Annotated in this window: 54 protein-coding genes and 1 pseudogene (1 of these 55 running past the window's edge); 17 read left to right on the plus strand and 38 right to left on the minus strand. The window is 64.2% G+C overall.

What is annotated here, in order from left to right:
* The 4 genes from FUT88_RS12245 to FUT88_RS12260 all read right to left on the minus strand — a co-directional run.
* Positions 1–823, minus strand: partial view of a FecR family protein gene (locus FUT88_RS12245; RefSeq protein ID WP_186829294.1) — the 5' portion only. 176 nt of this gene lie to the left of the window's left edge; 823 of the gene's 999 nt are visible here — the first part of the coding sequence; it begins with the start codon at positions 821–823; its stop codon lies off the left edge, out of view.
* 171 nt (positions 824–994) lie between these two features.
* Positions 995–1,507, minus strand: coding sequence for an RNA polymerase sigma factor (locus tag FUT88_RS12250; protein ID WP_147215426.1), 513 nt, complete (start codon positions 1,505–1,507; stop codon positions 995–997).
* Positions 1,497–2,210, minus strand: coding sequence for a TonB C-terminal domain-containing protein (locus tag FUT88_RS12255; protein WP_186829295.1), 714 nt, complete (start codon positions 2,208–2,210; stop codon positions 1,497–1,499). The genes FUT88_RS12250 and FUT88_RS12255 overlap by 11 nt, the downstream gene beginning before the upstream one ends.
* Positions 2,211–2,415: 205 nt before the next feature.
* Positions 2,416–3,150: an NUDIX hydrolase gene (locus FUT88_RS12260; RefSeq protein ID WP_147215430.1), complete on the minus strand. Its 735-nt coding sequence runs from the start codon at positions 3,148–3,150 to the stop codon at positions 2,416–2,418.
* A gap of 95 nt (positions 3,151–3,245) precedes the next feature.
* On the opposite strand from FUT88_RS12260, the gene FUT88_RS12265 reads away from it, so the two are divergent.
* Both FUT88_RS12265 and FUT88_RS12270 read left to right on the plus strand, forming a co-directional pair.
* Positions 3,246–4,289, plus strand: a complete 1,044-nt coding sequence (locus tag FUT88_RS12265) for an SPFH domain-containing protein (RefSeq protein WP_147215432.1) — start codon at positions 3,246–3,248, stop codon at positions 4,287–4,289.
* On the plus strand, positions 4,286–5,218 hold the full coding sequence (locus FUT88_RS12270) for a sugar kinase (RefSeq protein ID WP_147215434.1): 933 nt from the start codon (positions 4,286–4,288) through the stop codon (positions 5,216–5,218). Before FUT88_RS12265 ends, FUT88_RS12270 begins: the two co-directional genes overlap by 4 nt.
* A 49-nt stretch (positions 5,219–5,267) precedes the next feature.
* On the opposite strand, the gene FUT88_RS12275 is transcribed toward FUT88_RS12270, so the two are convergent.
* Genes FUT88_RS12275 through FUT88_RS12285 form a run of 3 tightly spaced genes read right to left on the minus strand, consistent with a single transcriptional unit; the run spans position 5,268 to position 7,362 of the window.
* A complete protein-coding gene (locus FUT88_RS12275; RefSeq protein WP_147215436.1) occupies positions 5,268–6,047 on the minus strand; it encodes an enoyl-CoA hydratase in 780 nt (259 codons plus the stop codon).
* Positions 6,044–6,478, minus strand: coding sequence for a MarR family winged helix-turn-helix transcriptional regulator (locus FUT88_RS12280; protein WP_147215437.1), 435 nt, complete (start codon positions 6,476–6,478; stop codon positions 6,044–6,046). The genes FUT88_RS12275 and FUT88_RS12280 overlap by 4 nt, the downstream gene beginning before the upstream one ends.
* Positions 6,475–7,362: a serine aminopeptidase domain-containing protein gene (locus tag FUT88_RS12285; protein WP_147215439.1), complete on the minus strand. Its 888-nt coding sequence runs from the start codon at positions 7,360–7,362 to the stop codon at positions 6,475–6,477. The genes FUT88_RS12280 and FUT88_RS12285 overlap by 4 nt, the downstream gene beginning before the upstream one ends.
* A gap of 117 nt (positions 7,363–7,479) precedes the next feature.
* On the opposite strand from FUT88_RS12285, the gene FUT88_RS12290 reads away from it, so the two are divergent.
* Both FUT88_RS12290 and FUT88_RS12295 read left to right on the plus strand, forming a co-directional pair.
* Positions 7,480–7,836, plus strand: coding sequence for an ArsR/SmtB family transcription factor (locus FUT88_RS12290; protein WP_027679942.1), 357 nt, complete (start codon positions 7,480–7,482; stop codon positions 7,834–7,836).
* Positions 7,820–8,779, plus strand: coding sequence for an SRPBCC family protein (locus FUT88_RS12295; protein WP_147215441.1), 960 nt, complete (start codon positions 7,820–7,822; stop codon positions 8,777–8,779). Before FUT88_RS12290 ends, FUT88_RS12295 begins: the two co-directional genes overlap by 17 nt.
* 111 nt (positions 8,780–8,890) lie before the next feature.
* Here FUT88_RS12295 and FUT88_RS12300 read toward each other — a convergent pair whose 3' ends face one another.
* Positions 8,891–9,274: a tautomerase family protein gene (locus FUT88_RS12300; RefSeq protein ID WP_147215443.1), complete on the minus strand. Its 384-nt coding sequence runs from the start codon at positions 9,272–9,274 to the stop codon at positions 8,891–8,893.
* A gap of 103 nt (positions 9,275–9,377) precedes the next feature.
* On the opposite strand from FUT88_RS12300, the gene FUT88_RS12305 reads away from it, so the two are divergent.
* The 3 genes from FUT88_RS12305 (at position 9,378) to FUT88_RS12315 (ending at position 12,264) form a co-directional block, all read left to right on the plus strand.
* A complete protein-coding gene (locus FUT88_RS12305; protein ID WP_147215445.1) occupies positions 9,378–10,226 on the plus strand; it encodes a LysR family transcriptional regulator in 849 nt (282 codons plus the stop codon).
* Between the two features lie 84 nt (positions 10,227–10,310).
* Complete coding sequence (locus FUT88_RS12310) at positions 10,311–11,117, plus strand: GyrI-like domain-containing protein (RefSeq protein ID WP_261797128.1); 807 nt, start codon at positions 10,311–10,313, stop codon at positions 11,115–11,117.
* Between the two features lie 34 nt (positions 11,118–11,151).
* Positions 11,152–12,264 carry an alpha/beta hydrolase family protein gene (locus FUT88_RS12315; RefSeq protein ID WP_147215447.1) on the plus strand — a complete coding sequence of 371 codons (1,113 nt, stop codon included), beginning with the start codon at positions 11,152–11,154 and terminating at the stop codon, positions 12,262–12,264.
* 28 nt (positions 12,265–12,292) lie between these two features.
* Here FUT88_RS12315 and FUT88_RS12320 read toward each other — a convergent pair whose 3' ends face one another.
* Entirely contained in the window at positions 12,293–13,414 is a 1,122-nt protein-coding gene (locus FUT88_RS12320) for a beta-ketoacyl-ACP synthase III (RefSeq protein ID WP_147215449.1), read from the minus strand.
* 184 nt (positions 13,415–13,598) lie between these two features.
* On the opposite strand from FUT88_RS12320, the gene copC reads away from it, so the two are divergent.
* Both copC and copD read left to right on the plus strand, forming a co-directional pair.
* Positions 13,599–13,979, plus strand: a complete 381-nt coding sequence (gene copC, locus FUT88_RS12325) for a copper homeostasis periplasmic binding protein CopC (protein ID WP_147215451.1) — start codon at positions 13,599–13,601, stop codon at positions 13,977–13,979.
* A gap of 4 nt (positions 13,980–13,983) precedes the next feature.
* Entirely contained in the window at positions 13,984–14,913 is a 930-nt protein-coding gene (copD, locus tag FUT88_RS12330) for a copper homeostasis membrane protein CopD (protein ID WP_147215453.1), read from the plus strand.
* Between the two features lie 81 nt (positions 14,914–14,994).
* Here copD and FUT88_RS12335 read toward each other — a convergent pair.
* A pseudogene (locus FUT88_RS12335) lies at positions 14,995–16,219 on the minus strand (M20/M25/M40 family metallo-hydrolase).
* 232 nt (positions 16,220–16,451) lie between these two features.
* Here FUT88_RS12335 and FUT88_RS12340 point away from each other — a divergent pair.
* The 3 genes from FUT88_RS12340 (at position 16,452) to FUT88_RS12350 (ending at position 18,339) form a co-directional block, all read left to right on the plus strand.
* A complete protein-coding gene (locus tag FUT88_RS12340) occupies positions 16,452–17,126 on the plus strand; it encodes a histidine phosphatase family protein (protein WP_147215455.1) in 675 nt (224 codons plus the stop codon).
* A gap of 49 nt (positions 17,127–17,175) precedes the next feature.
* Positions 17,176–17,940 (plus strand): SDR family oxidoreductase, encoded by a 765-nt coding sequence (locus FUT88_RS12345; RefSeq protein WP_147215457.1) that lies wholly within the window; start codon positions 17,176–17,178, stop codon positions 17,938–17,940.
* A gap of 126 nt (positions 17,941–18,066) precedes the next feature.
* A complete protein-coding gene (locus FUT88_RS12350; protein ID WP_102065366.1) occupies positions 18,067–18,339 on the plus strand; it encodes a hypothetical protein in 273 nt (90 codons plus the stop codon).
* 12 nt (positions 18,340–18,351) lie between these two features.
* Here FUT88_RS12350 and FUT88_RS12355 read toward each other — a convergent pair whose 3' ends face one another.
* Positions 18,352–19,218 carry a LysR family transcriptional regulator gene (locus tag FUT88_RS12355; RefSeq protein ID WP_147215458.1) on the minus strand — a complete coding sequence of 289 codons (867 nt, stop codon included), beginning with the start codon at positions 19,216–19,218 and terminating at the stop codon, positions 18,352–18,354.
* Between the two features lie 101 nt (positions 19,219–19,319).
* Here FUT88_RS12355 and FUT88_RS12360 point away from each other — a divergent pair, with 101 nt between their 5' ends.
* Both FUT88_RS12360 and FUT88_RS12365 read left to right on the plus strand, forming a co-directional pair.
* Positions 19,320–19,946, plus strand: coding sequence for a LysE family transporter (locus FUT88_RS12360; RefSeq protein WP_147215460.1), 627 nt, complete (start codon positions 19,320–19,322; stop codon positions 19,944–19,946).
* Positions 19,947–20,129: 183 nt separating this feature from the next.
* Entirely contained in the window at positions 20,130–21,185 is a 1,056-nt protein-coding gene (locus tag FUT88_RS12365) for a hypothetical protein (protein ID WP_147215462.1), read from the plus strand.
* 82 nt (positions 21,186–21,267) lie between these two features.
* Here the strand turns inward: FUT88_RS12365 and FUT88_RS12370 are convergent, their stop codons facing one another.
* From FUT88_RS12370 to FUT88_RS12395, 5 genes are all read right to left on the minus strand, one after another.
* Positions 21,268–22,509 carry an MFS transporter gene (locus FUT88_RS12370; protein WP_147215463.1) on the minus strand — a complete coding sequence of 414 codons (1,242 nt, stop codon included), beginning with the start codon at positions 22,507–22,509 and terminating at the stop codon, positions 21,268–21,270.
* A gap of 739 nt (positions 22,510–23,248) precedes the next feature.
* Complete coding sequence (locus tag FUT88_RS12380) at positions 23,249–24,286, minus strand: AI-2E family transporter (protein ID WP_147215464.1); 1,038 nt, start codon at positions 24,284–24,286, stop codon at positions 23,249–23,251.
* Positions 24,283–24,954: a DUF1345 domain-containing protein gene (locus FUT88_RS12385; RefSeq protein ID WP_147215466.1), complete on the minus strand. Its 672-nt coding sequence runs from the start codon at positions 24,952–24,954 to the stop codon at positions 24,283–24,285. The genes FUT88_RS12380 and FUT88_RS12385 overlap by 4 nt, the downstream gene beginning before the upstream one ends.
* Before the next feature lie 89 nt (positions 24,955–25,043).
* Positions 25,044–25,310 (minus strand): hypothetical protein, encoded by a 267-nt coding sequence (locus FUT88_RS12390; protein WP_261797129.1) that lies wholly within the window; start codon positions 25,308–25,310, stop codon positions 25,044–25,046.
* A 161-nt stretch (positions 25,311–25,471) separates the two neighbouring features.
* A complete protein-coding gene (locus FUT88_RS12395; protein ID WP_147215468.1) occupies positions 25,472–25,897 on the minus strand; it encodes a hypothetical protein in 426 nt (141 codons plus the stop codon).
* Positions 25,898–26,318: 421 nt separating this feature from the next.
* Here FUT88_RS12395 and FUT88_RS26180 point away from each other — a divergent pair, with 421 nt between their 5' ends.
* Positions 26,319–26,486: a DUF6726 family protein gene (locus FUT88_RS26180; RefSeq protein WP_175402352.1), complete on the plus strand. Its 168-nt coding sequence runs from the start codon at positions 26,319–26,321 to the stop codon at positions 26,484–26,486.
* Positions 26,487–26,530: 44 nt separating this feature from the next.
* Here the strand turns inward: FUT88_RS26180 and FUT88_RS12400 are convergent, their stop codons facing one another.
* The 20 genes from FUT88_RS12400 to FUT88_RS12490 all read right to left on the minus strand — a co-directional run bounded on the left by FUT88_RS12400 (position 26,531) and on the right by FUT88_RS12490 (position 42,466).
* Positions 26,531–27,043: a hypothetical protein gene (locus tag FUT88_RS12400; protein ID WP_147215469.1), complete on the minus strand. Its 513-nt coding sequence runs from the start codon at positions 27,041–27,043 to the stop codon at positions 26,531–26,533.
* On the minus strand, positions 27,043–27,606 hold the full coding sequence (locus FUT88_RS12405; protein WP_147215471.1) for a glycoside hydrolase family 19 protein: 564 nt from the start codon (positions 27,604–27,606) through the stop codon (positions 27,043–27,045). The genes FUT88_RS12400 and FUT88_RS12405 overlap by 1 nt, the downstream gene beginning before the upstream one ends.
* Positions 27,599–28,009 carry a hypothetical protein gene (locus FUT88_RS12410; RefSeq protein WP_186829296.1) on the minus strand — a complete coding sequence of 137 codons (411 nt, stop codon included), beginning with the start codon at positions 28,007–28,009 and terminating at the stop codon, positions 27,599–27,601. Before FUT88_RS12410 ends, FUT88_RS12405 begins: the two co-directional genes overlap by 8 nt.
* A 62-nt stretch (positions 28,010–28,071) precedes the next feature.
* Positions 28,072–28,638 carry a DUF4376 domain-containing protein gene (locus FUT88_RS12415; RefSeq protein WP_147215473.1) on the minus strand — a complete coding sequence of 189 codons (567 nt, stop codon included), beginning with the start codon at positions 28,636–28,638 and terminating at the stop codon, positions 28,072–28,074.
* 12 nt (positions 28,639–28,650) lie between these two features.
* Positions 28,651–30,321: a hypothetical protein gene (locus FUT88_RS12420; protein WP_147215475.1), complete on the minus strand. Its 1,671-nt coding sequence runs from the start codon at positions 30,319–30,321 to the stop codon at positions 28,651–28,653.
* 71 nt (positions 30,322–30,392) lie between these two features.
* The gene (locus FUT88_RS12425; protein ID WP_147215477.1) at positions 30,393–31,061 is read right to left on the minus strand and encodes a hypothetical protein; all 669 of its coding nucleotides are present in this window, start codon (positions 31,059–31,061) and stop codon (positions 30,393–30,395) included.
* The gene (locus FUT88_RS12430) at positions 31,061–32,191 is read right to left on the minus strand and encodes a baseplate J/gp47 family protein (protein ID WP_147215479.1); all 1,131 of its coding nucleotides are present in this window, start codon (positions 32,189–32,191) and stop codon (positions 31,061–31,063) included. The genes FUT88_RS12425 and FUT88_RS12430 overlap by 1 nt, the downstream gene beginning before the upstream one ends.
* A 1-nt stretch (position 32,192) precedes the next feature.
* Positions 32,193–32,573 carry a phage tail protein gene (locus tag FUT88_RS12435; protein ID WP_147215481.1) on the minus strand — a complete coding sequence of 127 codons (381 nt, stop codon included), beginning with the start codon at positions 32,571–32,573 and terminating at the stop codon, positions 32,193–32,195.
* Positions 32,570–33,238 carry a phage baseplate assembly protein V gene (locus FUT88_RS12440; protein WP_147215483.1) on the minus strand — a complete coding sequence of 223 codons (669 nt, stop codon included), beginning with the start codon at positions 33,236–33,238 and terminating at the stop codon, positions 32,570–32,572. Before FUT88_RS12440 ends, FUT88_RS12435 begins: the two co-directional genes overlap by 4 nt.
* Positions 33,235–34,401 carry a phage late control D family protein gene (locus tag FUT88_RS12445; RefSeq protein ID WP_261797130.1) on the minus strand — a complete coding sequence of 389 codons (1,167 nt, stop codon included), beginning with the start codon at positions 34,399–34,401 and terminating at the stop codon, positions 33,235–33,237. The genes FUT88_RS12440 and FUT88_RS12445 overlap by 4 nt, the downstream gene beginning before the upstream one ends.
* Positions 34,376–35,338 (minus strand): hypothetical protein, encoded by a 963-nt coding sequence (locus FUT88_RS12450; RefSeq protein WP_147215484.1) that lies wholly within the window; start codon positions 35,336–35,338, stop codon positions 34,376–34,378. The genes FUT88_RS12445 and FUT88_RS12450 overlap by 26 nt, the downstream gene beginning before the upstream one ends.
* 6 nt (positions 35,339–35,344) lie before the next feature.
* Positions 35,345–37,297 carry a phage tail tape measure protein gene (locus tag FUT88_RS12455; RefSeq protein WP_147215486.1) on the minus strand — a complete coding sequence of 651 codons (1,953 nt, stop codon included), beginning with the start codon at positions 37,295–37,297 and terminating at the stop codon, positions 35,345–35,347.
* 34 nt (positions 37,298–37,331) lie between these two features.
* Positions 37,332–37,736, minus strand: coding sequence for an HK97 gp10 family phage protein (locus FUT88_RS12460; protein WP_147215488.1), 405 nt, complete (start codon positions 37,734–37,736; stop codon positions 37,332–37,334).
* Complete coding sequence (locus tag FUT88_RS26690; protein WP_257878166.1) at positions 37,733–37,867, minus strand: hypothetical protein; 135 nt, start codon at positions 37,865–37,867, stop codon at positions 37,733–37,735. Before FUT88_RS26690 ends, FUT88_RS12460 begins: the two co-directional genes overlap by 4 nt.
* Before the next feature lie 32 nt (positions 37,868–37,899).
* Positions 37,900–38,259, minus strand: a complete 360-nt coding sequence (locus tag FUT88_RS12465) for a hypothetical protein (RefSeq protein WP_147215490.1) — start codon at positions 38,257–38,259, stop codon at positions 37,900–37,902.
* Positions 38,259–38,690, minus strand: coding sequence for a hypothetical protein (locus tag FUT88_RS12470; protein WP_027679910.1), 432 nt, complete (start codon positions 38,688–38,690; stop codon positions 38,259–38,261). The genes FUT88_RS12465 and FUT88_RS12470 overlap by 1 nt, the downstream gene beginning before the upstream one ends.
* A gap of 85 nt (positions 38,691–38,775) precedes the next feature.
* Positions 38,776–40,308 carry a phage tail protein gene (locus FUT88_RS12475; protein ID WP_147215498.1) on the minus strand — a complete coding sequence of 511 codons (1,533 nt, stop codon included), beginning with the start codon at positions 40,306–40,308 and terminating at the stop codon, positions 38,776–38,778.
* Positions 40,309–40,429: 121 nt separating this feature from the next.
* The gene (locus tag FUT88_RS12480) at positions 40,430–41,266 is read right to left on the minus strand and encodes a hypothetical protein (RefSeq protein ID WP_147215500.1); all 837 of its coding nucleotides are present in this window, start codon (positions 41,264–41,266) and stop codon (positions 40,430–40,432) included.
* Positions 41,267–41,612: 346 nt separating this feature from the next.
* Positions 41,613–42,056 (minus strand): hypothetical protein, encoded by a 444-nt coding sequence (locus tag FUT88_RS12485; protein ID WP_147215502.1) that lies wholly within the window; start codon positions 42,054–42,056, stop codon positions 41,613–41,615.
* Positions 42,057–42,169: 113 nt separating this feature from the next.
* Positions 42,170–42,466: a hypothetical protein gene (locus FUT88_RS12490; RefSeq protein WP_147215504.1), complete on the minus strand. Its 297-nt coding sequence runs from the start codon at positions 42,464–42,466 to the stop codon at positions 42,170–42,172.
* A 182-nt stretch (positions 42,467–42,648) separates the two neighbouring features.
* On the opposite strand from FUT88_RS12490, the gene FUT88_RS12495 reads away from it, so the two are divergent.
* Positions 42,649–43,434, plus strand: a complete 786-nt coding sequence (locus FUT88_RS12495; RefSeq protein ID WP_186829297.1) for a helix-turn-helix transcriptional regulator — start codon at positions 42,649–42,651, stop codon at positions 43,432–43,434.
* Between the two features lie 272 nt (positions 43,435–43,706).
* On the opposite strand, the gene FUT88_RS12500 is transcribed toward FUT88_RS12495, so the two are convergent.
* Entirely contained in the window at positions 43,707–44,255 is a 549-nt protein-coding gene (locus FUT88_RS12500) for a GNAT family N-acetyltransferase (RefSeq protein ID WP_261797131.1), read from the minus strand.
* A gap of 161 nt (positions 44,256–44,416) precedes the next feature.
* On the opposite strand from FUT88_RS12500, the gene FUT88_RS12505 reads away from it, so the two are divergent.
* Positions 44,417–45,394 (plus strand): DedA family protein/thiosulfate sulfurtransferase GlpE, encoded by a 978-nt coding sequence (locus FUT88_RS12505; protein WP_147215508.1) that lies wholly within the window; start codon positions 44,417–44,419, stop codon positions 45,392–45,394.
* 351 nt (positions 45,395–45,745) lie between these two features.
* Here FUT88_RS12505 and FUT88_RS12510 read toward each other — a convergent pair whose 3' ends face one another.
* Positions 45,746–46,414, minus strand: a complete 669-nt coding sequence (locus FUT88_RS12510) for a flagellar hook-length control protein FliK (RefSeq protein ID WP_261797132.1) — start codon at positions 46,412–46,414, stop codon at positions 45,746–45,748.
* Between the last annotated feature and the right edge of the window lie 165 nt (positions 46,415–46,579).

A 46,579-nucleotide genomic window follows, 5' to 3' on the forward strand; every position in this document is an offset into this window, starting at 1 on the left:
CCACCACGTCGGACAACGGCGTCTGACGGAACACCAGCACCCCACTGCGCCACGCCGATGTGGTCGCCGCATCGGCAGCCATCACGGCACTCATGGCGTGCTTTCCGTAAGTCACTTGCTGATTGGCCGTCAGCATCACACTGCGGCCATTCGCATCGACCCGCACGTCGCCTGAAAGACATGTCACACACACGCGCGTATCGAGATTGCGCACTTCGAAGTTGGCCTGCGTGGCCTCCGCACGGCCCGGTCCCGCCGCAACGATGAACGGTTGCGCCGCGGCGCGCGTGGTGTTGACTGCGATCTCGCCGTCGAGCAGCTCGACGCCTTGGAGCGCATTCGCTGTTGCATCACGGCGCAGCGCAACGCTCGTGTGCGTGTTGAGGTCGACCGTCACGTCGGCTGCGAGCGCCAGCTGGCGCTGCTCGCCCGTCTTGGTGCGGAAATCTGCGGCCAAGGCGGGAAACGCACCCCAGAGCCCAGCCGGCGCCACCACAGCCACGGCAGCGCCCGCTGCGGTTGCGAAGGCACCACCGAGAAATGCGCGTCGGCCGAATGTCGTCGCGCGCTGCATGTTGGTGGCCTGTGCGGCTTGCCTGCGCCGCACGGCTTCACCGGCAGGCCCGAAGTCTTTCCACAACCGGCGCGCCTCCACAAACGCTACCGCATGCGCGTCGCTCGTTTCGCACCAGCGCTTGAGCGCCTGCGCGTCTGCCACGGTGGCGTCGCCCGAAGTCAGACGACGCACCCAGGCATGCGCTTCGCGGCGCAGCGTGTGCGAAATCTTCAGTGTCGTCGTGTTGGGTTCGGGTGCTGCCTTCATGCGTTCAACCATCTGTCATACGGCCGTCTTTGTGGGCGCGGCTTGCCTCTGCCGCCACTTCGACGGTCTTATGGGTATGACGACGCCCGGCGCACAAACCCGCAAGCATTTTTTTGAGAGTTTTTTTTGAATCGATTGCCAGGGCAGATTGTGGCTTGCGAAGGCGCGCGGCTAGCGACCCAGCTTGGCGGCGCAGTGCTCCTGGGCGCGTTGCAGTTCCAGCTCGACCAGTCGCAGCGAGATGCCGAAGCGTTCGGCCACCTCGCGCTGCGGCGTGCCCTCCAGCCGCACGGCCAGCAGGATGTCGCGGCGGCGCGTGGGCATCTGCTCCATTGCCCGGATCAGCGCATCGAGTTCGGAGTTGGCCTCCGCAACTTCAGCGGGCCCCGGCGCGGGGCTCACCAGATCGAGCATGGTTTCGACCTCGCCCACGCTCAGGCGGCGGTCTTCGGCGCGCTGCTGGTCGATGGCCGCGTTGAACGCCATGCGATAGAGATAGGCACCGGGGTTTTGCACCGGCTCGATCGCATCGCCGCTGCCGTGGTTCTCCAGGCGCAGCCAGATGTCTTGCAGCGCATCGCCGGCAAGGTCGGGGTTGCCCAGCCGCCGCGACAGCAGAAACTTGAGGTGGCTGTACCGCTCCAGGAGGAAATCGCGCAGCATCGCGCGGCCGCTATCCGCCATGTCGCCTCCCCATGGAAAGCACGGAGACCGACGTGGCCGGCGCGGGGCATCCCCAGCTCTGGCCCGATGCCCGCGGCATCACCACCAGCGTAAAAGGTTGCGGCACGAATGCGGGCACCGGCTCACCCACCGGCGCGCCTTGCAGGGCGCTCACCACCAACCTGTCGAGCACGGCATCGCCGGTGGAATCGAGCAGGCGCACCGTGCCGATGCTGCCCGACGCATCGACCCACAGGCGCAGCGCGATGCGGTGGCGGCCTTGCGCCAGGATCGCATTTGCGCAGAACACATCGCGGATGCGACGCTGGATCAAGCCGTAGTAACGTCGCTGCGCCGGCAGGTCGGTTGCCCCGGTATCGTTTGCATCGGGGCCCGCTTGCGGCCGCACCGGCAAGAGCACCAGCGCATCGTTGCCGGTGTAGCGCGGCGCAAGGCCACTGCCTTCCAGCAAACGCAGCAGTGCCATATGGGGCGTCATCGTGCCGCGCACGGCAGGGGCCGCACGGCCCGCCGTCAACGCGCTGTCATACAGCAGCGCCATTCCGGTGACGGCGCCATAGTGCTCCAGCGCGCGTTGCAGCGGCTGCGCCTCGATGTCGAACCAGCGGTCGACATCGGCAGGCGGCGCGCCGGCAATGGCAGCCGGCTCCGCTTCAAGCGGACCGGCCAGCACGGCAGGTTGGAAAGCGCAGATGCCGATCATCGCGATGCACCAAGGCAGTATCCGCCGCGCACCACCCGATGCGACGTTTCCAGCCATACCCGGTCAGTGAAAGACGCGTGCGTCAGCGCCCGGTCTGCAGGCGTGTTTCACAGCGCGCAAGTGTGAAGTAAGCGCGTAGGGTAGTAATGCAACGTGACTGTTCTGTTACAGCACCCGTTGGAGGGGTGCTGCGCCAAGCCGGTGCTCAGGCGTTTGAATCACCACCGCGCGGGCTGAACGTACGTGGGAAAACAACCGGCTGGCTCCGATCAATCAGCCGGTAGCCCTTGGCAGGACGGTACGAATCCCCTTCCGCCACGCCGGCTTCTTCCAGAAAGTTGGCGGCCAGCATGCGGGTGCGAAAACCGCTTTTGTCGACCGGGCGGCCGAGCACGATTTCGTACATGCGTTGCAACTGCGGCAGCGAAAACGGCTCGGCCAGCAGAAAGGCTGGCAACGAGGTGTATTCGACCTTGCTGCGCAAACGCTCGACGGCGGCGCGCAGGATTTCCGCGTGGTCGAAGGCGAGTTCAGGCGCGCGAAGCACGTCGTCCACCGCAAACCACGCCACGTCGGCCGCATTGGCGCCCTTGGCGAGTGCCACACCCTGCGCAGGCATCAACGCAAAGTAGACATGCGTGGCAGACCAGCCGCGCGGGTCACGCGTCACGCCGCCCCAACTGCCCAACTGCTCCAGATACGGGCTGCCCACACCGGTTTTCTCCAGCAGCTTGCGGCGCGCGCAGTCTTCCAGCGTGGCATCGACGGCCGTATCGACAAAGCCTCCCGGCAACGCCCATGCGCCGGGAAAAGGCTCCCCTTCCGTATTGGGACGCTGCACGAGCAGCACGCGCAACACGTCATCCAGCACCGTAAAGATGACGACATCGACGGTGGTAAACGGCAGCGGGAAGGTCTTCGCGGAGGTTCGGGTGGCCATGGCGCATCACAAATTTCTTGACGGCCCCCATAGTAAGTTGTATTGTCCAACCCATACAAGTTGTACTGTACAACTTATAAAACAAGGAGGTCATCATGTTCGGCATCCGCTTCATCAAGTCACAGCCCACCGTTCATCTCATGCAGTTCCGCGCCGGCAAGGTGGTGCGCGAAGGCTCGGGCCTGTCGTTCTTCTATTACGGCCCGACGACCACGCTGGTGGCCGTGCCCGTGGCCAGCCAGGACCGCCCTTTCATCCTTGAACTGGTAACAGCCGACTTTCAGAGCGTGACCGTGCAGGGCCAGGTGACGTACCGCATCAGCGACCCGCGCCGCACCGCCGCGATGATGGATTTCTCGCTCGCCAAGAACGGCCAGACCTACGTGTCGGAAGACCCGAAGCGTTTGGGCGATCGCGTCGCTCAGCAAGTGGAAGTGATCGTGCAGCAAGCCGTTCAGGCGATGGAGCTGAAGGCCGCGCTGCGCGCATCGGCCGCCATCGCGCGCACCGCGCAAGCCGAATTGGCTGCGCAGCCTGAAATTGCCGCGTTGGGGCTGGAGATCCTGGGCGTGTCGGTCATGGCGGTCAAGCCGACCCCGGACATCGCACGCGCGCTGGAAGCCGAAGCGCGCGAATCCAACCTCAAGGCCGCGGATGACGCCGTCTACTTGCGTCGCATGTCGGCCGTGGAAAACGAACGCGCCATTCGCCAGAACGAGCTGGACACTGACATTGCAGTCGAGCAGAAGAAGCGCCAGATCCGCGAGACGCAGATGGAAGCCAAGGCCACGCTGATGCGCAAGGAAAATGCCCTGCGCAACGAACAGATGGCCGCCGATGTGGAACTCGAAGGTCAGCGCAAGGCCTTCGTGGCCGGACAGGCCGAGAACAGCCGCACGCTGGCCGAAGCCGAGGCCTACCGCGTGGCCGCCGTCATGCAGGCGCTGGAAAAGGCCGACCCGCGCATCGTCAACGCGCTGGCTGCGGCCGGCATGCAACCCGGCCAGCTCATCGCCCAGGCGTTTGGCGGCATTGCCGAACGTGCAGAACGCATCGGCCAATTGAACGTGTCGCCGGACCTGCTGCAAGGGCTGATGAACGCCACGTCCCCCAACGCCACCGCACGGGTCGCATCATGAGCCACGAAGGCCGCAAGGTCGTGCTGGTGACGCGCCGCACCCGGCTTGAAGAACTGGTGGCGCGGCACCACACGCTGGCGCAAGCGAAGTTCTACCTCGAACACCTGGGCGCCGATTTTTCCGACTACCTGGCCGAGAACGCTGCCTACGCGCGCAGCCTAGAAATTACCGTGCGCGCGCTGGAAGCCTGGGGCCGCTATCAGGTGGTCGATCGCGGCTACCTGCCCAACTTCATCTTTGCGCCGGACGATATCGTCGTGGCGCTCGGGCAAGACGGGCTGGTCGCCAACTCGATGAAGTATCTCGATGGCCAGCCGCTGATCGGCCTCAACCCGGAGCCCGGCCGCTGGGACGGCGTGCTGTTGCCCTTCGAGCCGAAAGATCTCGGCACCGTGCTGGCCGACGTGGCGCGCGACAAGCGCCCCACCAAAGCGGTGACGATGGCCGAAGCGCGGCTGTCCGACGGGCAGGTGCTGCGCGCCGTCAACGACCTCTTCATCGGGCCGCGCACGCATGCATCTGCGCTGTATGAAATCGAGCTGGGTGAGCGGCGTGAAGCGCAATCGTCGTCGGGCATCATCGTCGCCACGGGTCTGGGTTCGACGGCGTGGCTGAAGAGCATCGTGACGGGCTCGATGGGCGTCGCACGCGCCATGCATGCCGGCGGCGATGGCTTTCGTTACGAACCCGAACCGTGGGACACCCCGCAACTGACGTTCGCCGTGCGCGAGCCGTTTCCGAGCCGCGCATCGCAGGCCACGCTCGTGTTCGGCCATGTGGATGCAGACCAACCGCTCAAGTTGCGTTCGCGCATGCCGGAGAACGGCGTGATCTTTTCCGATGGCATGGAGGCCGACTACCTGCGTTTTACCGCCGGCATGGAAGCGACGATTTCGGTGGCAGCCACGCAAGGGCGCTTGGCGGTCTGAATGAAAAAAGGCGGCCGGACCAGGGCCGCCGAAGGAGACACCGCCGCGCTCAGTGCGCCACGGCGTTGAAATTGGGCGGTCGTCGATCGACAAACGCCCGGAAGGCTTCATGCGCCTCTGGAGATTGCAGCCGCCGCGCAAAGCAGGCGCTCTCCGCATCCATCTGTTGCTTGAGCAGTTCGGCATCGCGCATCAGGCGCTTGGTTTCGGTCAGGGCCCCCAACGGCTGGCGCGCCAATCGCGCCGCAATGGCCTGCGCCTCCGTGCCGAGCTGGTACAGCGGCACCACCCGGTTCGCCAAACCCCACGCGAGCGCCGATTCCGCGTTCACCGCATCGCCCAGCGCGAACATCTCGAACGCGCGCACGTGGCCGAGGCGCGCAGGCATCAGCAGGCTCGATGCGGCTTCCGGCACCAGCGCCAGATTGACGAACGGCGTGGACAGCTGCGCGTTGTCCGCCAGCAGCACGAAGTCGCAATGCAAGAGCATGGTCGTGCCGATGCCGACCGCGCGGCCTTGCACTGCCGCCACCAGCGGGCGCGTGGCACGGGCCAGCGCATGCAGGAAACGGATGACGTTGCGCTCGGCACCGCCCTTGCCGCCGGTCATGGCAATTGATGCAAATTCGCCGATGTCGTTGCCGGCAGAGAACATGTCGCCCTCGGCGCGCAGCAACACCACGCGCACGGTGTTGTCGCGTTCGGCGGCGCCCAACGCGTCGGCCAGCGCGCCGTACATCGCATCGGTGATGGCGTTTTTCTTATCGGCGCGCGCCAGGGTGAGCGTCAGCACGCCGTCGGCGTTGTGGCTCCGGATGTGTTCACTCATTGCTCGTCTCCGTTGGGGAACTTGGTTTGCAGGCTGGCCAGCCAGCGTGCGACGACGTCGATCTCGGCGTCGGTAAAACCTTCGGTCAGCCGCGCGTTCAGCTCAGCCAGGCCCGTGCGTGTTTCGGCCAGGGCTTCGCGGCCGGCGGGCGTGATCCAGAGTTGCCAGGCGCGGCCATCCTTGGCATCGGCGCGGCGCTCGATGAGGCCGGCGTCGACAGAGCGATCGACCAGGCCGCTCATGGCGGAGGGGCCGAGGTCCAGCGCGGCGCCGGCTTCGCGCATCAACGCGCCGTCGTTCTTCTCCAGGAAGAACAGCAGGCCGGATTGCGCGGCGGTCACGCCCTCGCCGGTGCGCGATTGAATCCAGCGCTGCAAGCGGCGCTGCCCAACGCTGATCAGATAGACAAGGCGGCGGTCGGGTGCCGTCATGCAGCCTCCGCTTCGTTGCGTGTGGCGGCGGCACGCTCGCGCAGCCAATCGACCAGACCCGGCCACAGCGTGGTGGCGAACTGCGCGCGGAAGAAGCCCATGTGCCCCACCGCGCCGCCGGCCTGCGCAGGCCCGATCTGCCGCCGCTCGACCCACGTGTTCGTGAAGTGCATCGTCAACGCGTTGATGGCGGCGGGCGTGGCCCACGGGTCGTCGTCAAAGCCGTAGACGAGCACGGGATGCGTGACGCGGTTGAAGCGCTCGATGGCGCCGAGTGTGGGGTCATCGAAAAAGTAGCGCTGCATGCCGGCCCATGCGCCCCATTCGATGGCGACACCGCCCGGCAGGTCTTCGCCCAGGCCCATGCGCTTGCCCGGCACGTAGCCGATCAGCCGCGCCATCAACGGGCCGACGCCGCGCAGGATCAGCTCCACGCGCCACCGTTCGCCGCGTTGGCGGATGAAGCGCGAGTTGCCGGTGTGGCAGGCCACCTGCACCACGCCCGCGACATCCCAGTCGGCGCAGCACAGGCCGATGGCGTGGCCGCCCACCGAGTGCCCGACCGCCAGTTGCGGCAACTCCGGATAGCGCGCCCTTGCCCATCGCATCACACCTTCGGCGTCGAGCAGCGCCCAGTCGCGCATGCGGGCAGCAAAGCGTCGCAGGCTCTTGGGCCGCGATGCGCCGATGCCGCGGTAGTCGTACGTCATCGTGTGGAAGCCGCGCTCGGCCAGGAATTTGGCAAAGGCTTGATAGATGCGCTGCGGCACGCCCGTGGCCGGGTGCATGACCACCACGCCCTGCGGCGTGCCGGCAGCCGTCCAGAGCATGGCGCCGAGCGGATAGCCGTCCGTGGCGGGAATGGTGTGCGGTGTGCTGTCCATGACGTCGATTTAGTTCGCATGCGAAGTGTTTTACTTTGTATGCGAAGTAAATCGGTGTGTCAACGACAGAAAGATAAAGTACTTGCTTAACTATTCAGAGTCGCTATAGTTAACCACATGCTTAACCATGACACTTCCCTCGATCTCGCCTTCCAGGCCCTGGCCGACGGCAACCGGCGCGCGATGCTGGTGCAGCTCGTGCGCGGGCCGGCGTCGGTGAGCGAACTTGCCCAACCCCTCGATATCTCGCTGCCCGCGGTGATGCAGCACCTGTCGGTGCTGGAGAACTCCGGTCTCGTGCGATCAGAAAAGGTGGGCCGCGTGCGGACTTGCCGTATCGAACCCGAGGCGCTGAGCCTCGCCGAGCAGTGGATCAACCAACGACGCCTGGAGTGGGAACAGCACTTCGACCGCTTGGGCGCCTATCTGGAAACGCTCAAAACCCAAGGAGACTTGCATGACGACGACCATTGACAGCCCCGCCGGCACGACCCTGCGCCCCCTCGTGATCTCACGCACCTTCCCCGTTTCGCGCGACTGGGTCTTCAAGGCCTGGAGCACCGCCGACCACATCAAGCGCTGGTTCTGCCCGATGCACTTCACGGTGCCGGATGCAACGGTTGAATTTCGCGTGGGGGGCAAGTTCGATGTGTGCATGCGCTCGCCCGAGGAGCAAGACCACTGGTCGCGCGGCCACTTTCTGGAGATCGTGCCCAACGCGCGCCTCGTCATCGACATGAACGTCGTGGATGGCGACAACCGCCCGCTGATGAACGCCCACACCGTCGTCACCTTTGCCGAAGAGTGCGGCGGCACGCGCATGGAAGTCACGCAGACCCACACGCCGCTCGCGCCGATTGCCGAGATGATGATCAAGGGCGCGTCCGAAGGCTGGAAGCAGACGCTCGACAAGCTGGAACGCGAAGCCGCAAGCGTGCCGGTGGCCGATGGCATCCAGCGCTCGGTGGTGCATGCCACCTTTACGGTAGAACGCACGTACGACGCACCGCGCTCGCGCGTGTTCAAGGCGCTAACCGACCCCGCCGCCAAGGCCAAGTGGTTTGCCGGCGGCAACGGCTACACGCTGCTCGTGCGTGAAATGGATGCCACGCCGGGCGGCCGCGAGGTCGTCAAGGGCCGTTGGGACAGCGGTGTCGTCTCCAGCTTCGAGGCGCTGTATCACGACGTCATCCCGAACGAACGCGTCGTCTATTCGTATGTGATGCACCTGGACGACCGCAAGATCTCCGCCTCGCTCGCCACGTTGGAGTTGCGTGAGCCCAAGGACGGCTCCGGCGGCACGCACCTCGTCATGACCGAGCAAGGCGCCTTCCTGGATGGCTACGACGATTCCGGATCGCGCGAGCGCGGCACGCAGTTCCTGCTCGACATGCTGGGCAATTCGCTCAAGGACTGAGCCTGGGCAATACGTCGCGCGCGACGGCCGCCAACGTGACCGCCGTGCCGACGATCAACACTGCCCCCCACAGCACGCCGCCCAGGTGCGCGAGAAGCGCCTGGCGCGGTGTCATTTCGCATACTGCGCGATCCCGTGGCCGAACGACCAGTTCTCGGGCAGCACCTCCACGAGGTTGATGAATACGTCTTCGGGTCGCACGCCCGGCTTGTCGCCCAGCAGCTCGACGATGCGGCGATAGAGCGCCTGCTTCTGCTCGAGGTTGCGCGTGTTGTTGGCGGTGATCTGGATGATCACCACGTCGTCGCTGCGCGCGATGCCGAAGTACGTCGGGCTGACGCTGAAGGTACTCGCGTCGTGCTCGGTCAGCGTCATGAAGCGGTCGTCTTCCGGCACGTTGAATGTTTCGCGCATGGCGCGATAGACGCCGTCGAAAATGGCCTGGTGATAAGCGGCAGGCTTGCCGCGCCGCAACGACACTTGAACGAGAGGCATGGTCCACTCCTTGGTTTGCAGTGACCACAGGATGCCTCACATTGCCCATTGCAAAAAGGCATCCTAAGATATTTCAATCATTCGATTTCAAAATGATTGAACCATGAGGATGCTCGACCTGGAGGCTGTTCAGGCCTTCGTTCTGACCGCCGATCTGAAGAGCTTCACGCGTGCGGCGGAGGCCATGGATTCGACGCAATCCGCCGTGAGCCTGAAGATCAAGCGGCTGGAAGATGCGCTGGGCCGCCGGCTTCTGGAGCGCACGCCGCGCCTGGTGCGGCTGTCGCAGGATGGCGCGGCGTTTCTCCCGGCAGCGCGTGACCTGGTGGCTGCGCACGAAGGCGCGCTGGGCTCGTTTGGCGTGGAGCGGCGGCGCTTGTCGGTCGGGATGAGCCACCACATCGTCGGCGCAGAACTGCCGCGCCTCTTGCGACAGATGGGCCGGGCGGAACCGACGCTCACACTGGAAATCCGCATCGCCAGTTCCTGGGAAATCGTGGAGATGCTCGAAGGCGGCGTGTTGGATGCCGCCATCGTGCTGCGCCACGACAACCGCCGCACCGACGGCGAAGTCCTCATGGAAGAGCCTTTCGGCTGGATGGCCGCACCGGACTTTGAGCACCGCGCGGGCGAACCGGTCCGTCTGGCCAACCAGACCGAAACGTGCCGCATCCGGCAGATGGCAACGACGGCGTTGGACACCGCGGGCATCGCCTGGCAAGAGGTCTTCATCGGGGGCGGCGTAGCCACCATCGGCGCGGCGGTGGCGGCCGGCTTGGCGGTGGCGGCACTCAGCCGACGCGTGGCACCGGCCGGCACCATCGATGTGGGCGATGCGCTTGGCCTCCCGCCGCTTCCGTCGCGCAGCGTGGTGCTGCATTCGCGGGTCGCCGATCCGGCCGCAAAGAAGGCGCTGCGGACCTTCGCCTCCACCTTGCGGGCCACGGGCTGACGATAGCGGGACGCGCCTCCCGCACGCGCATTTTGCGCAATCGCTGCACCGCGCGACGCCTGCGGGGCGACTATGCTTTGCCGCATGAAGCCCCGCACTGAACACGACTACCACCGCCGCATCGCCCGCGTCATCGAGGCGATCCTGGCCGACCCCGCCGCGCCGCATACCGTGCAGAGCCTGGCGGCGGTGGCGCACTTGTCGCCATTTCACTTTCATCGCATCTACCGCGCCCTGACCGGCGAAGGCGTGTTCGAGACCGTCCAGCGCCTGCGGCTGGCGCAGGCTGCGCACCGGTTGAGCGGCGCAGAGGATTCCGTCACCGATGTCGCGCTCAACGTTGGGTATGGCAGCCCGCAGGCCTTCGCCCGCGCTTTCCGCGAGTTCACCGGCGTAAGCCCGCGCGCGTTCCAGACCCGGCAGCAGGCGCTGAATGTGCGCAGCACCGAGACCGCAGACCTGCCGCCCATCGAGCTGATCGAGCAGCCGCCGCTGCACGCGCTCTGCCTGCGCCACGACGGCCCCGTTGCGACGATCCGTCAGACGTTTGTCATGCTGCGGCAGTTGCTCGGCATCGATATGGAATTGGCGGATGCGCCTGACCGCATTGGTGTCTGCTATGGCGATCCGGAGACGCCTGGCTCGTTCGAGTACTTTGCGGGCGTGATCCTCGATACGCCGCGCGCCATTACCGGCCGCCTCCAGCCGATGCGCATCGAAGGCGGCCTCTACGCTTGCCACCGGCTGATCGGCCCTTACGCGCTGATCGCGCCCACCATGCAGGCGCTCTACGGCGGCTGCTCCCCAGCTACGGCTTCGAACCGGACGACCGCCCAGCGCTTGAGCTGTATCGCAGCCCCGGACGGCACCACCCGCCACGCGCCTGTGTGACCGACCTGATGATTCCCATCCGCAAGGAGTAAAGATGTTGCGTCGTTGCCTTGCCGCCGCGCTGGCGGCCTTTGCCGTGGGCGCGGCCTATGGCGGTTCCGCTGATGAACCTGCTGCGCCGTACCACGTCGGTGAAGCCACCCGCGCATTTCATCCGCAGGCCGAGCGCCATTGGCGCGGAGCACGCACGCAGGCGCTCATCACCAACGTCTGGTATCCGGCGGATATTTCCGTGCCCGAGATTTCACACAACGTTGATGCGCCGGGCCGGTCGCCGTTCCGCATGCAGCCAACTGCCGGCGAAGCGCCCGTCGCGTCAATGCAGGCGCAATATCCGCTGCTGCTGCTTTCACACGGCACCGGCGGCACGGCAGACAGCCTCGATTGGATGGCCGCTGCGCTGGCCGCGCACGGCTACATCGTCGCGGGCGTGAACCACCCGGGCAACACGGCGCTGGAACCGCTCACGCGCGAAGGCTTCATGCTGTGGTGGGAGCGCGCCACCGATGTCAGCGAAGTGTTGGATGGCGTGCTCGCCGATCCCGTGTTGGGCGCGCGTGTCGATCGCACGCGCATCGGCGCCATCGGCTTTTCGTTGGGTGGCTATACCGTTCTGGAGCTGGCCGGCGCGCGCACGGATGTCGCTGCCTTCATGGCGTTCTGCGGCTCGCCACAGGCCGATGCCATCTGCCACCCGCCGGAGATGGCCCGAGCGCAGATCAACCCGACTGCCGACACAGCGAGGTCACCGCAGACGGAAGCGTCCCTCGCCCGCTCCGGCGCGTCCTACCGCGACGCACGCATCAAAAGCGTTTTTGCGATGGCGCCCGCACTGGGCATGGCGATGGACGCCACGTCGCTCGCCAACATCAGCATCCCGGTCTCGCTGATGGCCGGAGACGCGGATGTCACCGTGCCCGTCGACACCAACGTGCGACACGTCGCCAAGATGCTGCCCAAGGCCGATCTGCTGCTGGTGCCGGGGGCGTCGCACTACACGTTCGTGGACACATGCCTGCCCGGTGCCGCACCCCATGTGCCGCTGCTGTGCAAGGACAACCCCGGCGTGGATCGCGATGCGGTGCATGCACAGGCCGTGCGCCGTGCGCTGGATTTTTTCGCGGCGACGCTGCCCGGTCAGACCTGAGCGTCGCCCGCGATTCGGTGCAGATCGATTACTGCTTCTGCACCGCCACGCTGCCGATCGAATAGCCCGCGCCAAACGAGCAGATCATGCCGAGGTCGCCCGACTTCAGGTCGGCACGGTGGCGGTGGAACGCAATGATGGAACCTGCCGATGCCGTGTTGGCGAACTCGTCGAGAATGACCGGCGCCTCGTCGGCCGATGCATCGTGCCCGAGCAGGCGCTTACCGATCAGCTGGTTCATCGCCAGGTTGGCCTGATGCAGCCAGAAGCGGCGCACGTCGGCCGGCGCGTGGCCCAGTTGCTGCAGATGGCCGGCAATGTGCTCCGCCGCCATCGGGCAGACTTCCTTGAAGACCTTGCGGCCTTCCTGGCGGAAGAGCTGATCGCGATCGTCCGGGTTGCGGTCTTCGCTGCGCGAGAGGTAGCCGGCGTTGTTGCGGATGTTGTTGGAAAAGCTCGTCGCGCATTTGGTGCCGAGCACGCGCCAGGCGTCGGCCGAGCGGGTGTCTTCCGCGCGTTCGACGAGCACGGCCGTGCACACGTCGCCGAAGATGAAGTGGCAGTCGCGGTCTTTCCAGTCGAGGTGGCCGGAGGTGATTTCCGGGCTCACCACCAGCGCGGCGCGGGCCGTGCCGCTGCGCACGGCGTTGATGGCCTGCTCCAGCCCGAACGTGGCCGACGAGCACGCGACGTTCATGTCGAAGGCGTAACCGCCCGCGCCAATACCGTTCTGGATCTCCACGCCCAACGCCGGATACGGACGTTGGAAATTGGACGTCGCGCAAAGCAGCATGTCGACGTCGGCGGCGTCGCGGCCGGCAGCGGCCAATGCGTCGCGCGCGGCGGCCACACCAATCTCTGCCTGCAGCGACAGCGCATCGTCGGGGCGCGGCGTCAGACGCGGGCGCATGCGCGTCGGGTCCAGCACGCCGGCCTTGTCGACCACGTAGCGCTGGCGGATGCCTGACGCCTTCTCGATGAACTCCGCCGACGATTCCGCCAGCGCCGTCAGTTCGCCCGCCGCAATCGCGGCAGCGTGCTGCGCGTTGTAGAGCTGCGCGTAGGCGTTGTAGGAGGCGACCAGCTCCTCGTTGGTGATGACCTCGGGCGCGACCCACAGGCCCGTGCCGCTGATGACGACGTCGTGCATACCCGGAATTTGTGAATTTTTCGTGGCGGGGACGATAGCACATCGGCCCGGTAAAACGGGGCGCCGGATGTGGTCGTTTACATCTAGTCTGGCCTTGCGCTGCGGCACGCACATGGGCAGGCGCGCCGCGCGGAAAATGATGCGTTACGCTAGTCGCCATTTCCGACCCTTGCAGGAAACCCGCATGCCGACGCTCCGCCCCTCCCGAATTGCCCAAGCGTGTGTTGCCATTGGTGCCGCCCTCGCCACCTCGCTTGCCATGGCCCATCCGAAGCTGCTTTCGGCCAATCCCGCCGACAAATCCGTGGGGCCGCCCCCGGCCCAGATTGCGCTCCATTTCTCGGAAAAACTGGTTGCCCAGTTCAGTGATGCCACGCTCGTCATGACCGCGCCATCCGGCTCGACGACGAATGTGGCCGCCAAGGTCGCCACGGGCACCGACGGGCGCACGCTGACCGTCTCCCCCACGCAGCCGCTCGCGCCCGGGGCGTACCGCGTCGACTGGCATGTCGTAGCCGCAGACACCCACCGCGTAGCCGGCAACCTGACGTTCGAGGTGAAGTAACGCGATGCCGGAGGACTGGCTGGCCGTCACCCTGCGCTTTGCGCTGTATCTGGATTTGATGGTGCTTTTCGGCGTATCGCTTTTCAGCCTCTACGCGCTTGGCCCAACCGATCCATCGTCGGGCGTCTCTCGGCTGTACGGAAAGGTGCTGGATGCATCGGTATTGGCCGGTATCGTGCTGTCGATCTGGGACGTGGTGGCGATGGCCGAGTCGATGACCGGCGCCACACGCTATAGCGAGCTGACCAGCCATGTCTTCGACATGATCCTGACCGGCACGGCAGTCGGCGCGGCATGGCTGGTGCGCATTGCGGTGCTTGCGACGGGTCTCGTCATGGCAATCGCGTGGCGCCGAAATGCGCGCCGCCGACAGATCGGACTGGCGGCGTCCGGCGCCATCGCGCTGGCCACGCTTGCATGGGCCGGGCACGGCGCCATGGACGAGGGGTTACGCGGCGCGCTCCATCTGGCAATCGACATGACGCACCTGCTGGCGGCTGGCATGTGGGTGGGTGCGTTGGTCGCCTTCGTGCTGCTGTCGTCGGGCCGACATGAAAACGAGCCCGATACCGTTCAAACCCTCAGCCGTGCCGCCAGCGGCTTCGCGATTATCGGCACGGGCATCGTCGCGATGTTGATTGCCACGGGCGTCGTCAACTATGTGCTGGTTGCCGGCCCGACGTTCGACGCGCTCTTCACGGCGCCGTATGGGTGGTTGCTGCTCGGCAAGCTCGCACTGTTTGCGTTGATGCTCCTGCTGGCAGCGGGCAATCGCTATCGATTGAGCCCCCGGCTCGCGGCTGCAATCAACGCTGGCGATACCGCTGGCGCAGTCAAGGCGCTGCACAACAGCCTGCGGGCAGAAGCCTGTCTTGCCATGCTGATCCTGGCGCTGGTGGCGTGGCTTGGCACGCTTTCACCACTGCCTGCGTAGCGTCCGGCGGAGCCGACAAAACAAAACGGGTGACAGCACCGCGCCGTCACCCGTTCGTTGTTGCATGCCGCCGCGCGGCACTTACTTGTTCGCCGCAAGCTCCATGATCATGCGCGACAGCAGGTAGAGACGCGGCACGACGCTCTCCACTTCCGCGTATTCCTCCGGCGTGTGGATGCCGCCCCCGACGATCCCGAAGCCATCGAGCGTGGGCGTGCCGACACCGGCTGACAGACTGGAATCGGCGGCGCCGCCGCTGCCCTCGAGCGTGAGCTTGCGGCCGATCTCGCCGTAGATGGCTTGCGCCTTGGCGGCCAGCTTGTCCGACGCGTCATTGCGCGGCATCGGCGGGAAGCTGCGCACCAGCGAGGTCTTGACTTCCGTGTCCGGAATCAACTTGTTGGCCGATACGCGCGTCAGGTCCCGCTCCACGCGGTCGAATTCCTCCGGCACGGCCACGCGCACGTCTGCATACGCCGTTGCATGGTCGGGGATGACGTTGGTCGCATCGCCCGCCTTGAGCACCGTCACGTTGAAGGTCGTCTGTTTGGCGCTGTCGCCCAGCTTGCCGAGCTGCAGCACCTGATGCGCCAGTTCGTTGGCGGCGTTGCGACCGGATTCGGGCGCGACGCGGCGTGTGCGGCCTTGCCCTTGATGTCGATCTCGGCCGTGCCGCTGCCCTTGCGCCACACGACCAGCCCATCGGCGGGCCGGCCGGCTCCAGGTTGAGCGTCACGTCATGTTGCTTGGCCTCGCGCTCGATCAACGCCCGCGTGCCCTTGGAGCCGGTTTCCTCGTTCGTGTTGAGCAGCAGCGTGACTTGCCCGTATTGCTTGAAGTCGAGCTGCTGCAGGATCTTCATCGCATACAAACCCGCCACCACGCCGCCCTTGTCGTCCATCACGCCGGGGCCGTAGGCGCGCTTGTCCTTGATGGTGAACGGCTTGGCGCGGGCAGTGCCGTCCTTGAAGACGGTGTCCATGTGGGCCATCAGCAGAATGCGCGTTTTGCCGGTGCCCTTCCAGGTGGCGAGGATGTTGTTGCCCACGGCCGGCGTGGCGGGCACCGTTTCCACTTGGGCGCCAGCCTTGCGCAGTTCGTCGGTGACGATGGTGCCGATCTGGCTGAGCCCCGCTTCGTTGCCCGTGCCCGAGTCGATGTTCACCAGGCGCTCCAGCAATTGCAGCGCGTCGCCGCGGTAGCCCTCGGCGGCGGACAGCACCTTGGGATTGGCATCGGCGGCAGCGCACGACAGACCTGAGGCACACAGCAGCAATGCGGCAACGGCAAGACGGGACGGTTTCATGCGGGACCTTTGTAGTGGAGTGGCAAAACAGCCATTACACACAAGATCGGCGCGCGCGGGGACGGCCATGTTGCGCGGGGCGCACGGGTGTGACCGGCAGCTTGCTCTTGGCGGCAAGTCGTGCAAGGACCAAACTATTCGCTGCATGCATTACCGGTCATTCAAAGAATAAATTTCACAAATAATGCATGCCCCGCTAATCTGGTTCCCCCTTTGATTCAGCGAGCAGACGATGGCGGAGCTTTATCTCGTACGGCACGGACAGGCCTCGTTTGGCGCGGCAGATTACGACCGGCTCTCCGAGCGCGGCGAGCAGCAGAGCGTCTGGCTCGGCGAATATTTCGCGCGGCAGGACATTGTTTTTGATCGCGTCATTTGCGGCACCTTGCGCCGCCATGAGCAGACCGTCGACGGCATCCTGCGCGGCATGGGCATTTCAGGCACAGCGGTTGAGCAGCATGCCGGGCTGAACGAATACGACTTTCAAGGGCTGTTTGCCGCCCTCGGCGAAGATTTTCCGGAGCTGACACAGCTGGCTTCGGGCTCGATGCGCGATCACTACCGGGCGCTCAAGCAGGTGCTGCACCTGTGGTCGGACGACAAGATCCGCGGGCCGCTGCCCGAGACGTGGGCCGCCTTCCAGCAGCGCGTGGCCGATGCGCGCGCAGCCATCCAGGCCGGCGGTGGGCAGCGTGTGCTCGCCATCAGCTCCGGCGGCCCCATCGCCGTGACCGCACAGCAGGTGCTGGCCGCACCGCCCGCCAGCGCCATCGCGCTGAACCTGCAGATCCGCAACAGCAGCGTCTCTCAGTATTTCTTCAACGCCGAATCGTTCCAGCTCGCCACCTTCAATGGCATCCCGCACCTGGACGACCCGGCACGGCGCGCGTTCCAGACCTACGGCTGAACGCCTACGCGCAGACGCCCACAACACATCACCATTGGAGGAGCACACCATGAGCACGAACCTGTTCGACCTGACCGGAAAGATTGCCCTTGTGACCGGCGCCAGCCGCGGCATTGGCGAAGAGATTGCCAAGCTGCTGGCAGAACAAGGGGCACACGTGATCGTGTCCAGCCGCAAGCTGGCCGACTGCGAAATCGTGGCCGAAGGCATCCGCGCGGCGGGCGGCAAGGCTGAAGCCCTCGCCTGCCACGTCGGCCGCATGGAAGACATTGCCGCGGCGTTCGACACCATCCGCCACAAGCACGGCCGGCTCGACATCCTCGTCAACAACGCCGCAGCCAACCCGCACTTCGGCCACATCCTCGATACGGATCTGGCAGCCTACGAGAAGACGGTGGAAGTGAACATTCGCGGCTACTTCTTCATGTCGGTCGAAGCCGGCAAGATGATGAAGGCGCAGGGCGGCGGTGCGATCGTCAACACCGCATCGGTCAACGCGCTGCACCCGGGCGACAAGCAGGGCATCTACTCCATCACCAAGGCCGCCGTGGCCCACATGACGCGCGCGTTCGCCAAGGAATGCGGGCCCTTCGGCATTCGCGTGAATGCGCTGCTGCCGGGCCTGACCAAGACCAAATTCGCAGGCGCGCTGTTCGAAGACAAGGCGACATACGACCGCTGGATCAGCGAAATCCCGCTGCGCCGCCACGCCGAACCGCGAGAGATGGCGGGCACGGTGCTTTATCTCGTGTCGGATGCGGCGAGCTACACCAACGGCGAATGCATCGTCGTCGATGGCGGCATGACGGTCTGACACTGGGCGTTTACGGCATCGACTGAGCCGCCCGTCGCGCTCGTGCGGCGCGGCTGCAACATCGTCCTTGAAATCTGTGGATACCTGTATATATTTACAGTAACTGTAAATTTATACAGCACTGCCATGGACGACCTGATCCGCATCGAAAACGAGTACGACCGCCAGACTGTGCTCTGGCTGCGCGAGCGTCTGGGTGAACAGGCGCTGAACGAAGTCGTGTTGCGCATGGAGGTGCGCGGGCGGCCCTATGCGTCGGAAGTCTGCCGCACGCTGGGCCTGACGCCGCCGCCGCGCAAACGCGCGACGCCCCGTGCGCGGCCGCTCAACCGGGCCGTGGGCGAAGCCTATCTGGCCACCATTCGGGGCATTCTGCGCGGCGGACACGCAGCAGCGTAAGGCCCGTTTGCGTTAATCCGCCAGCGTGGCGGCCGTCTCTTCGCGCAGCCAGGCAAGCCAGGCGCCGGCCGGGCTGTCGGGAGCGATCGGCGCATCGGCCAGCAAGTAGTAGCCCGAGCCGTCACGCCTAAACCCTTCGGGCGCAATCAGCCGCCCATCTTTCAGATCGTCACCGGCCATCAGCTTTGATGCGATGGCCGTGCCCTGCCCGGCCAGGGCCGCCTGCAAACTCAGATAGAAATGTTCATAGCGCGCCTCGGGCAACCGGCCGCGCGGTCGGGTCGTGCTGCTGGCACGCCACCACGCCTGCCATGCATCGGGGCGCGTGGCGGTATGCAGCAGCCGTCGGCGCGCGGCGGGATCCGCTTGGGGGGCGTGCACCGGCCCGATCCACTCGTCGCAAATGGGTGCTGCATGCACGTGCGCGGGCCATGCAAAGTCATCACGGCGCAAGGCGACGTCCACACCGGTGCGTGCGAAATCGATGGGGCCGCCCGCCGCAAACAGATGCACTTGGATGGCCGGATGCCGGGCCTGAAAGCGCGACAGCCGCGGGATCAACCACCGCATCGCCAGCGTCGGTTCGCATGACACCACCAGCGCTGAAGACGTTGCCCGGCGGGCAATCCGGTCGATGCTATCCGTGAGAATTCCGAACGCATCGGTGGCAGCGGCATGCAGTTGTTCGCCCGCCGATGTCAGGAAGACCGCCCGATTGCGCCTCTCGAACAGGTCCACGCCTAACGACGTTTCCAGCTGCCGTATCTGCCGACTCACCGCGCCATGTGTCACGTGCAGTTCCTGCGCCGCGCGCACGAAGCTGCCATGCCGTGCCGCAGCTTCAAACACACGCAGGGTATTCAACGGTGGCAGCGCCATCTGTCAGTTTTCCTCACCGAAAGACGGCATCATAAATCGATTTTCAGCGATGGCGGACGCATCCAGAATCGGCGCATCCTCACTTTGCGATTGCGCTCGACATGACCGAACTCCTTGCTGTTGCCCTCATCACCATCCTGGCTGTCATCAGCCCGGGCGCGGACTTTGCCATGGTTACGCGCAACAGCCTGCTGCATGGGCGGCGCGCCGGCGTGCTGTGCGCGCTGGGCATTGCGCTCGGCGTGCAAGTGCACGTGTTCTACACGATGTTCGGCGTAGGGCTGCTGATTGCGCACGCGCCAGCGCTTCTGCACGGCATCAAGCTGGTGGGCGCGGCGTACCTGGTGTGGATCGGCTGGAAGACGCTGTCGGCCAAGCCGTTGCCCAGCGGCGAGACTGCCGGTATCAGCGTCGACGCTCCAACGCTATCGACGTTCGCAGCCCTGCGCATGGGGTTTCTCACCAATGCGCTCAATCCAAAAACAACGCTGTTCGTGGTCAGCACGTACACGCAGGTCGTCCGGCCAGACACGCCGCTGCTCGCGCAGTTCGGCTACGGCCTGTTCATGTTGGCTGCGCACGCGGTGTGGTTTGCGTTGGTGGCCGCAGTGTTTGCGTCAGGCGCGTTGCGGCGTTCGCTGCTGGCACGGCAACGCATCGTGGACGGCGTGATTGGCGTGATCCTGATCGGATTGGGATTGGCGCTGGGGCTCGCGCGGCTTGCGTGATGCCACGCACGGCGGCCTTCCCATGCCTGCGCCCATGCCTTCCATCCCAGGTCTTCTGCTGCATTAACAGGCGCCAGCCTGTTTGAGACAGTGCCCTCGCGCCCTGCCCGTCGCTACGTGGCGATGGAGACCACCGCGCAAACCTGCTGACTCGCAGCACAACCTCAAGCCTGGAGTGCAACCATGCAATGGAATCGCGCCTTCACCGACCTCATCCGCAACGGCCGCGCAGCTTACTGGGGCAACTGGACGCTCGCCCCCACCATCAAACCCGGCGCCGTCGGCTTTGTGTCGCCCGACACCGGCGACTTCACGCCCGTCAAACCGGAAACGCCGGGCGTGGCGATCAACACGCGCACCGTACCGAATCAATGGAAGCTGTCGACCAACAACGTCCACCGCACCGAGACCAACGTCAAACTCGATGGCTCGGCCACCGATCCTGAAAGCGGCACGAAGATCAACGCAGGGGTGGAAGTGAAATGGGAGTTCTCGGCGGTCGGGTCGATCGCCTCGGAATTCGGCATTGCTTCGGAGTCGTACATCAGCGACCTCACGCAGCTCACCCGGCCCGAGACGATCAGGTGGCTCGCCGAGCAGGCGCAGTCCGTCAGCATGGGTTCGGGCGGGAACATCGCGCAGGGCTTCGGCGTGGTGACCAGCGTGATCCTGGCCAACAGCGGACTGAACGTGGGCTCGCAAGACAACAACTCGTCGTTCTCGATCACGGGCTCGGCGGGCGCTGTGCATGACATGCTCGGCAGCGCGACGGGCAAGGGCTCGTTCGTGTCGGTCAACCAGACCAAGAGCGTCGACCAGCATCTGTGGCCGTTCGAGCCCGGCAAGCAGGCGCCCGCGCCCATTCCGGTGGCCTACACCTTTGCGTCGTTCGACGGCAACCTGCTGATCCCGAACTGGATCACGCGCCTGGGCGGCTTCGAGATCTACTTCAACAACAAGCCGGGCTGCACCTACGTCACGCACATCAAGCTGCGTTTCAACACGCCGCAAGGCCCGCGCAGCGATGAGTTTTCGCTCAGCGGCGGCATCTCGAAAACGGTCGCGAACATCCCGCTCAACGCAACCGATATCCAGGTCGACGTGAAGTTCCAGGGCGTCGTGAACAGCGACAACTATTCGTTCCGCTGGCCCAGCCCGCTCGGCCAATGGCTGACCGGCCGGCGCGAGATCGAAATGACCGGCGTGTGGCCGGGCCCGACCCACGCCGTCGAGAAGTAACGCCCAACAGCAGAAAGCAAAGCGGCGGATCGTCCGGGAGGGGACGTCCGCCGCGCTGCATCCGTGTGCGACGTGTGTCGCGTTACGCCGCCTGCTGGCGCTTGCGTTCGATATCCGGCAGGAACACCGTCAGCAAGCCGATGAGCGGCAGGAACGAGCACAGGTGATAGACGTTGTAGATGTCGGTTGCATCGGCCAGCTTGCCGAGCACCGCAGCGCCAATGCCGCCCAGCCCGAACGCAAACCCGAAGAACAGGCCCGACACCATCCCCACCTTGCCGGGAATCAGCTCCTGCGCATACACGAGAATGGCCGAGAACGCCGAGGCCAGCACCAGCCCGATGATCACCGTCAGCACGGCCGTCCAGAACAGGTTGGCGTACGGCAACAGCAACGTGAACGGCGCCACCCCGAGGATCGACACCCAGATCACGACCTTGCGGCCCACGCGATCCCCAATCGGACCACCCACGATCGTGCCCACCGCCACCGAGAACAGGAAGAGGAACAGGAACAGCTGCGACGTCTGCGCCGACAGGTGGAACTTGGTGATCAGGAAAAACGTGTAATAGCTGTTCAGGCTCGCCAGGTAAAAGTACTTCGAGAACAGCAGCACGACCAGCAGCGTCATCGCAAACGCGACCTGCCCGCCCGACAGCTTGACCGCGGCATGTGCGCGGCCACCTGCCTTGCGGCCATGGCCTGCAGCGCGTTCACGCTTGTACCAGCCGCCCACGTGATACAGCACGAAGATGGCGATCAGCGCAGCGATCGAGAACCACGCCAGGCTGTGCTGCCCATACGGCATGATGATGATTGCCGCGAGCAGCGGACCCATCGCGCTGCCCACATTGCCGCCCACCTGGAACAGCGACTGCGCCAGCCCATGACGTCCGCCCGACGCCATACGCGCCACGCGCGACGATTCCGGATGGAAGATCGACGAGCCCGTGCCCACCAGCGCCGCCGCCAGCAGCACCGTGCCAAAGTTGGGCGCCACCGACAGCAGCACCAGCCCCACCAGCGTAAACCCCATGCCCACCGCCAGCGAATACGGCTTCGGGTGCTTGTCGGTATACAGCCCGACCATCGGCTGCAGCAGCGAGGCGGTGATCTGATACGTGAGCGTGATCAGCCCGATCTGCGAAAAATCGAGATGGAAATTGCCCTTGAGCAGCGGATAGATCGCCAGGATCAACGACTGCATCATGTCGTTGAGGAAGTGCGCGAAGCTGATGGCGCCGATCACGCCAAAGCCGGTCTTGTCGGCCTGCGCGGCGGGCGTCGCCGATGCAGCGGCCGTGCCGTTTGCGGTGGTTTGCATGATGTTTGAGGTCACGAGGTTGAGGCGAGGAAGCGCTCAATCTTGCGCCTAAACGGTGCAGGCGTGTTACCGCAAATTCGACAACGATTAGCGCAAACCGGACAATTTATTGTCGGGGCAGAAGCGTCACCCCACGCCGCGCCGGTTTCGCCAAAACACACGGCATCTTCCCGCAAACCCTTGCCCAGCTTGCCCTGGCAGGCAGCTAACGTGTTAGCCGTTTTCTCGCGCGGGGCTACTCCGTTCGGAGCATGGCCGCTCAGGAGACGCTTTCTATACTCGCCAGCATGGACTGCAGCACGACGCCAAAAACATCAATCAGGCGCCAGTGCCGACGGCCCGACGGAATCCGATGCGTGAGCCGCTTCACACGCCCGACGATCCGCAACCCGGACCGATGACCGGCATCGACGATGCCGCACATCGGCCGACATGGGAGGGGAGCCATGATGATCCTGCTAACGGGAACGCTATGCCGCGCGATGGGAGACCTTTTCTATCAGGCCCTGCTCGACGACCGGGTCGTCTGCTGCTTCGTCACGTCCGAAGCCGTGGATGTCACCGGCAACGCCACGCGCCCGCCGCCCGCTTCGTCCCCGTGTACCGACCCTCGGCTCGCTGACGTCTCTCGGTCAGCGAGTTATTGCGCGCCCCTCGTCCCGTAGGGCGCGCTCTTTTCTGCCGATGCCGTCAGCGCGGGGGCGCTGGCGGGTCACCCCGCACATCAACGCGTAACGCGTCAGCCGATCAATTCGGCGTCCGTCAGCTCGCGCTTCATATAGGCGTACAGCACAGGCGCGGCAATCACGCCGCCCACGCCGAACAGCGCCTCCATCACGATCAGCGCGAGGATCAGCTCCCACGCGCGCGCATCGATGCGGCTGCCGATGATGCGCGCGTTCACGAAGTACTCCAGCTTGTGCACCACCACCAGGAAGATGAGCGATGCGACCGCCAGCTCCAATGAGGCGGTCACGCTCATCACCACGATGGCCGTGTTGGAGATCAGGTTGCCCGCCACGGGAATCAGCCCCGCCACAAAGGTCAGCAGGATCAGCGATTTGGAATACGGCACGTGTTGCCCGAACAGCGGCAGCGCGCCCAGCAGGTAGATGGCGGCGAGCGCGGTGTTGAGCGCGGAGATCTTCACCTGCGCAAACACCACCGCCTCGAACGCATCCGTCAACCGGCTCAGCCTGCTCACCAATGCTGCAGCCAGCGGCTTGTGGTGCTCTGGGTCCAGCGTATCCGACCAGGCCACCATTGCACCAAGGATGAGCCCGACCAGCATCAACGCGCTGGCACGCAACCCGTCGATCCCGAGCGTCGACACCTGATGGCCGTGCTCCTTGATCATCTGCACCAACTGCACACGCAGCTCGGTCACCGATTGCGGCACGTAATTGACCACCGCTGCCGGCAGGGATTCGCGCAGGTTGTCGAGCACGTCGGCAATGCGCGTGAGCATGCCTTCGAGCCCATGTCCGTGCTCGACCAGGCGGCCGATCCCGATGCCAAGTCCGGCAAGAATGAGCGCGGCGATCACAAACACGCAGATCACCGCAATCGCCTTTGCGCGCAGAGACAGCGTGCGGCGCTCACGCAGGCGTGCCTCGAGCTTGCGTGCCAACGCATACACAAGAAAGCCGGCAATGGCGGCCGGCAGCAAATGCAGCCACAACACGGCCGCGATCATGGCCGCCACCAGCACGTAGCTGACAGCGTTGATGGTGCGCGCGTGTGCGTTGGGGGGAAGCTCGGGGGGCAGCATCGTCATGAAAACAGGCCGGCAGCAATGTTGATGGAGAGCGCGAGGATGCTCGTATTGAAGAAGAACGACAGCAGCGATTGCCCCAGCACCGCCCGCCGCATGGCGCCCGAACGGATGCTGACATCGGCCGTCTGGCTGGCGACCGCGATCGTAAAGGAGAAGTAGAGGAAATCCCAGTAATCGGGATCCAGCTGTTCGTCGGGAAACCGCAGCGGCGGCTCGTGCGGCGCACGGTAATACAGATGCGCGTAGTGCACCGTGAACATCATCGGCACCATGAGCCAGGCGCCCAACACCGTGATGCCGGTAAACACGTAGTGCGACGTCTGCGCATGGCCCGCCGACTTGGCGGTCGCCAGTTCAAACGCAATGGCCACCATGCTGGCCACCACGCCGAGGCAGACCACCGCCAGCACGGCAGAAGCGCGCTCGTCTTCACGGCGGGCAACGGCGCGGATGCGGTGCGGATCGGCGCGCAACATCATCACCGTGATCAGCATCAGGTACGCCCACACGGCAATGTCCCAGCCGAGCAGCAGGCGCGCGAGCCAACCATGCGCCGGCACAACGGCGACCGCGACGGCGCCCAGCGCAAACGCCGACAGCAGGCGCGGCCGTGTTGCTGCGAAGCGAGAAAGCTGGGAAATCTCGGAGGACTTGTCTTGCGGGTTCACATGCGCCTCAGGTGCGTGCCTCGGGGGTGTTCACACAAGGCCGGCAACGCCAGCCGATGAGGCGACATGGTAGCCGCTTCAGCGGCGCATCAGGACGGCGACAGCATGGAAGCAAACGAGCGCTTGCAGCGCTCCTGCAGGCGCTCGTGCGTTGAGAGCTGCTCCGCGATGACGGTGGCGTCCGGATACACGCGGCACATGCCGATCATGGCGGTCTCAAGCGACCCCTGCGAGCCGGCCTGGAACTGGAATTGCTCCAGCACCGTGTCGTCGGCATCACGCACGGTGATCTGGAACGGGCCGGGGGTGACGGTGGCACAGCCTGCCAACATGGCGGCCGCGGCAGCGTAAGGCATTGGAGGGAGCGGGTTGGACGACGGAAACGAATCATCATGGCTTCCTGGTTGCGATGAGAGTGAGACGCGGCGACGGCGGCTCGGTTCGCAATCATTGCGCTTTCCGGTGACGCAAATAAAAACGCCCGCTGTGTGCGGGCGTTCTTGCGGAAGAAACCGGCTCAGGCCACGGCGCCTTCGGTGTACGGATCAAACTTGCTACCGGCCTTGGCGCCTTCGGTATAGGTGTCGAACTTGCCTGCGCGGGCCAGTGCACCTTCGGTGTACGGGTCGAACTTGCTGCCAGCCTTGGCGCCTTCGGTATAGGTATCGAACTTGCCGACGCGAGCCACGGCGCCTTCGGTGTACGGGTCAAACTTGCTGCCGGCCTTGGCACCTTGGGTGTACGGATCGAACTTGTCGCCGACCTTGGCGCCTTGCGTGTACGGGTCGAACTTGTCGCCAACCTTGGCGCCATCCGAATACACGTCGAAGCGTTGGCCGACTTGCGCGGCGCCTTGCGTGTACACGTCAAACTTGGCTGCTGCCAGGGCCGGCACACTTGCCAGGGCGATCAGGGCAGCGATCAGGGTGCGTTGGGCTTTCATGATGTCTTCTCCAGATGGGCGCAGCGCGTCGGGCAGGTGATCCGGGCGTTTCCTGGATCTTCTTTTTTCGCTGCGGCGCCGCATTCGATGAACCCATCGTAGGCGAGCCTGTTCAGACAATAAATGTCGCGACAGACAATTTATTGTTGCGATATGTGAAATTACGGGAAAACCCGCATCAACAGTGGCTTTGCGGCCTGCAGCAAGGGCTAGTGGGTTCGTTTGCGCAAATAAAGAATGTGACTTTTTCACCCAAAGTCAGCATTGTGCGGTCTTCGAACGTGTCGCATTGTTGCGTTCTGACGCATCGCATCATGGTTTTGGAACGCGCACAGATTGTCATTTCCCGATACAAACGCGCACAGGTTGGCGAAGGACTCTGTGTCACACTGCGCGGCATTCGCTTTCGAACTCACGCACGATGAAACGTCTTCTGCTCGCTGTGTCCCTGCTTGGTGCTGCCTGCATTTCCGGCTGCGGTGTGGTGGCCGCGCCGTGCCGTGTGGCATCGGCGGGCCTGAAGATGGTGCCGCTGGTCGGGCATGTGGCGGCCGCGCCGACCGACGCCTGCGCGGACATCATCGATTGATTGAGCCTGACCGGGCGCAGCAAGCTCGGTCTCTTCTCCATTCTCTATTGAGGCTTCGCGGCCTCCTCCTGCTGAGTCACCCAATCCTGCAAGTCTTTCAGTTGCCGGGCGTTGCTGTGGAAAGCTTCGGCCTCGCGCTCGTGCTGGGCTTCAACGTCAGAGAGGACAACGCCACTGGCGGCTTCATCAAGGAGGCCGGCGGCGGTGGGAAGCTCGGCGCGGTTGGCGGAGTTCCACATGCCGACAAAACGGCCTGGGATGCGGCAAGCAGCGTCGTCGTGCACAACGATTTCATGGGGTACCTCACGGTCTCGGTAAAGGATGCGGTCTCGGAAGACGGTCTGGATGCGCGTCTGAGCTTGAGCGGCCTGATCAATCACCTGGGCGCTGACGTTGGCCTGGCGCGTTTCGGTTTGCGCTGCGGCCACCTTGGCTTGCAACGCGTGGGATCGCTCGGCCCGAAGCCGATGCAGATCGCCAGCCCCATAGCCGAGGCCAAAGGTGAGCACCAGCGCCAGGAAGGCGCCGGCCCAGAAGCGCGGGTCGAGCAGGCTCATCACGTAGTGCCTTCAGTCAGCACAGCGCGAGCGCGCAACCACAGCGCGCGCCGATCATCCAGGCCGTTCGTGCCGCCATTGATACGGCGCGTCAGCTGCACAAATGCGGCGTCGGTGTCCTGATCTGCAAAGCGGTTGAGCCCGTTGGTCAGCCAGAACCACGCGGCCGATGCCGTGGCGTGCGCGGGCGTCTCGAGCAGCTCGGGCTGCCCTTCCAGGTCGAGGCCCAACGCGATGCCGCAGGCACGGTAGTTGGCGCGTCCGGTGATCTGAATGAGGCCGCGCCCGAGATAGCGCTTGCCGTCGCCGGGTTGCGTGTTGCCGAGATCGGAGCGCCCTTCGTAGCCGCGCTGCGCAGGTGTCGGCCCCCACAGTTCGCGCACGTAACGCAGTTGTCCCGATTCGTGCCCGACCTGGGCGAGGAACGCGGCGATGCGTGCGGGCGTGTTGATCTGTCGGAAGAGCAACACGTCTGCCAGGATGGGGGCGAACACATCGGCGCGCCCGCCGGCGTTGGGCATGACGACGCGTAGTTGCGCCGCGGTCAGAAGCGGTTCAGCCATGGTTTGCCTTATGCAGGGATTCGCGCACGTCGTCGACGACCTCGGCGAGGTCGGCATCGCGCCGCTTGTTGATGAAGTTGAAGACCCAGCGCACAAACGCCCAGCCGGGCAGACCGCAGACGAAATAGACGCCGCCGAGCGCCATGGCGCCGTTGGCCGAGCCGATCCAATGCGCCACTCCGAAGTACTGGATGACGGTGGCGCCGCCGCCGAGGCTGGCGATGACGGTCGAGATCAGCGCAACCGCCCACTCGCCGCGAGCGCGCGGCAACGTCATGACCATGACGACGATGGTGGCGAGCACAGTCGCAGCACCGGCCACGGCTGCGAACCCGCCAAGCGCCTTGAAGGCCGCCGCACCGGCAACCCCCGCTGCGGCGGTGCTGGTAATGGGTTCTGACATGGTGTCTCCCGGAAATGAAAAAGCCCGCGCAAAGGCGGGCTGTGTTGCTGAGATGGATGTGCTTACCAGTCGATGGCCTGCACCTCTGCAATGCTGGTTGCAGCGTTGATCCTTGCGATCAGGTCGGCGTACTTCTGCTGCGCAGCGACGCGGTGAGCCAGCCAGTCCGCGTTGACCTGCTGGACTTGTGCGGCGGTGTGCGCAGTGAAGGACCAGGCGTCGTTGCTGTAGGCGCACCAGATGGGTGTCGTCCAGTTTGACGGTGCGGCAATCGCGACGCTGACGGCGCTTTGGAGATTGCGCTGGTCGTCGTCTTGGGATGGGTAGATATGGGCTTTGCCGAGTGCGGATGAGGGGAAGCCGGTGGTGAGGGCCGAGGCGCAGGCGGTGCTGACTTTGGTGGCTTGCAACGCTTTCGCTTGTGCCAGCAGTTCCTTATTCGTCGGCGGCAATGGTGCGACCAATGCACCGTTCAACACTGTATAGCCGGGCTGATTGATACAGGCGAGCCATTCGTCTTGCGTAATCTCGATGACGTTGGTCTCGCTCGGAGGAACCGGGCTGTCGATGCCGTCGTAGTAGGCGGTGATGTGGCCTTGGGAGTCGTATGCTGCGAATTTTTGGGTCATGGAAACTCCAGATTAATAGCCCAAAGCGATAACGGAAGCGCCTGTCGAGTTCGCGATAGTCGAATAGCAATAGATTTGAATGTTGGACCGGCTGGAACCGCTCGAGCGCCATTGAACGGGGGCATCGTTATTGTTGCCATTCTCAATACTGCTAACGGCAGCAAACAACAACGTGTTGGGGAATGCGATTGGTGGCGTGTAGTTGATAACCTGCGTGGTGCCGGTGGCCGGGAAGCTAGTGACCCCCCACTGAATAATCAATCCGCTTGGCAGCTTCTGGTAGCCCGCTCCTCCAAGCGATGAACCGAACAGAGATGAAAACTGGGCCTGCCCAGAGCCCCAAATCGGAATCCAGCTAATGGTCGAGGCAAGCAAGGTGATTGAATCGGTTCCTCCCAATGGAAACGACGCCACATTCCCACCGGCGCCAAAGATATTGTCCGCACCTTGACGCTGAATGACGGTTCCTGAAGCGCCACCCGGGTGAAAGGTGATGGTTGATCCAACGGGAACCGACGACAGCAGAGGCAATGTCAATGTGATCCCGTTCCCCACCACCGTGACCACTTTGCCGCAGACTGATGCAGGCAATGTGGTGTTCGCGCTGTACCCGACGTAGTCCCCCAGTTGTAGCCCTGCGGTCTTCACAAACGCCGTCGTAGCCAACTTCGTACTGCTATCAAACTGCGCCGGCGTCACCCCCGTCGTCAACGTCTGGCCGGCACTGACCCATCCATTCACGCCGTTCGACACAAACTGCACCGCCTCGCCGGGATTGAGCGTGAGGCTGTTTGCGCTGCTGCCTTGGCCGAACGCCAGCGTGTCGGTGCCATTGCGCGTGACGGTCGTCGAACCGCTCGCCTGCATGTACGTTACGCAGATGCTCGTGCCGTTGGGGCAGTTCGATGCGGGGGGCAACGTGACGGTCTGGCCAGTGGCCGTGACGTTCACCAGTGCGCCGAGCGCCGCCGTGCTGAGCGTGCTCGATATGGCGACGTTCTGAATGCTGGAATATCGCTCACCAATGGCCGCAAGGAAGCCGCCGGTCGGTGCCGTTGGCGCGTTCGGATACGGGACGATGCTGGCGTTGGTGATCGTGCTCTGGCCGTTGGCCACCGTGACGACCGCCAGACCAACATAGCCGGCCGTCACCGCAGGCGTCGTCTGCGTGCCGGTGGCTGCGGCGGTGCCGGCCACGAGCTGCAACGACACTTGCCCCGCCCGCGCGGTCGGCTGTGCATTGCCACTGCCGCCCGGCCCGTTGAACGCTTGCGACGGATTCGCGCTGTTGTAGTACGGCAGCACGACGTTGTTGACGTCGCTCTCAAGATAGGCCGCCTGAATCAGGTAGTTTTGGCTATAGCCCGACGTGGCGGGCGCCGCGAGGACGAAGGACTGCGCGTCCATCAGGATGCCCTGCTTCAGCAGGCTGTGCGCGGTATCTTGCGGCAGCGCGCTGTACGGCGTGCCGTCCACATTGGCGAGCTGGTAGATCTGCCCCGGGTTGATGGTCACGCTCATCGATGCGGGCGTGGTGGGCACGCAGCCCAGGCCCGAGATGACGGTGGACGTGCCGAACAGATCGGCGCAGAGCTTTGCCAGCGCGATCATGGTCTGCCGGTTCGTGTTCAGCAGGTCCGTGGTTTGCGGCACCTGGCCGCTGTAGACAATCTGACGATCCAAGACTGTTCTCCAAAAGAAAAAACCCGGCGTAGTGCCGGGCTGTCGGTGGTTAGGAAAGCGTATGTGCGCACCTAGGAGCTGATGCGTGTCCAGATGATCGAGGCCGCTGGCCGCACCGATTCGATGGCGGCGTAGATGTCAGCGTCGGACACGGTGTTGCTGCTCATCGACGCGTCAACGTATTCGCCTTGCGACTGCGCGCTGTAGCCGGTGGTGACGATGCTGTAGCCGGCCACGTTCGGGATGCCGCTGCCGAGCGGCCGATACGCCTGCACAAACGCCTGATACGTCAGCGAGACCTGCCCATATGCTCCGGCCATGCAGTAGCCGCTGTTGGGCGCATCGTAGGCGCCGCAGTCTGCGGGTCGGCTCGGTTCGATGATGCTCGGCGTGCGCCCGGTCAGATCGGTCAGCACGCGGATGATCGCGTTGCGCGTGCCGCGTTCACGAAACAGGTTGGCGACGATGTTGGCGCGAAACGATGCGTCGGACTGCCCGGCCCTGCGCTTGATCGACAGGCCGAAGAAATCCGCCGCAATCATGTCGAGCCAGCCATCGGAGGCGGTCAGGATGCGCGTCTGCTGCTTCGCATAGGCATACAGGCTGTAGACGTAGGCACCGCTATAAGCCAGGCCCTGCAGCAGCCCGTTGATGATCGGCGACTGCGCCGCATCGCCAAACCAGCGCGGCAGATACCCGCGTATGCGCGCGAAGATGTCTTGTTGGTCACCGGTTGCCATTACGTCACCGTGATCGAGTTGGCCGTGGTTTTGATGACCTGCAGGCTCGTGGCCGGCAGGTCTGCCGTGCTGCCGTTGAGCAGCGTATTCGTGACGTTGGTGACGGCCGGCGACGCGTCATACGCCACCTGCGCCAGTCGTGAATACGTCAACGCCGCACCCAACGGCAGGCTGTTGATGTAGGCCACCAAAGCCGCCTGCACCTGTACAGCAATGGCCTGATGCGTGTAGCCGGCGGCCGTGCTGATACTCATCGATACAGTGGCGTTGACGACGACAGGTCCGTATACGTAGAACGTGCTCGTCACAGGGCGCACGGCATCCACGGCGTTGCTTACGCTGGCAAGCAGCGCTGACGTAGGCGCGCCCGTGCCGTCGTCGACGATCACGATGAACGTGCCGTTCTGCGGCAGGCCGGCGTAGGTCTGGTTCTCCAGGATCACATACGTCAGCCCCTGCTTGACGCTGGCGATGGCGGAGCCGATAGCCGTCTTCGTCGCCTTCGACAGGCTCGCTACGTAAGCAATGAAGCGCGAACGGAACGCGGTGTCAGGCTCAGCATCCGCCCCATTCACGAACGTCGCTGCATTGCTGACGGTGTCCACTCCGGAGATCGCGCCGACGATCGTCGACACCGCCCCCGCCACCGCATTGCCCACCGCACCGGGCGTCACAGCTTGCACCGGCACATTTACACTCGCCGTACCGGCTGCAATCACATAGCCGCCCAGCGTGGCGCTGTAGGCAGGGTTGGTCGTATCGACCACCACGTTGAACTGCTGCGTGCCGTCGCCCGTCTGTACCACAGCCGTCAGCGGCACCACCACTTGCTGCGTGACCGTGAAGCGCGAGAACGTGACACTTCCCGTGGCCGGCACCGCGGCCAGGCGTGTCAAACCGAAATCGGCCATCCAAGTATCGAGATCGGAACCGCTTGAGGTTGCCGCCCGGGTGATTGCCAGCACCTGCAGGATCAACCCTTGCAGCCATACCGTGACCGCTGCGTTGGCCTCAACGACGGCGCGCAGCACCGATCCGACGGTCAGGTCGACCAGCACCTTGGCGTAGCCCTGGATGGCGGCCACTTGGTTGCGCACGAGCGTCACCCAGTCTTGCGTCTGAATGGACATATCACTTGCTCACATTGAATTGAAGAGACACCGGCTCACGCGTGACTGCGCTGCTGTACAGAATGCGCACACTCACACCGCCAGCGATGGCCGTGACGTCAACCCGCGGCTCTGGGTCCTGCGCCACCCCGGCTTCCTGCAGAATTTGCGAGCGGATCAAGCCGCGCAGCGCCGGCACGTCGAGCGTCTCGCCGATCTTCTGCGGCAGGCCTGCGCCGTAGTCGGTGTGGAAGATGTAGTCACCCGGATTGGTGACTAGGCGCCGCACGATGCGCTGCTGCGTCCGCAGGTCTGCACTGGCGAGACCAAGGTCGCCGGTGGGCGACACAGCGATGTCATCGCCCACCCAGTGGTTCACATCGCTCAGAAGTTGTTGCGTCATGCCACGCTCCCTGTATTGCCGGACCCGGGCTGCACCCCGGTATGGCGATGCGTGTCGTCGATGCGATGGCCATTCGCCGACACCTGGCCGCTGAACTGCGTATTGCCGCTGATGCTCATCGAGTTGCCCGTGCCGTTGTTGCCCGAGACGGCCATGCCCGCCTGACCCGTGATGGTTTGCGTGACCAACAGCGCACCGTCGATCTGCACAGGCCCCGTGTGGTTCCACTGCGGCGCCTGGCTGACGAGCGTGCCCGAACTGATGAGCGTGACCGTGCCGTCGTTGTGGAACTGCAGCCTGGAGCCCGATGCATGTGTCAGGAAGAACTCGCCAGACTGCGCACCTGTAGGCCGCGCCAGGTCGCTGAACAGGCGTGCACAGATGACGCCGTTCTCGATGTCGCCGCCCACGAACTGCACCTCCACCTGATCGCCCGGGCTGACCGGCGCATCGATGCCCCAGCCATTGCCGCCCCAGGCAGTGGCAACGGGCATCCAGCCGGTCAGCGAGCGCGCTGGGTCGGCGGGGTCTTCAGGTTGGAGGCGTACGCGCGCAGAGGCCGTCCCCGGGTCGTAGCTAGTGACGATGCCCATGCGGTTCTCTGCGCGATTCGACTGCGCCATCATCGCGGCGAGCACCATCTGGTTGCGAAGCTGTTGGATCATTGGCTCGTGTCCTTGTTGATGTTCTTGGCCGACACCTCCATCACATAGCCATCGGTCAGGCTCATGGTGCGTGTGACGCTGTCGATGAGGTAGTCCTGATCGAAGTTCGTGCCGGTGCCGGTCAGGCGGAGCATGTCATTGGTCGTCAGAAGATGGTCTGCGGGTAGGCGGGCGCGCAGCTTCATTTCGTGCTGTGCGACTTCGTCGTACTTCTGCCTGGCCAGGCGCTTGACTCCGGCTTGGTCGAGCCCGTTGCGCTCGACCGTGTGGGTCGGCTTTTGACCTTTGCCACCGCCAGGCGCGTTGCTGTAGCGGGCCGTGAACTTCTTGCCTTGCTTCGCATTCCAGGAACGCGCCTCCACCGTCACGCCCTTGGCAACCGTCAGATCACGCAACAATTGCAAGCTCGACACGTTGGCGGCCGGGTTACCTTTCTCCCCGATCGTCCATCGCAACTCGTAGGGCAGCGCGGGCCCTTGCAAGCGAGGCCCGAAGTAGAGCGTCTTGCCACTCACCGCGCAGAGGAAGTCCTCCTCACGCGCCAACGCGGCCAGAAGGTCCCACTCCGTGCGTTGCGCCGTCAGGCTGACGTTGTCGTGCGCGTAAGACTTGCCGATCGGCCGCTTCGTCTCCGGGCCGATGGCCTGCAAGCCGTGTGCGGCCGCCAGTTTTTCAGCCACTTTCGATGCCGTCATGTTCTGAAACTGCAACGTCACCTTTTCATCGATAAACAGCGCAGTCAGATCGCGGCCGCTCAGCGTGAGTTGAGCCGAAACCGGATCCAGTTCGACGGTGTCGACACGGCCATAGATGAGGCTTTCAAGGTTGGCCTCGTCGTACTGCACGGGGTTCAACGGAAAGCCGGCGAAGATCTCGACCAGCAATTCAGGCTGACCGGAAAACCAGTTCGCATCGCGATCTGGCGGCAAGGCAGCTGTTGCGAACGTGACCTGGAACGTATCCGCCTGCTCGTACGAATTGCTCAGGACCGACCAGCTCACACACGCGGCGACACGTTCGCCGCCCACTTTGACGATGGTGCGGGGCTGCCGCACATCGGGTATCACGGGTAGCTTGTTCAGGCTCATAAGAAAAAGCCCCGCGTTGCGGGGCTGTCTGGTTGATGAAAGCGGCTCGCTAGGGCTTTGGCAAGCCGCCGGCATGGTCCTTGTTGGGTGGCACGATCAGGTTTTTCACACCTTGCACAAGCGGGTCCCACATGAGATCCGGGTTCGCCTTTGCCAGGCTCGTCCACGCCATCGCGTCGTTGTATTCCTTGGCCGCCATCTTCATGAGATCGCCACCAACCGTCACCACATGCTTGGCGCTCTTGTAGACGGACTCGATGTTCTTCTGCATGCGGCCGGCAACACGGTCAAGCTGAACCAGCACCGGCAGGTTCAATGCCGACGTCATCTGGCCAGCCAGCTTTTCCACCTGTTGCGATACCGGGTTATTCGGCAGGATGCCGCCCAGCGTCGTCACCTTTGTCAGCGTGGTATTGGCTGACGCGATCAGCGCTTGAGCACGATCACGCACCGCTGTCACTTGCTGCAGAACGTTGCTGAGTGTTGACTGCGCTGCGTTGGCAAAACTCGCAACGGTATCGATCGCCGCGTTGGCCGAATCAATCAGGCCAGACAACGTGCCGTCGCCAATCGCGCTACCCATGTCCGTCACGGCCGCGGCATCGCTCTTGATCTGGCCATCGATGCTCTGGTCTGCATCACTGCCTGCAAGTTTCGACAGATCGCTCGCCACTTCGCAGGTGATCTTGTATGGGATCTTGTAGGCGCGCTGAAAATCCGCACGAAAGTCACGGATGACAACGGCGTAGTAGATTTCGGACCACTGCAGCAACAACGATGCGCCGCGTTCGCGCAGATCGTCCAACTGCCGCGCGCGCGCCAACGCATCCTTGCCGAGCAGCCACCCGGACCATTCGACGGGGCCGCAGAACGCTCCCATCGAATCGATCACGCGCGTGCCGCCCACCAGGTCGTGCATGGCGAGTTTCTGCGTCCCGCCGAAGGGGATGCTTTCAGGGACTTCCAGATCCTTGAACTGGAAGTCTCCGAGTTTAAGAGCGAAGTCGGGCATGGTCGATCAGAGTCCGGATGGCATGAGGTTCATGCCGGTATTGAAGTTGCTGGAGCCAGTCTGCGGCCGCGCCAGTTGGCCTTCGATCTGCTTCCAGACCACCTGGGCGACCGTACGGCCATCCATGGTCACATCGCCTTTGAGGTAGACGAGCTTGGGCTCGGCGACCTTCACGGCGGTGCTGGGCGCGCTCGCGCCATGGCTGGAGTCCGGCTTGGTGGCTGGCAATTTCTTGCCAGCGTCTCCGTGAAGTACGTCATACAGAAACGTGCCCAGCGTCGCACCCTTGACCCCGCTGACGCGTTCCATCAATGGGCTGATGACGTTGTCGTTGACGTAGCCACCGAGCTTGTAGCCGCCGTATGCCGCACTGATAAGGCCGCTACCCCGCCCCAGCACTCCCAGCGCCTTCGACGCAAGCGGCGATTCCATCAGCGTTCCTGCAGCGCTCAGCAGACCGCGGCCCAGTCCACCCCCAGCGCGAAGCACAGACAGGCCAGCCCGCCCCACGCCAGCTCCCAGGCGAACCGCGCTGCTGGCTACCGATTTCGCAATACGCGCCACGCCGCGTGCGAAACCACCGCTGCCCTTCACACCGCCGCCCGGCACAGGCACCGACAGCGTGGAGATGACCTTGTGCAGAAAAGCGAGTCCCGTGGCGAACGCCATGATCGCCTTCGTTGTGCCCGGAAACTCCTGTGCAAGGTGTGTGATGCGCTCAATCAGGCCATTGAACTTCTCCAACCCTGAAATCGCCAACGGCAAAACATGTTCGCCAAGCGCGATATTGAGGTTCGTCTTCTTGGCCTCGTAGTCCTTCAGCTTGCCTTCCAGCCCTTCGTTGTTTTTCTCGTAGAGCTTTGCTGCGCCAGGTCCTTTTCCGGCATTCGCGAGGTACAACCCGGCCCGCTCCTTATCACGCTGAAGCTGCTCCAGGATGTTCTTCTCGTCCTTCATGCCGAGCAGGTTGCCCAACTTCGTGTTGAGCGCATCTCCGCTGTATCCGCTCTTCTGCAGCGCCGGCACGATCACACTCGTCACGTACTGAAGCGGATTCTCGGTGAAGGCCCGCGCGTCCGCTATGCCGGTTGCATCCACACCGGTGATGTGCCCAGCCTTGTCGCGATGCACGGCCTTCGGGTCCAGCAGCTTGACGCGTTCAAGCTCATGCGCGACCGTGGCGGGCATATTCCCTGCCACCCAGCCTTGAAGCGCCGACATGGCCTCAACGCCAGCCTTCGAGCCACCATTGGCCTGCATGAACTGCTTCAGCCCAAACACCGCGGCCTCAGACTGCTTCAGTGCGCCGGACAGCTTCCCGCCCTGCATGGCCTCCAGGTAGTCCTTGGGCAGCACGCCACCGCCGCTCGCCAGCGCCGTATTGACGAGCATATTGAAGGTCTCTTCCACCTTCTTCGTATCGATCTTGCCGTCTCTGCCGATCACGCCGTCGCGCATCTGCGCGACCTTCAGCGCAGTCAGCGCCATGCTGTCGAGTTGCGCGCCGTTCTTGACGCCGGTTGCCGAGCCAAAGGCTATCCGCGCCTGGGCCAGCAGTTTCGTCACGTCCTGCGCCTGGGTCGAACTCTGCAGAATGGTCTGTGCTCCACCAAACAGCTGTCCGACATCCGTGAGCGACATGCCCTTGATGTCGAGCCCTTTGAGGAACTTCTCGTTCGCCGCCGCAGCGCCGGCGTCAAAGCGGCTGATCCGTTCAAGTACTGCGTGGTACTTCGAAGCAGCATCCGCTTGCTTGTCCCACATGTGGGCGGCTTCGTTGCCGGCCTTGAACAGGCCGCTGCCGAACTCGGTCAGTTTCTTGACCCTCTCCAACCGGCTCTCCAACTTCTCCGCACTCTTGTTGACGGAGTCGAACTGCGCGGCGATCGCCAACAACCCGCGCGACGCGTTATTGACCAACGCGATCTGTATCCCGATCTTGTAAGCATCGAGGCTCATAGGAATCCTTGTTCGTCTGTTGAGGCCACCGATCTCACGTGGGCGCGCTTGCGGCGGAAGCCAATGGGCGGCCCTCCAGCACCGCCGTCACCGCATCGCCCACACGCTGTTGCACAGCGTCGGCGTGCTCGTTTGCCACCGCACCCAGGAATGGATGCGGTGGCGTCTGCGCACTGCCAAGCTCCAGGACGACAGCCTGGTTGGCGTTGGAGCCGATGCCCGCCTCCAACCCCTTGACCTCGTGACCGATGGAGTCGCGTAGTGAATTCACGTACGCCGCATCCGTGATGCCGGCGGCCGCCGCGCTTTCCCCCGCCTTGGCGCGGGCCGCCTGCTCCACCGCTGCTGCGGCTGAAGCCAGCCCCTGCGACAGGGCCTCCGGCATCCGCGCCTCCAACTCGGTCAGGCGACGCGCCATCTCTGCTAACGAAAGGTTCATTCGCGCTCCTTGAAAGACATCGTCTTCAGGTCGAACTGCGCGCCATGGAATTCGCTGCATTTGATGGCCATCGCCTGCCGCATGGTGTCGTCCAGTGAAAACGCCACATCGAACGGAACACCGTTATGCACGAGCCACATCGCCTCGTGAAACGGGCCGTTCGTCAGGAGTTTTTTAGCTCGGACTCCGACGTGGCAACGTTGATGAAGCTGGCCGCCACACCGCGCTGCGCGGCCTCGTTGCCCTCTTCGCCCAGGCGCTGATACAGCGCACGCAACTGGGCTTCCGAGGCTGGCGTCGGCACCGGTTCACCATCGATGGCGCAGACAAACTTCAGATGCGCGACCTCGGCCAGGTACAGCATGTTCAGCTCGCTGCCACCCGCGGCCTTGGCAAAGTCGAGATTCGCCAGCGGGCTCGGTTTGCGCAGCGTGATCTTGCGGCCCAGTGCATCGTCAACCACCAGCTCTTTCGCGGCGGCCTTGATGATCTGTTCGGAGGGAGTGATGGTCACGTTGGTCATCAGGACACCTTGATGCGGCGCGAAGCCACGAAGTTGACGGACTGCTTGATGGTGGCGTCGCCGGCGCGGTTGCCGGCGTCCGCCAGCGTCATCAGCACACCGTCATAGCGGAACTGCGAGACCGAGCCGTTGGCCTCCTGGATCGTTTCGTAGATCTGCGCGGGGGCTTCGTTCAGGCCCGCGTAGTAGCCCGCTTCGAGCTGCGCAAAATAGTTGTCGAGCGTCGCGTCCTGGCGCTCCACGTCGAACGAACCCGACCAGCCGTCGAAGAAGCGCACATGGTCGGTGATGCCGTCCAGACGTTTGACGCGCACGTCGGTTACGTCCTGCTTGCTCTTGAATGCGGTGATCTTGTTCGGTTGCAGCGTGCCGCTTGCAGTCTGGATCACCAGCGTGTAGTCGCGACCGACGGAGTAGCCTTGAATCGGCATAACGTTCTCCAAAAGAAACGCCCCACGTCGTGCGGGGCGGGAAGATTGATTGATATGCGAGGAGGGGACGCGCTTGACGCGCGTATTACTGATTTGCCGTCGACGTGCGGATCACCGTGGCCTGCGAGCCTTCCACGTTCACCAGGAACTTCTCGATGACCGACAGGTAGACCACCTTCACGTCAGCCTGCATGTAGCCCAGCGCAACGCGGTTCATCGGATTGTTGTTGGCATCGATCTGCACCGAGAACGCCGGGCCGCCATTGACCGCGCCGATCATCCCCTGCTGCTCCATCGAGCTGAGGAAGTTCGACAGCGTGGCCGCGGCCTGCGCGCGCACCGTGGCGGACTGCAGCTGGCCGACGTACTTGCCCATGCCCGCGTTGATCGTGCTGGCGATGTAGTTGGTCATGCGCGTGTAGTTGTCGCCCTGCGTGAGCGCGTTCGAGCTGGTGTTGTGCCCCGCACGGCAACCGAAGTACGCACCGCCCGGCACCGGATTCGTCACGACATCGATGCCGGCCTGGATCAGTGCCTGCAATTCGGCCGAGCTGTAGTTCTGGTTGGCGAACGTCTTCTGCGTGCCCACCACGCCGTAGATCTGCTTGTTGAGGCTGCTGTTCTGCGGCGACAGGTTGGCAAGCAAGCCCGCAACAAAGCCTTGCGGCGACACCAGTCGCGTCACACCGTTGACGGTATCGAGCCAATACACCCAGTCGCCAAACAGCAGCTTGAAGGCGTACGAATCGATGCCGGCGGTGCTCTTGGCCGTGACAGCGTTGGCGATGGTGTCGCCGCTCGGACCCGTGCCAATCATGTAGATGCCTTCGGACAGACCGAACGCCACCTGGGTGGGCCAGGTCGTTGCGTCGGTGCAGTCGGCGAGCATGGCAATCGACACGCCCTCGTTGCGCAGCGCGTACATGCCCTTGCGCGGCACGGTGTCCTGACCGAGCAGCACGGCGCCGGTGATGGTGGCCGCGCCATCCGTACCGCCCGCCAGTTGCAGCGTGGCGGCCGTCGGTGCGGTGGTGCTCGCGCCTGCGGTGGCAGTGATGATTTGCGACGCGCCGCGCATCACGCTCACGCCGTTGTTGATGGCGTTGGCAATTGCGATCCACAACGCATTGCCGGTCTGACCGGCACCGATGTTGTCGAACACTTCGGGCGCCAGCGTCGGAGCGGCCACGGTCACCTTCCACGTGTTGGCGGCCGAACCTGCCGCCAGCGCCACCGTGACGGTGTTGCCGAGCGAACCCGTGTACTTGGCAGTGAAGGTCACGCCGTTCGTCTGCGCGACCACCGTGGCGGCGGTGTCGGTGCCGTCGGTCACGCGCACGCAGCGGAAGTTGTTGGCGCCCTGCTGAACCGCCACGGCCACGGCCGTGCCCATATCGTAGGTGCGGTTCTGGATCGCGCCGAACGTCTGCGCGTACATGGCCATGTTGCCGATCAGCGTCGGCGAGTTGACGGGGCCCCAGGTGGCCGTGCCCACCACGCCGAGCACGTTGGTGGGAACGCCGTTGAGCAGGGTGACCTGCGGCGGAACAATCTGGACGTACAGGTCCGGAACGATGAGTGCAGTGGTATTGATGCTGCCCTGCTGGACGATCGGCATGCGTGCCTCCGAGTGAGAAAAGCAAAAGGCCGCGCAAAGGCGGCCGGACATAAAAAAAGCCGCCCTAGCGAAACGGGCGGCACGGTTGGTTGACTTCGACTGCAATACGGCCACGGCTGCGCTACTGCACGAGTGTTCGAACAGGAAACTGCCCGTCCATCGCCGCGCCGGCGTTCACGTTCTCTACACCCGTCGCAATCTGATACGCCGTATCGGTCACGATGGTCGCGTACTCGACGGCATAGCGCAGGTCACGCCGGTAAATGCCATTGGCCGGATCGTCGTGTTGATGACCGCGCTTATAGCGAAGCGCGGCGCTCTGGTCCGGCAACGTCAATCGCACGATGCCCGAGAGCACTGCATCGACCTTGCCCGCGATGAGGTCGCGAGGCGCCGCGCCATTCGCCCACGTCGAGATCAGGAACGTGCGTTCTTGCCGGCGCGTCTCGCGCTGTACCGTGCCGATGCCACCCACGCGCGGCGAAATGTATGTCGCGTTCGGAATGGTGATCGACGAGCCAGCAGCCGTTGCCGGGCGGTCAACAGCCACCAGCGCAGCCAGCGCTGTCGCAATGCTGGCCGGTGTGTCGCTCGCCTGCACGGCGTAGGCATATGCGCGGCCGTCCACCAACAGCACAACGTTCTGCGGCGTGCTGACGGTGCCGTTCACCATGACGGTCTGTGCGGTCACGCTCAAGGCCAGCGTGTTCGCCGGCGGTGTGGCGACGGTCCAATCCGAGAACGCAGTGTTGGCGTGACGTTGATGACTCGTGATCGGAAAGATCGACACATGCGCCTTGTTGGCTTGCAGGTCGGTCTTCAGTTGCGTCATGTTGGGCCAGCCGCTGTAGACCACCACCGGATTGGCCGTGATCGACGGCTGGCTGGCGCCGTTCGGATAAACCACGCCGGTGACCAGCGTGACGAGTGCATTGGAAACGTCGGAGAGATCTGCCATAAGACAAGCGCCTTCATCGATGCGCGCTGCAATGCGTGATCGATCGAGTGAGTTGGATCCAGGATTGAGACAGCCGCGAACCGTTCGTCACCGTGTAGCGACATCGAGGCATGTATTGCGTGGGAATACGTCAGAGAGCGAAGCCGAGAAACAAAAAAGCCCGCTGCGTGGCGGGCTTTTCTTCGCGATGTCTGCGCTTCGTCTGGGTAAATCAATGCACCCCAGTGGGGTGCATGTCTCGGTCTGAACCGGTTACGCCGCGAGGGCAATCGAACATCTGGGAAACAGAATACGAAGGGGATATAAACCGTGCAAGTGGGCCGAGGAGAAAATTCCGAAAAAACTTTCAGGCGGCCAGCGGAGCGGCCGTCACAGTCACGGCAGCGGCCGCTGCACGCACGGCCTTCGTCATCTGCGCGCGCGCGACCTCCGAATCGATGACATGCGACATGATCGACTGCGCCTTCGCAAGCCGCACCTTCCAGTGCTTGAGCGTATGCGGCGACGCGCCGTACTTGCGCACGAGAATGCGGCACACCATCTCTGCCGGCATGCGATGCACGTAGTGATACTGCAGCAGCCGCTTGGCTACGGGGTCGGCAATCTTCTGCCACGCTTGCTCGACCAGCCAGCCGTCATTCACGTCGATGCTGACGATGGCTTGCGGCGCGCCGCATTCTGCATCGCGCATGGCGACGGCCAACCGTGCCCACGATGCGCAGTACTGCGGTTGCCAGCTCGGGTCGCGCACGACGCGACTCCAGTTCTCCAGACGGTCTTCGATGCCCATGTCCCTTGTCCTCGTATGTTCGTGGCTTGTTGCCGATTTCGGGTTGCGTCACCGTCTCTCGCGCTGTCGCCGCACTTACGGCGGACAGCTCGAGAACGCGATGACGCATGCGTCTATTGGAAAACGCGCACCTGCTCAGGCACGGCGCGCACTGCACGCACCGACTGCACCCAACGGCCTGTGACCCCGCATTTGCGTTCCTCATCCAGCTCCAACCGCTTGGCGGCAATCAATTCGCTGCGGCGCGCAGAGACGCTGGATTTCTCAATGCGCAAAGCCTGTGCGATTTCGGCAATCGTGGCGGTGCCGCTGCGGGCGACGTAGTCGGCGATACGGTCGCACTGCAGCTTGGCCGTGGACGTGGCGCGGTTACGTCGAAAAGCATCCATCGAAGTTTGGGGGACGGTCATGGGAAGAGGCTCCAGTCGGCGCGGCGTGGCGCGCGGATTGAACAAGATTCGGTTCGACCGAGACCGCCTGTAGTGGGCAGAGGCGGGAAGCAAGTCGTGCAGAGAAGTTTAGATTGTTCTAAACTGTTGCGTCAAGACACTTCTAATACACAAATTAGAAATTTCTTGCTCTAATGCGACCCATGGACATCTACGACAACCGCCGCCAGTGGCTGACCTACTGGATCCAGACCCTCGTCAACGGAGACCGCTCGGCGTTCGAGCGTCTGTACGGGTATTCGCGCTCGCAGGTCGCGCAGTTCCTGTCGCGCAGCTACCAGGACGGCCGCAGCATCGGCGACATTGCCGCGCGCCGCCTTGAGAAGAAGCTGGGGTTTGCCGACCGCGTGATGGACACACCGTTCTCCGACGCGGCCGCGCAGGCTGCCGGCGGCAGCGCGGGCGATCTGGTGCGCACAAGCGCAGGCGCGTCGGCGCATAGCAAGGGCTTTCCCGCGCGTCCCATCACCACGTACAACAGCCTGGACGAACTGCCGAGCGAGACGACCATCCTCATCACGCATGTCGACGTGGCGCTTTCCGCGGGCAACGGCCGGGAAACCTGGCATGTTGAAGAGAAAGAACCGCTGCCGTTCCAGGCCGATTACGTCCGCAGGCTGGATGCCAGCCCCAAGCACCTCGTGGCGGTGAAAGTGCAGGGCGACAGTATGGAGCCGCGCCTGTTCGATGACGACACGGTGGTCGTCGACAAGGCGGACCGGCGCATCCCCACGGGCGGCGGCGTGTTTGCCCTCGTGTATTGCGGCGAGATGCTGGTGAAGCGGTTGTTCCGCCTGCCCGACGGCTCGATCCGGGTGGTGAGCGACAACAAGGAGAAGCACGATCCGTTCATCGTGACACCAGACCAGCTGGAACACATCGACATCGTTGGCCGCGTCAAATACCGGTCGGGCATGGGCGATTTTTGAGCGCCTGCACGCGGTCGCGTCTCAACATGCAAACCCGCTTCGGCGGGTTTTTTCGTATCCGAAGGCGTATTTCTAAACACTCGCGGTAGACATTTCTTGACAAAATGTTAGAAATATCTAAAATGGCAGGACGAAAACGATCTGATCGCCCTGCGCTGAGCCAACCTAACGCAATCCGAATGACTGAAACCCAAACACTCGACCGTATTCTTGAAGCGACCCGCAGGGCATGGGGCCTGCCGGCCGTGCGACGCGGCGGCCCTTCCTTCGCCTCACAGGGCCCGCTGCATCAGCAGACAATCCAGCCAGCGGCCAAACTTGTAGCCCACGGCCTCCAGCACGCCCACCTCCCGAAACCCGCAGCGCGCGTGCAGCTTGGCTGAGCCTGGGTTTTCGCGACCACCACCCACCACGGCCACCATCTGCTTGAAACCGCGCGCCTGGCATTCGCGGATCAGCGCCGCCAGCAGCAACGTCCCGACGCCCCGTCCTTGAGCGGCGGCGTCAAGGTAGATGGAGTCTTCTACCGTGTGGCGATACGCGGGCCGCGCGCGATGCGGGCCGGCATACGCGTAGCCGAGCAGCACGCCGCCAGCTTCTGCCACCACGTAAGGCATGCCGGCATCCTGCAATGCGTGAAAGCGGCGCGTCATCTCGGCCAGATCGGGGGCATCGATTTCAAAGCTGGCGGTGCCAGTTCGCACGTGATGTGCGTAGATGCCGACGATGGTCGGCAGGTCCGCCACGGTCGCCGCACGAATGGCGACAGCACCGGATTCGTGCACGGGAGCGGAAGCGTCGATGGGCATTGCAGAAGACATGGCGGCAGGATGTGGAAGCGGTGTGAAGCGTTCATTGTCACGCCAATTCCACATGAACCGTAGATCGCCGAGCGCATTCCGGTGACATGGCTATCGGGCGGCGCCGGAATGCGGTAACTTGGCAGACGCTTTCGCCCCGCCCTGCCCCCGCCGTCCCTGCCATGCATGACCTGTTTCCCCTGATCGCCGAATACGGCGCGTTTGCCGTATTCCTCAATGTGCTGCTGACGCAAGCCGGCGCGCCGCTGCCGGCCGTGCCGACGCTGCTCGTGGCTGGTGCGCTCACATTCCACGGCCCGCTCTACTTCATGGAGCTTGCGCCCGCCGCCGTGTCCGGCGCGCTGCTGGGTGACGGCCTGTGGTACTTCGCCGGCAAGCGCTATGGCCGGCGCGTCATGGCACTGCTGTGCCGCGTGTCGTTGTCGCCCGATTCCTGCGTGCGGCGCACGCGCACGCAGTTCGAGCGCTGGGGCGCGCCGATGCTGCTGATCGCGAAGTTCATTCCGGGTTTGTCGACCGTGTCGTCTGCGCTGCTGGGCACGATGCGCACGCCGTTCAGCACGTTTGCGCTGTACAACCTGATGGGTTCGGCGGTGTGGGCCACGCTGTGGCTGCTGCTGGGCCGCGTAGCGCACGACAGCATCGACCAGGCGCTGCGCCAGCTAGACCTGCTGGGCACGCGCGCCGTGCTGCTGATCGCGTTGCTGGCGGCGGTATATGTGGCCGCGCGCTGGCTGCAGCGCTGGCGCTTTCGCAAGATGCTGGAGATGGCGCGCATCTCGCCCGACGAGCTGCATGCGCTGATCGAATCAGGCGCAGCACCGGTCATCATCGACGTGCGCGCAGACAGTTCGCGCATGCTGCAGCCGCAACGCATTCCCGGGGCCATGCTGTATGACATGTCTGGCAGCAACCGCGCCATCGAGATCGACGGCCCGGATCGCGAGATCATCATCTACTGCGCCTGCCCCAACGAGGCGTCTGCCGTGATGCTGGCGCGCACGCTGATGGGCCGCGGCTTCAAGCGCGTGCGTCCGCTGCATGGCGGGATCGATGCATGGGTGGCACGCGGCTATGGCGTCGAGCACGTCGTGTCGGTCACGCCCGCCACATTGGCAACGGCGGAAGCCGGCGCCTGAGGCTTTCGGGCAAGCGCACAAAAACAAAAAGCGCACCTCGCGGTGCGCTCTCCCGTAAGTACGGCAAACATGCGGTGCGCCAGCCCCCCGGCTCGGACACCCCGCATCGGTCCGTGTGCATCCGCCCGAAGACGGATGTGGCGAAATGATCCCCGTTTGATCCCTTCTTCGCCAGTCGGACTTGACCCCCTTGTTATTCATTTGCAACGCTGCCGCATCCAACATATGCGCGGCGTGCTCGCGTTGTTATTTCCCGTCCTTCTTTCGTTGCCTCGCGGCCGGCCATTTTGCATGGCACTCCTGCGTACTAACGGCAGGCTTGCGTCAAACTTTAGGCACCGCCCGTCATCGTCAGGCAAATGTATCGATCGCGCCTTCGTGGGTCGAAACACGGCGCGGTGCCACCGTCTGCGTATCGGCGCGGTCTTGCGAGCCGCCGTTGCCATAACGGCTGCCGTTGCCCCCGTTGCCCGAACCGCTACCCTGGTTCTGCGCCGACGCACCTTGCGATGCGTTCTGCTGCTGGCTGAAGTCGCCCGTGCTGACGGACGTTTGCGCAAGCTGCATCCCGCCTTGCTGCATGGCGTCGCGCAGGCGCGGCATGGCGTCCTGCACGAGTTCGGCCACGGCCTGGTGCTGGCAGACAAAGCTCGCGTTGACGGCGCCGTTGTCCACTTCCAGCTTGACGTGCATGCCACCCAGCTCGGCCGGATTCAGCTGCAGCTCGGCCGATGATTGACGATGCACCTGCATGAAGGCGAGCTGGCTGGCCATGCTGTGCGGCCAGGCGGCGTCGCCAAAGGTGGGCAGCGTGTGGATTTGCTGCGGCGTGATCGATGCACCTGCCGCAGCGCCTGCGTTGGCACCGCCCACCGCAAAGGTAGGCGCGGCCATGCCCGCGCCGCCGTTGGCGCGCGACAGCACGCCCTGGAACTGCATACCGTTGCCCTGCGCGTTGGCCTGCGCGCCGGCGTTGTCGGCGTTGCCGCCATTGCTGGCGTGGCTGGTGGCATCGGCCACGGCTGCCGTGGGTGTCTGCGTGACGGTGTTGTGTGCGCTCAGGTCGCTGCGGCGCGGCAGGCGTGGTCGGCATTGGCGCCCTGCGCAGACGACGTGCTGCCGAGCTGGCGCACGGCGGGCGGCGTGTTGTCGGCAACGGCACGCGTGCGGGCATGGTCTGGGCCA

It is taken from the genome of Ralstonia sp. TCR112 (genome assembly GCF_007997035.1).
GTDB lineage: Bacteria > Pseudomonadota > Gammaproteobacteria > Burkholderiales > Burkholderiaceae > Ralstonia > Ralstonia edaphi.

What these genes read in the sequence shown, in the direction of transcription:
- FUT88_RS12250 (WP_147215426.1), bottom strand. Translation starts at nt 1,507, where the DNA reads ATGGCGGATAGCGGCCGCGCGATGCTGCGCGATTTCCTCCTGGAGCGG.
- FUT88_RS12255 (WP_186829295.1), bottom strand. Translation starts at nt 2,210, where the DNA reads ATGATCGGCATCTGCGCTTTCCAACCTGCCGTGCTGGCCGGTCCGCTT.
- FUT88_RS12260 (WP_147215430.1), bottom strand. Translation starts at nt 3,150, where the DNA reads ATGGCCACCCGAACCTCCGCGAAGACCTTCCCGCTGCCGTTTACCACC.
- FUT88_RS12265 (WP_147215432.1), top strand. Translation starts at nt 3,246, where the DNA reads ATGTTCGGCATCCGCTTCATCAAGTCACAGCCCACCGTTCATCTCATG.
- FUT88_RS12270 (WP_147215434.1), top strand. Translation starts at nt 4,286, where the DNA reads ATGAGCCACGAAGGCCGCAAGGTCGTGCTGGTGACGCGCCGCACCCGG.
- FUT88_RS12275 (WP_147215436.1), bottom strand. Translation starts at nt 6,047, where the DNA reads ATGAGTGAACACATCCGGAGCCACAACGCCGACGGCGTGCTGACGCTC.
- FUT88_RS12280 (WP_147215437.1), bottom strand. Translation starts at nt 6,478, where the DNA reads ATGACGGCACCCGACCGCCGCCTTGTCTATCTGATCAGCGTTGGGCAG.
- FUT88_RS12285 (WP_147215439.1), bottom strand. Translation starts at nt 7,362, where the DNA reads ATGGACAGCACACCGCACACCATTCCCGCCACGGACGGCTATCCGCTC.
- FUT88_RS12290 (WP_027679942.1), top strand. Translation starts at nt 7,480, where the DNA reads ATGCTTAACCATGACACTTCCCTCGATCTCGCCTTCCAGGCCCTGGCC.
- FUT88_RS12295 (WP_147215441.1), top strand. Translation starts at nt 7,820, where the DNA reads ATGACGACGACCATTGACAGCCCCGCCGGCACGACCCTGCGCCCCCTC.
- FUT88_RS12300 (WP_147215443.1), bottom strand. Translation starts at nt 9,274, where the DNA reads ATGCCTCTCGTTCAAGTGTCGTTGCGGCGCGGCAAGCCTGCCGCTTAT.
- FUT88_RS12305 (WP_147215445.1), top strand. Translation starts at nt 9,378, where the DNA reads ATGAGGATGCTCGACCTGGAGGCTGTTCAGGCCTTCGTTCTGACCGCC.
- FUT88_RS12310 (WP_261797128.1), top strand. Translation starts at nt 10,311, where the DNA reads ATGAAGCCCCGCACTGAACACGACTACCACCGCCGCATCGCCCGCGTC.
- FUT88_RS12315 (WP_147215447.1), top strand. Translation starts at nt 11,152, where the DNA reads ATGTTGCGTCGTTGCCTTGCCGCCGCGCTGGCGGCCTTTGCCGTGGGC.
- FUT88_RS12320 (WP_147215449.1), bottom strand. Translation starts at nt 13,414, where the DNA reads ATGCACGACGTCGTCATCAGCGGCACGGGCCTGTGGGTCGCGCCCGAG.
- copC (WP_147215451.1), top strand. Translation starts at nt 13,599, where the DNA reads ATGCCGACGCTCCGCCCCTCCCGAATTGCCCAAGCGTGTGTTGCCATT.
- copD (WP_147215453.1), top strand. Translation starts at nt 13,984, where the DNA reads ATGCCGGAGGACTGGCTGGCCGTCACCCTGCGCTTTGCGCTGTATCTG.
- FUT88_RS12340 (WP_147215455.1), top strand. Translation starts at nt 16,452, where the DNA reads ATGGCGGAGCTTTATCTCGTACGGCACGGACAGGCCTCGTTTGGCGCG.
- FUT88_RS12345 (WP_147215457.1), top strand. Translation starts at nt 17,176, where the DNA reads ATGAGCACGAACCTGTTCGACCTGACCGGAAAGATTGCCCTTGTGACC.
- FUT88_RS12350 (WP_102065366.1), top strand. Translation starts at nt 18,067, where the DNA reads ATGGACGACCTGATCCGCATCGAAAACGAGTACGACCGCCAGACTGTG.
- FUT88_RS12355 (WP_147215458.1), bottom strand. Translation starts at nt 19,218, where the DNA reads ATGGCGCTGCCACCGTTGAATACCCTGCGTGTGTTTGAAGCTGCGGCA.
- FUT88_RS12360 (WP_147215460.1), top strand. Translation starts at nt 19,320, where the DNA reads ATGACCGAACTCCTTGCTGTTGCCCTCATCACCATCCTGGCTGTCATC.
- FUT88_RS12365 (WP_147215462.1), top strand. Translation starts at nt 20,130, where the DNA reads ATGCAATGGAATCGCGCCTTCACCGACCTCATCCGCAACGGCCGCGCA.
- FUT88_RS12370 (WP_147215463.1), bottom strand. Translation starts at nt 22,509, where the DNA reads ATGCAAACCACCGCAAACGGCACGGCCGCTGCATCGGCGACGCCCGCC.
- FUT88_RS12380 (WP_147215464.1), bottom strand. Translation starts at nt 24,286, where the DNA reads ATGACGATGCTGCCCCCCGAGCTTCCCCCCAACGCACACGCGCGCACC.
- FUT88_RS12390 (WP_261797129.1), bottom strand. Translation starts at nt 25,310, where the DNA reads ATGCCTTACGCTGCCGCGGCCGCCATGTTGGCAGGCTGTGCCACCGTC.
- FUT88_RS12395 (WP_147215468.1), bottom strand. Translation starts at nt 25,897, where the DNA reads ATGAAAGCCCAACGCACCCTGATCGCTGCCCTGATCGCCCTGGCAAGT.
- FUT88_RS26180 (WP_175402352.1), top strand. Translation starts at nt 26,319, where the DNA reads ATGAAACGTCTTCTGCTCGCTGTGTCCCTGCTTGGTGCTGCCTGCATT.
- FUT88_RS12400 (WP_147215469.1), bottom strand. Translation starts at nt 27,043, where the DNA reads ATGAGCCTGCTCGACCCGCGCTTCTGGGCCGGCGCCTTCCTGGCGCTG.
- FUT88_RS12405 (WP_147215471.1), bottom strand. Translation starts at nt 27,606, where the DNA reads ATGGCTGAACCGCTTCTGACCGCGGCGCAACTACGCGTCGTCATGCCC.
- FUT88_RS12410 (WP_186829296.1), bottom strand. Translation starts at nt 28,009, where the DNA reads ATGTCAGAACCCATTACCAGCACCGCCGCAGCGGGGGTTGCCGGTGCG.
- FUT88_RS12415 (WP_147215473.1), bottom strand. Translation starts at nt 28,638, where the DNA reads ATGACCCAAAAATTCGCAGCATACGACTCCCAAGGCCACATCACCGCC.
- FUT88_RS12425 (WP_147215477.1), bottom strand. Translation starts at nt 31,061, where the DNA reads ATGGCAACCGGTGACCAACAAGACATCTTCGCGCGCATACGCGGGTAT.
- FUT88_RS12430 (WP_147215479.1), bottom strand. Translation starts at nt 32,191, where the DNA reads ATGTCCATTCAGACGCAAGACTGGGTGACGCTCGTGCGCAACCAAGTG.
- FUT88_RS12435 (WP_147215481.1), bottom strand. Translation starts at nt 32,573, where the DNA reads ATGACGCAACAACTTCTGAGCGATGTGAACCACTGGGTGGGCGATGAC.
- FUT88_RS12440 (WP_147215483.1), bottom strand. Translation starts at nt 33,238, where the DNA reads ATGATCCAACAGCTTCGCAACCAGATGGTGCTCGCCGCGATGATGGCG.
- FUT88_RS12445 (WP_261797130.1), bottom strand. Translation starts at nt 34,401, where the DNA reads ATGCCGGCGGCTTGCCAAAGCCCTAGCGAGCCGCTTTCATCAACCAGA.
- FUT88_RS12450 (WP_147215484.1), bottom strand. Translation starts at nt 35,338, where the DNA reads ATGCCCGACTTCGCTCTTAAACTCGGAGACTTCCAGTTCAAGGATCTG.
- FUT88_RS12455 (WP_147215486.1), bottom strand. Translation starts at nt 37,297, where the DNA reads ATGAGCCTCGATGCTTACAAGATCGGGATACAGATCGCGTTGGTCAAT.
- FUT88_RS12460 (WP_147215488.1), bottom strand. Translation starts at nt 37,736, where the DNA reads ATGAACCTTTCGTTAGCAGAGATGGCGCGTCGCCTGACCGAGTTGGAG.
- FUT88_RS12465 (WP_147215490.1), bottom strand. Translation starts at nt 38,259, where the DNA reads ATGACCAACGTGACCATCACTCCCTCCGAACAGATCATCAAGGCCGCC.
- FUT88_RS12470 (WP_027679910.1), bottom strand. Translation starts at nt 38,690, where the DNA reads ATGCCGATTCAAGGCTACTCCGTCGGTCGCGACTACACGCTGGTGATC.
- FUT88_RS12475 (WP_147215498.1), bottom strand. Translation starts at nt 40,308, where the DNA reads ATGCCGATCGTCCAGCAGGGCAGCATCAATACCACTGCACTCATCGTT.
- FUT88_RS12480 (WP_147215500.1), bottom strand. Translation starts at nt 41,266, where the DNA reads ATGGCAGATCTCTCCGACGTTTCCAATGCACTCGTCACGCTGGTCACC.
- FUT88_RS12485 (WP_147215502.1), bottom strand. Translation starts at nt 42,056, where the DNA reads ATGGGCATCGAAGACCGTCTGGAGAACTGGAGTCGCGTCGTGCGCGAC.
- FUT88_RS12490 (WP_147215504.1), bottom strand. Translation starts at nt 42,466, where the DNA reads ATGACCGTCCCCCAAACTTCGATGGATGCTTTTCGACGTAACCGCGCC.
- FUT88_RS12495 (WP_186829297.1), top strand. Translation starts at nt 42,649, where the DNA reads ATGGACATCTACGACAACCGCCGCCAGTGGCTGACCTACTGGATCCAG.
- FUT88_RS12500 (WP_261797131.1), bottom strand. Translation starts at nt 44,255, where the DNA reads ATGTCTTCTGCAATGCCCATCGACGCTTCCGCTCCCGTGCACGAATCC.
- FUT88_RS12505 (WP_147215508.1), top strand. Translation starts at nt 44,417, where the DNA reads ATGCATGACCTGTTTCCCCTGATCGCCGAATACGGCGCGTTTGCCGTA.